At 57.6% G+C, this 57,671-nt stretch carries 51 protein-coding genes and 1 pseudogene (1 of these 52 running past the window's edge); 28 read left to right on the top strand and 24 right to left on the bottom strand.

What is annotated here, in order from left to right; all coding sequences use genetic code 11:
- Positions 1-9 precede the first annotated feature (9 nt).
- The 7 genes and pseudogenes from AC2FEB_RS16820 to AC2FEB_RS16850 all read right to left on the bottom strand — a co-directional run bounded on the left by AC2FEB_RS16820 (position 10) and on the right by AC2FEB_RS16850 (position 6,482).
- Complete coding sequence (locus AC2FEB_RS16820) at positions 10-282, bottom strand: transposase (protein WP_496675296.1); 273 nt, start codon at positions 280-282, stop codon at positions 10-12.
- A gap of 28 nt (positions 283-310) precedes the next feature.
- Positions 311-655 (bottom strand): annotated as a pseudogene (locus tag AC2FEB_RS16825) (transposase); the annotation flags it as partial.
- A gap of 57 nt (positions 656-712) precedes the next feature.
- Positions 713-1,735, bottom strand: a complete 1,023-nt coding sequence (locus AC2FEB_RS16830; RefSeq protein WP_496675294.1) for an Ldh family oxidoreductase — start codon at positions 1,733-1,735, stop codon at positions 713-715.
- An 11-nt stretch (positions 1,736-1,746) separates the two neighbouring features.
- Complete coding sequence (locus AC2FEB_RS16835) at positions 1,747-2,376, bottom strand: DUF3726 domain-containing protein (RefSeq protein ID WP_496884227.1); 630 nt, start codon at positions 2,374-2,376, stop codon at positions 1,747-1,749.
- A complete protein-coding gene (locus tag AC2FEB_RS16840) occupies positions 2,373-4,061 on the bottom strand; it encodes a hypothetical protein (protein WP_496675290.1) in 1,689 nt (562 codons plus the stop codon). The genes AC2FEB_RS16835 and AC2FEB_RS16840 overlap by 4 nt, the downstream gene beginning before the upstream one ends.
- A 4-nt stretch (positions 4,062-4,065) precedes the next feature.
- Entirely contained in the window at positions 4,066-5,040 is a 975-nt protein-coding gene (locus AC2FEB_RS16845; RefSeq protein ID WP_496884242.1) for a membrane dipeptidase, read from the bottom strand.
- Positions 5,040-6,482, bottom strand: a complete 1,443-nt coding sequence (locus tag AC2FEB_RS16850; protein WP_496675288.1) for an aldehyde dehydrogenase family protein — start codon at positions 6,480-6,482, stop codon at positions 5,040-5,042. Before AC2FEB_RS16850 ends, AC2FEB_RS16845 begins: the two co-directional genes overlap by 1 nt.
- Before the next feature lie 102 nt (positions 6,483-6,584).
- Here AC2FEB_RS16850 and AC2FEB_RS16855 point away from each other — a divergent pair, with 102 nt between their 5' ends.
- The 3 genes from AC2FEB_RS16855 (at position 6,585) to AC2FEB_RS16865 (ending at position 12,046) form a co-directional block, all read left to right on the top strand.
- Positions 6,585-7,478: a LysR family transcriptional regulator gene (locus AC2FEB_RS16855; protein WP_496675286.1), complete on the top strand. Its 894-nt coding sequence runs from the start codon at positions 6,585-6,587 to the stop codon at positions 7,476-7,478.
- 108 nt (positions 7,479-7,586) lie between these two features.
- Positions 7,587-10,862: an adenylate/guanylate cyclase domain-containing protein gene (locus tag AC2FEB_RS16860; protein WP_299900286.1), complete on the top strand. Its 3,276-nt coding sequence runs from the start codon at positions 7,587-7,589 to the stop codon at positions 10,860-10,862.
- A gap of 20 nt (positions 10,863-10,882) precedes the next feature.
- Positions 10,883-12,046, top strand: a complete 1,164-nt coding sequence (locus AC2FEB_RS16865; RefSeq protein ID WP_496675284.1) for a hypothetical protein — start codon at positions 10,883-10,885, stop codon at positions 12,044-12,046.
- Here AC2FEB_RS16865 and AC2FEB_RS16870 read toward each other — a convergent pair.
- Together AC2FEB_RS16870 and AC2FEB_RS16875 are read right to left on the bottom strand one after the other, a co-directional pair.
- Positions 12,043-15,567, bottom strand: a complete 3,525-nt coding sequence (locus AC2FEB_RS16870; RefSeq protein WP_496675282.1) for a flavoprotein — start codon at positions 15,565-15,567, stop codon at positions 12,043-12,045. The genes AC2FEB_RS16865 and AC2FEB_RS16870 overlap by 4 nt on opposite strands.
- 390 nt (positions 15,568-15,957) lie before the next feature.
- Positions 15,958-17,535 carry a DUF5928 domain-containing protein gene (locus tag AC2FEB_RS16875; RefSeq protein WP_496675280.1) on the bottom strand — a complete coding sequence of 526 codons (1,578 nt, stop codon included), beginning with the start codon at positions 17,533-17,535 and terminating at the stop codon, positions 15,958-15,960.
- 143 nt (positions 17,536-17,678) lie between these two features.
- On the opposite strand from AC2FEB_RS16875, the gene AC2FEB_RS16880 reads away from it, so the two are divergent.
- Positions 17,679-18,497: a sulfotransferase family protein gene (locus AC2FEB_RS16880; protein ID WP_496675278.1), complete on the top strand. Its 819-nt coding sequence runs from the start codon at positions 17,679-17,681 to the stop codon at positions 18,495-18,497.
- 199 nt (positions 18,498-18,696) lie between these two features.
- On the opposite strand, the gene ilvD is transcribed toward AC2FEB_RS16880, so the two are convergent.
- On the bottom strand, positions 18,697-20,529 hold the full coding sequence (ilvD, locus tag AC2FEB_RS16885; RefSeq protein ID WP_496675276.1) for a dihydroxy-acid dehydratase: 1,833 nt from the start codon (positions 20,527-20,529) through the stop codon (positions 18,697-18,699).
- A 107-nt stretch (positions 20,530-20,636) separates the two neighbouring features.
- Here ilvD and AC2FEB_RS16890 point away from each other — a divergent pair, with 107 nt between their 5' ends.
- The 4 genes from AC2FEB_RS16890 (at position 20,637) to AC2FEB_RS16905 (ending at position 23,598) form a co-directional block, all read left to right on the top strand.
- Positions 20,637-21,200: a helix-turn-helix domain-containing protein gene (locus AC2FEB_RS16890; protein ID WP_496675274.1), complete on the top strand. Its 564-nt coding sequence runs from the start codon at positions 20,637-20,639 to the stop codon at positions 21,198-21,200.
- Positions 21,197-21,466 (top strand): CBU_0592 family membrane protein, encoded by a 270-nt coding sequence (locus tag AC2FEB_RS16895; RefSeq protein ID WP_117871091.1) that lies wholly within the window; start codon positions 21,197-21,199, stop codon positions 21,464-21,466. The genes AC2FEB_RS16890 and AC2FEB_RS16895 overlap by 4 nt, the downstream gene beginning before the upstream one ends.
- 93 nt (positions 21,467-21,559) lie before the next feature.
- Positions 21,560-22,414 carry a 3-mercaptopyruvate sulfurtransferase gene (gene sseA, locus AC2FEB_RS16900; RefSeq protein ID WP_496884228.1) on the top strand — a complete coding sequence of 285 codons (855 nt, stop codon included), beginning with the start codon at positions 21,560-21,562 and terminating at the stop codon, positions 22,412-22,414.
- A complete protein-coding gene (locus AC2FEB_RS16905; RefSeq protein ID WP_496675271.1) occupies positions 22,414-23,598 on the top strand; it encodes an amino acid aminotransferase in 1,185 nt (394 codons plus the stop codon). Before sseA ends, AC2FEB_RS16905 begins: the two co-directional genes overlap by 1 nt.
- A 22-nt stretch (positions 23,599-23,620) precedes the next feature.
- On the opposite strand, the gene AC2FEB_RS16910 is transcribed toward AC2FEB_RS16905, so the two are convergent.
- The 3 genes from AC2FEB_RS16910 to AC2FEB_RS16920 all read right to left on the bottom strand — a co-directional run bounded on the left by AC2FEB_RS16910 (position 23,621) and on the right by AC2FEB_RS16920 (position 25,789).
- Positions 23,621-23,989 carry a hypothetical protein gene (locus AC2FEB_RS16910; RefSeq protein WP_496675269.1) on the bottom strand — a complete coding sequence of 123 codons (369 nt, stop codon included), beginning with the start codon at positions 23,987-23,989 and terminating at the stop codon, positions 23,621-23,623.
- Positions 23,990-24,093: 104 nt separating this feature from the next.
- A complete protein-coding gene (locus AC2FEB_RS16915; RefSeq protein ID WP_117871085.1) occupies positions 24,094-25,416 on the bottom strand; it encodes an ammonium transporter in 1,323 nt (440 codons plus the stop codon).
- Between the two features lie 34 nt (positions 25,417-25,450).
- Positions 25,451-25,789, bottom strand: a complete 339-nt coding sequence (locus AC2FEB_RS16920) for a P-II family nitrogen regulator (RefSeq protein WP_117871083.1) — start codon at positions 25,787-25,789, stop codon at positions 25,451-25,453.
- 257 nt (positions 25,790-26,046) lie between these two features.
- Here AC2FEB_RS16920 and AC2FEB_RS16925 point away from each other — a divergent pair, with 257 nt between their 5' ends.
- Positions 26,047-28,221 (top strand): transglycosylase domain-containing protein, encoded by a 2,175-nt coding sequence (locus AC2FEB_RS16925; RefSeq protein WP_496675266.1) that lies wholly within the window; start codon positions 26,047-26,049, stop codon positions 28,219-28,221.
- Positions 28,222-28,295: 74 nt separating this feature from the next.
- On the opposite strand, the gene leuB is transcribed toward AC2FEB_RS16925, so the two are convergent.
- A complete protein-coding gene (gene leuB, locus AC2FEB_RS16930) occupies positions 28,296-29,399 on the bottom strand; it encodes a 3-isopropylmalate dehydrogenase (RefSeq protein ID WP_117871079.1) in 1,104 nt (367 codons plus the stop codon).
- Between the two features lie 91 nt (positions 29,400-29,490).
- Here leuB and AC2FEB_RS16935 point away from each other — a divergent pair, with 91 nt between their 5' ends.
- Positions 29,491-30,018 carry a redoxin domain-containing protein gene (locus AC2FEB_RS16935; RefSeq protein WP_496675262.1) on the top strand — a complete coding sequence of 176 codons (528 nt, stop codon included), beginning with the start codon at positions 29,491-29,493 and terminating at the stop codon, positions 30,016-30,018.
- A 3-nt stretch (positions 30,019-30,021) separates the two neighbouring features.
- On the opposite strand, the gene AC2FEB_RS16940 is transcribed toward AC2FEB_RS16935, so the two are convergent.
- Entirely contained in the window at positions 30,022-30,915 is an 894-nt protein-coding gene (locus AC2FEB_RS16940; RefSeq protein ID WP_117871075.1) for a LysR family transcriptional regulator, read from the bottom strand.
- Positions 30,916-30,999: 84 nt separating this feature from the next.
- Between AC2FEB_RS16940 and AC2FEB_RS16945 the strand changes: the two genes are divergently transcribed.
- On the top strand, positions 31,000-31,908 hold the full coding sequence (locus AC2FEB_RS16945) for a Rossmann-fold NAD(P)-binding domain-containing protein (RefSeq protein WP_496675260.1): 909 nt from the start codon (positions 31,000-31,002) through the stop codon (positions 31,906-31,908).
- On the opposite strand, the gene AC2FEB_RS16950 is transcribed toward AC2FEB_RS16945, so the two are convergent.
- The 6 genes from AC2FEB_RS16950 to AC2FEB_RS16975 all read right to left on the bottom strand — a co-directional run bounded on the left by AC2FEB_RS16950 (position 31,900) and on the right by AC2FEB_RS16975 (position 36,972).
- Positions 31,900-32,928 (bottom strand): endonuclease/exonuclease/phosphatase family protein, encoded by a 1,029-nt coding sequence (locus AC2FEB_RS16950; protein WP_496884229.1) that lies wholly within the window; start codon positions 32,926-32,928, stop codon positions 31,900-31,902. The genes AC2FEB_RS16945 and AC2FEB_RS16950 overlap by 9 nt on opposite strands.
- Positions 32,925-33,755, bottom strand: coding sequence for a hypothetical protein (locus AC2FEB_RS16955; protein WP_117871069.1), 831 nt, complete (start codon positions 33,753-33,755; stop codon positions 32,925-32,927). The genes AC2FEB_RS16950 and AC2FEB_RS16955 overlap by 4 nt, the downstream gene beginning before the upstream one ends.
- A gap of 332 nt (positions 33,756-34,087) precedes the next feature.
- Positions 34,088-34,693 (bottom strand): 3-isopropylmalate dehydratase small subunit, encoded by a 606-nt coding sequence (leuD, locus tag AC2FEB_RS16960; RefSeq protein WP_496675256.1) that lies wholly within the window; start codon positions 34,691-34,693, stop codon positions 34,088-34,090.
- Positions 34,694-34,735: 42 nt separating this feature from the next.
- The gene (locus tag AC2FEB_RS16965; RefSeq protein ID WP_496675254.1) at positions 34,736-35,290 is read right to left on the bottom strand and encodes an HdeD family acid-resistance protein; all 555 of its coding nucleotides are present in this window, start codon (positions 35,288-35,290) and stop codon (positions 34,736-34,738) included.
- A 37-nt stretch (positions 35,291-35,327) separates the two neighbouring features.
- Entirely contained in the window at positions 35,328-36,731 is a 1,404-nt protein-coding gene (leuC, locus tag AC2FEB_RS16970; RefSeq protein ID WP_496675253.1) for a 3-isopropylmalate dehydratase large subunit, read from the bottom strand.
- A 43-nt stretch (positions 36,732-36,774) separates the two neighbouring features.
- Positions 36,775-36,972, bottom strand: a complete 198-nt coding sequence (locus AC2FEB_RS16975; protein WP_496675251.1) for a hypothetical protein — start codon at positions 36,970-36,972, stop codon at positions 36,775-36,777.
- A gap of 13 nt (positions 36,973-36,985) precedes the next feature.
- Here AC2FEB_RS16975 and AC2FEB_RS16980 point away from each other — a divergent pair, with 13 nt between their 5' ends.
- From AC2FEB_RS16980 to AC2FEB_RS16995, 4 genes are all read left to right on the top strand, one after another.
- Entirely contained in the window at positions 36,986-38,338 is a 1,353-nt protein-coding gene (locus AC2FEB_RS16980; protein WP_496675249.1) for a mechanosensitive ion channel family protein, read from the top strand.
- Positions 38,339-38,499: 161 nt separating this feature from the next.
- Entirely contained in the window at positions 38,500-38,862 is a 363-nt protein-coding gene (gene rsfS / locus AC2FEB_RS16985; RefSeq protein WP_117872906.1) for a ribosome silencing factor, read from the top strand.
- A gap of 44 nt (positions 38,863-38,906) precedes the next feature.
- A complete protein-coding gene (rlmH, locus tag AC2FEB_RS16990) occupies positions 38,907-39,377 on the top strand; it encodes a 23S rRNA (pseudouridine(1915)-N(3))-methyltransferase RlmH (protein WP_117871058.1) in 471 nt (156 codons plus the stop codon).
- A gap of 1 nt (position 39,378) precedes the next feature.
- The gene (locus AC2FEB_RS16995; RefSeq protein ID WP_496675247.1) at positions 39,379-39,864 is read left to right on the top strand and encodes a flavodoxin family protein; all 486 of its coding nucleotides are present in this window, start codon (positions 39,379-39,381) and stop codon (positions 39,862-39,864) included.
- Between the two features lie 3 nt (positions 39,865-39,867).
- Here AC2FEB_RS16995 and AC2FEB_RS17000 read toward each other — a convergent pair whose 3' ends face one another.
- Complete coding sequence (locus tag AC2FEB_RS17000; protein ID WP_496884243.1) at positions 39,868-40,215, bottom strand: hypothetical protein; 348 nt, start codon at positions 40,213-40,215, stop codon at positions 39,868-39,870.
- Positions 40,216-40,250: 35 nt separating this feature from the next.
- Positions 40,251-40,961 carry a DUF599 domain-containing protein gene (locus tag AC2FEB_RS17005; protein ID WP_496675245.1) on the bottom strand — a complete coding sequence of 237 codons (711 nt, stop codon included), beginning with the start codon at positions 40,959-40,961 and terminating at the stop codon, positions 40,251-40,253.
- A gap of 80 nt (positions 40,962-41,041) precedes the next feature.
- On the opposite strand from AC2FEB_RS17005, the gene AC2FEB_RS17010 reads away from it, so the two are divergent.
- The 7 genes from AC2FEB_RS17010 (at position 41,042) to AC2FEB_RS17040 (ending at position 49,616) form a co-directional block, all read left to right on the top strand.
- Positions 41,042-42,484: an FAD-linked oxidase C-terminal domain-containing protein gene (locus tag AC2FEB_RS17010; RefSeq protein ID WP_496675243.1), complete on the top strand. Its 1,443-nt coding sequence runs from the start codon at positions 41,042-41,044 to the stop codon at positions 42,482-42,484.
- Positions 42,485-42,513: 29 nt separating this feature from the next.
- On the top strand, positions 42,514-43,614 hold the full coding sequence (locus tag AC2FEB_RS17015; RefSeq protein ID WP_496884230.1) for an FAD-binding protein: 1,101 nt from the start codon (positions 42,514-42,516) through the stop codon (positions 43,612-43,614).
- A gap of 4 nt (positions 43,615-43,618) precedes the next feature.
- Positions 43,619-44,932, top strand: coding sequence for a glycolate oxidase subunit GlcF (gene glcF, locus AC2FEB_RS17020; protein ID WP_496675239.1), 1,314 nt, complete (start codon positions 43,619-43,621; stop codon positions 44,930-44,932).
- 119 nt (positions 44,933-45,051) lie between these two features.
- Entirely contained in the window at positions 45,052-45,843 is a 792-nt protein-coding gene (locus AC2FEB_RS17025) for a trypsin-like serine peptidase (protein WP_496675237.1), read from the top strand.
- The gene (locus AC2FEB_RS17030) at positions 45,840-46,655 is read left to right on the top strand and encodes a trypsin-like serine peptidase (protein WP_496675235.1); all 816 of its coding nucleotides are present in this window, start codon (positions 45,840-45,842) and stop codon (positions 46,653-46,655) included. The genes AC2FEB_RS17025 and AC2FEB_RS17030 overlap by 4 nt, the downstream gene beginning before the upstream one ends.
- Before the next feature lie 123 nt (positions 46,656-46,778).
- Positions 46,779-47,246, top strand: a complete 468-nt coding sequence (locus tag AC2FEB_RS17035; protein WP_117871046.1) for an Hsp20 family protein — start codon at positions 46,779-46,781, stop codon at positions 47,244-47,246.
- Between the two features lie 144 nt (positions 47,247-47,390).
- Positions 47,391-49,616, top strand: a complete 2,226-nt coding sequence (locus AC2FEB_RS17040; RefSeq protein WP_496675233.1) for a HEAT repeat domain-containing protein — start codon at positions 47,391-47,393, stop codon at positions 49,614-49,616.
- A 111-nt stretch (positions 49,617-49,727) separates the two neighbouring features.
- On the opposite strand, the gene AC2FEB_RS17045 is transcribed toward AC2FEB_RS17040, so the two are convergent.
- Positions 49,728-51,203: an NAD-dependent succinate-semialdehyde dehydrogenase gene (locus tag AC2FEB_RS17045; RefSeq protein WP_496675231.1), complete on the bottom strand. Its 1,476-nt coding sequence runs from the start codon at positions 51,201-51,203 to the stop codon at positions 49,728-49,730.
- A 287-nt stretch (positions 51,204-51,490) separates the two neighbouring features.
- On the opposite strand from AC2FEB_RS17045, the gene AC2FEB_RS17050 reads away from it, so the two are divergent.
- The 6 genes in view from AC2FEB_RS17050 to AC2FEB_RS17075 are tightly spaced (at most 22 nt apart) and all read left to right on the top strand, a layout consistent with a single transcriptional unit that may run on beyond the window.
- A complete protein-coding gene (locus AC2FEB_RS17050) occupies positions 51,491-52,570 on the top strand; it encodes a hypothetical protein (protein ID WP_496675229.1) in 1,080 nt (359 codons plus the stop codon).
- Entirely contained in the window at positions 52,571-52,927 is a 357-nt protein-coding gene (locus AC2FEB_RS17055) for a hypothetical protein (protein WP_496675227.1), read from the top strand. It abuts the gene before it with no gap.
- Positions 52,914-54,038, top strand: a complete 1,125-nt coding sequence (locus AC2FEB_RS17060; protein WP_496884231.1) for a hypothetical protein — start codon at positions 52,914-52,916, stop codon at positions 54,036-54,038. The genes AC2FEB_RS17055 and AC2FEB_RS17060 overlap by 14 nt, the downstream gene beginning before the upstream one ends.
- Before the next feature lie 22 nt (positions 54,039-54,060).
- The gene (locus tag AC2FEB_RS17065) at positions 54,061-55,992 is read left to right on the top strand and encodes an AAA family ATPase (protein WP_496675223.1); all 1,932 of its coding nucleotides are present in this window, start codon (positions 54,061-54,063) and stop codon (positions 55,990-55,992) included.
- Positions 55,992-56,420, top strand: a complete 429-nt coding sequence (locus AC2FEB_RS17070; RefSeq protein WP_496675221.1) for a hypothetical protein — start codon at positions 55,992-55,994, stop codon at positions 56,418-56,420. Before AC2FEB_RS17065 ends, AC2FEB_RS17070 begins: the two co-directional genes overlap by 1 nt.
- Positions 56,417-57,671 carry the 5' portion of a DUF6638 family protein gene (locus AC2FEB_RS17075; RefSeq protein ID WP_496675219.1) on the top strand. Its footprint extends 83 nt past the window's final position, so only the first 1,255 of its 1,338 coding nucleotides appear in the window; the start codon lies at positions 56,417-56,419; its stop codon lies beyond the right edge, outside the window. Before AC2FEB_RS17070 ends, AC2FEB_RS17075 begins: the two co-directional genes overlap by 4 nt.

The following is a 57,671-nucleotide window of genomic DNA, read 5'->3' on the forward strand; positions in this document are numbered from 1 at the left end:
AGTAAGATATCAAGCACTTAGCCTCGCAACTCGCAGGGCTTGCTGCGCTTGGAGCCTCCTCATGCGGCGCTGCAACGGTGCCCGCAACTTCTTGGCATCCGACACGTTCATGCCGCCAAACTTTGCTTTGTATTTGTAGAAAGTCGCATCACTGATGCCGTAGCTGCGACAAAGCTCCTGGTCTTTCACGCCCGCCTCGTACTCCTTGATCATTCCAATGATCTGTTCGTCTGAAAATCTGCGTTTCATGAGCCATCCTTTTCTTGGACGGATTACTAACATCTCAATGGCATGATTTCAGGGGGCTGGGTCGGGCGGCCACGCCCCTTTTTGCGGCCATACTGGTCGCAGTGCGATCTGCTTTTAGATAGGTCGCGTCAATCAGGACTGCCTTCTCTTCGCCGTGCACGGCGGTCAGACCGGCCAAGATCCGCGCGAAGATGCCTTTCTGGCTCCAACGCTTTCATCGGCTGCAAAGCGTCTTGTAAGGCCCGTATTTGCCAGAGGCATCTCGCCAGCGCAACCCATTGCGATTGATGAAGGTAATCCCACTCAACACCCGATTGTCATCACCCCGAGGCTTGCCGCGCCACTTCCGGAAGAAGGGCGCGCGCTTCGCCATCAGCTCGTCGGTTAGCCAACAAAGGTCGCTCAGGTCACCGCTCGGTTTTGACAGCCGAGAATCACGCGGCGCACCGAAAATCAATGCAGCCTAACCCAAGTCTGACCCGATAATTCCTTCAATCTTTGACAGGGTTGCGGAATTCACTGCGACACCCGCTTTGCTTGATGAAAGTCGGCTCCTGCGGCGGCCATCGCCGGGCAGATGCGCACCGTCCTGAGCTCTGATCGATTCAACCAAAGTCGCCATGGCGTTCGAAAACGCGCCACCGGACGACGCTGCGGGATCAATCGCAATGAAAAACTGCCCGGTCTTTGGGGGGCCACCGGCAGTTCCGGAAAAAGGCGAAGCGTTCAACCCAAGTGTTGATCCCGTAAGGGCAGCGGCCATGACTTCGGTCAGCAAAGCAACACCCACGCCTTTGTAGCCGCCCGAAGGGGCCATGCTGCCTTTCAGACCAACGTTAGGGTCCGTTGTCGGGTTCCCGTCAGCGTCCAGCGCCCATCCGACGGGAATGGCCTTTCCTTCCCGTGCATGCTTCATCACTTCGCTCTTGGCGATGGTGCTGGCGCTTTGATCAATCAGCAGCGCGGGTTGACCATCCGTACCCGGTGCAGCGATGGAGAACGGATTGGTACCAACAACAGGTTTCGATCCGCCCGAAGGTGCGATGGATGCTGGCGCATTGGTGAACCCCAATCCAACCAGCCCTGCCTGGGCCAGCCGATAAGTGTGATAGCCGAGAACACCGCAATTGTAGCTGTTGGTAATTGCCAATGCGGCGATACCCTGTTCTCGTGCCGCCGGGATCAACGCCTCAAAACCCAGATCAATGGCCGAATGTGCAAACCCGGTTTTGGCATCGACCCGGACGAGGCCGGGACGCGGGGTTTCAAGGGCCGGTTTTGCCTGACCGTCCACCTTGCTGCACTGAACATGCTCGCAATAGATCGGGATATACGCCAGCCCATGGCTGGCAACGCCGTCTGCCTCGGTCGCGGCTGTGGCAACAGCCAAAGGGCGTGCGTTTTCTTCGCTTGTGCCGGCGGCAACCAGCGCATTGAAGGACAGCTCTTCGATTTCGGCAAGCGAGAGAGTTCTGGTTTCAGTCATCGGATCATCCTTCAATCGTTGTCTGACAAGCCTGAACCAGCGCCAAGCAGTCGGGATTCTTCAGTTGCGGGAGCGTAGGTGCGATGCGCCACGGTGTTGAGGAGCTGCCAGGTCTCAGGATTTGGAGCAGCGCGGCTATGCATGGAACGAGCGGATTGAATGTGGTCAACTTCGGCTATCACGACACGGTCAGCCCGGTCCGTTCCGAAGTCTTCACAATTTAGATGAATGCCATCTGTTTTCGCGGAAACACCGTCGATCGTGACTTCCAGGATTGTCTTTCGCCTTTTAGCCATAATGGCGACAAAGGGAAGCAGCAGAAGCGGCGCGGCAACGTTTGAAACCGAAACCGCGCCTTGGGACAGCGCAGTCGGAGAGTCCGACAAAGCCGTTCCGGTCATCAGCGGGCATAGGTCCTGTTCACTGGTCCATATACCGTTCTGGACCTCTGGAACGTGATGTTCCAAGCCGGGTACAAATTCGCGCCGGAGCAGCTGAGCCAGGATCGCGGGTCCGTCGAACCCCTGGGCGCACAGCCATCGGGTTGCTTTTGCGGCTTCTTCCGCCACACCCCAGGAATATCCGGCCCCACGGGTTGCGCGTTTGGCGGTGGCTTCTACTTCGTTCAACGAGAAGGTCATTGCACAACCTCCGGATAAACCCAAAGATCGGCGTTCCCGGTGTTCAGCTCATCCGGGTAGGGTGCACCTGCATACATGCAGATACGCACCCACCGATCCGAACGCGGGTCAAAATGCGTTGCACCAAAGAAGGACAGTTTGGCGCGCAGCATATCAATGGGCATCACCTGCGCGCTGATCGTGTTGTCACGAATTTCACCGTACGGTGCGATGCGGCTGATTTGTGCGCGGCGTACGGTATGGCGGTGTTCCGGATGGCGCAACAGAAACTCTGCTATCGGAGTGTCATCAGGCCAGTCCTGCATTGCATCGAAAGCCAAGGTCGCATCCCGTGCCGGTGCAAGAGGTTGTTCATAATCCGAGATCGGTTCTTCGAACCGTTCCCCCAGTCGGGGTTCCAGCTTTTCTTCGGATACGTACCACGCACGCGCGCAGTTTTCGGCGGCGGTCCAATCAAGGTTCAGGGCCCAGTCAAAACTGTTCCGGATCAACGCACGCACCGCCGATACCGGCATTGTACCATCAATCACCTGCGCGGCCGTGTTGGTGTCCGCCATGCAACTCGCAAGCCCGTCAACAAGCGTGCCATAAGGTTCAAGGATCAGAGAGGCCAGCAGCTCTTGGCCTTCTTCGGTCAGCGTGGTTTTGGACCAACAGATCAGACGGTTCCAGGGGTGGTCCTGTGTCAGGCCATCCTTGGCCAGATACTCTTCGATTTTTTGCAGATCCGAATTCAGGGCCGCCAGCTTTCTAATCTGAACGGGATGCTCAGACTGCCACCATGCGATTGACTGTTTGCTGCGCGTAAAGATATCGCGAAATGTGCGGGCCTCCTTAACCGAAGCCGCCCCAATAGACCGAACGCGCGAGATTGCCTCTTCCCGCACCATGATCCAGTTGTTGAACAACACCGGGTGATTGACGATGAATGGAGCCATACCCAGACCAGTCGAATTTCCGATGCCCAACCAACGGGCGATGTCTGGATCAAGCTCTGCGGTCCGATCCCCGCCTTTGACCTGCGCCATATGCTGCACCAGATCGCGCACAAAGACACGGGTCAGATAGACCGACAGCATCTCGATCTGGAATGGACCGCTGACTTCAACCCGGCAGGCTGTCTTTTCACGGTCCGCTGCGCCAAATTTGCCCGACCCATAAACTGCCGTGGTCCGCATCAGATAGCCGACCTTGTAGATCTGTTCGAGATCGGGTTGCTGCCCCACTGCAAGACGATCCACCACATGAGCCCAAAGCCGCACGGAACGGTTGGCCCGAGACAGGGACAATTCGGCTTCGCTGACGCGTCCGGCTTCTTGCAACGGAACGTTCTGCGACAGACGATCGATATCTTTCGCCGTTGGAATGCCGTCAAACAAGGTGAAGGTGGCATCCCAGGCCTCGGCGATCACCCGGTCGGATCGTTGTTCGGGTGGCAGGTCGTGGGCAAAGGCGACCAGCGAATATGCCCGATCGGGGCCTTGCGCGGTATAGACCGCATGACCTACACCTCTGTCGTCAATTTCAAACGCGGGACGTGAAAAGCTCCAGTTTTCTTCGGCCATGCGGCGGGTCAGTTGCCGCATAAAGCTGAGCCGACATTGGTGTAGCGATCCCAACCGTGACAGCCGCATGACCGTGGCTGGGTCACGTCTGGCGATCTCTGTCTGCGCGTGTGGTTCCATTTGGTTACCTTTGTGGGACGAAGTTCTCGGCAAAGAACCGATACCAGTTCCTGCCCATGATCCCGGCCACTTCGTCATCGTTCAGGCCGGTCGCGCGTAACCCTTTTTCGATGTTGCCAAAGTCTCGATTGTCCTGAAACCAGCCCGGCATTGGTGGGAAGCCCGGAGCCGAGGCAGAGCCTTCGCCATAGTCGATTTCTTTCGTCCAGCGCCCCACACGCATCCATTCAACGACGCTGTCGGGCTGATCCTGACACAAGTCAGTGCCGATCCCCAGATGTTCGGCCCCGTGTTTATCGGCAGTGCGGGCGATCATTTCGCAGAAGCTCTCCAGCGTGCAATCGGACTTGTCCTTCAGGTGGTGAGGGTAGACCGAAAAGCCCAGCATCCCACCTTTTTCCGTTACCGCGCGGATGACGTCATCCCGCTTGTTGCGTAGGGCCGGGGACCATGCGTGCGGATTGGCGTGTGTAATCGCGATGGGCCGGTCCGAGATTTCAGCCGCTTCGATCGTGGAACGGTCTGCCGAATGGCTCATGTCGACCACAAGGCCCACGCGGTTCATTTCTTTGATGACCTGCTTGCCCATACGTGTGATGCCGGTATCTTCGGCCTCGTAACAACCGGTCGCCAGCAGGGATTGGTTGTTATAGGTCAGTTGCATGAACCGCGCGCCCAGATCGTGCAGGATTTCGACCAGTCCGATATCGTCTTCGATGGGTGACGGGTTTTGAAATCCGAAGAACACTGCGGTTCGGCCTGTTTCACGGGCTGTGTCGATATCGCTGGCCCACCGGCCTTTCATGATCAGGTCCGGATACTGCTCAAACCAGCGGTTCCATTTCTCAAAATTCAGAACTGTTTCGCGGAAATTCTCATGATAGGCGATGGTGACGTGGATCGCGTCCACGCCCCCTTCGCGTAGCTGGCGGAAGATCTTTTCCGACCAGTTGGCATATTGCAGGCCATCGATCCGCATCATACGGGGCCTGCGCTGATATAGGCGGTTTTGACGGTCGTGTAGAATTCAGCCGCCGCCTTGCCCTGTTCGCGTGGTCCGTACGAGCTGTCACCTCGGCCGCCGAAAGGCACGTGATAGTCAGTACCAGCGGTGGGCAGATTGACTGTCACAACGCCGGTGTGTGCATTGCGACGGAAATGGGTGGCGCGGGCCAGCGACTTGGTCACGATGCCCGAGGTCAGGCCGAAATTTGTGTCGTTGACCACGCTCAGCGCCTCGTCATAGCTGCCGACCTTGATGACGGATGTCAGAGGCGCAAACATTTCTTCACGGTTGATGCGCATATCGTTGGTGGTGTTCAGGAATACGCCCGGCGACATGTAGAAACCGTCATGGGGCATCTCCAGCCGCTGACCACCACAGGCCAGTTCGGCGCCTTCGGATTTGCCCAGATCGACATAGGCGAGGTTTTCATTCAACTGCTGCTGGCTGACGACCGGACCCATCTGAACCCCGTCCTCCAGCGCGTGGCCAACCTTCATGGCCTGTGCACCGGCCACCAGTTTTTCGACGAAGGCATCATGGATGCCCGCGTGGACGACCAGACGCGACGAAGCGGTGCACTTCTGACCGGTGCCGCCAAAGGCCCCGCCCAGCGCCAGCGTCACCGCCAGATCCAAATCGGCATCGTCCATCACGGCCAGCGCGTTCTTGGACCCCATTTCCATCTGCACCTTGGTCAGGTTCTGGATCGCCGCAGCAGCAATGCCTTTACCCACGGGAACCGATCCGGTGAATGAAATCGCATTGACCTTGGGGCTTTCCACCAGACGCTGACCGATGGAACGGCCCGAGCCCATCACCAGGCTGAACAGACCCTTGGGAATGTCTTGCCGCGCGATGATTTCGGTCAGTGCCACGGCCGAGGCAGGGGTGATATTGGCGGGCTTCCACACAACCGCGTTGCCATAGCAAAGCGCCGGGGCGATCTTCCACGAGGCCGTTGCGGTGGGGAAGTTCCACGGGCTGATGATGGCAACCACGCCAACAGCCTCGCGGCGCACGTCAACCTCGATGTCCGGGCGCACGGAATCGGCGTTCTCACCGATCTGTCGCAGACATTCGGCAGCATAGTAAGTGAAGAACTGACCGGCGCGGTAAACCTCGCCCTTGCCTTCGGCCAGCGGCTTGCCTTCTTCGCGGCTCAGCAATGTGCCAAGTTCCTCGGCACGGGCCATCAGTTCGTTGCCGATGGCGTTCAGTACGGCCTGCTTGCGCTCTAACCCGTAGGCAGCCCACTCCAACTGTGCCACACGCGCCTGGTCCAGCGTTGCCTCAAGCTGATCGGCACTGGCCTGCGCGAACATACCGACCAGATCGCTCAGGTCCGATGGATTGCGGTTTTCAATTTCGCTTTCACCCGCCAGCCATTCGCCGGCAATCAGATTCAGTTTGGTCACGTCAGGCCCCAACTTCGTAAGTTCAGTTTGCGAAAGAATGGAACTTGCTGGCGATATCAGTCAAACTCAAATAACTTTAGTAAATTTCAGAAAGATTGAAGTATGGCCGTGAAAGTAGAAATGCTGCGGTGCTTTTGCACCGTGGCACAAACCGGAAATCTTGCCGAGGCAGCCAGCCGTCTGGGCAGGACACAATCTGCCGTCTCAATGATGCTGAAGCAATTCGAAGAGCATCTGGGCAAGAAGCTGTTTGAAGGGGAACGGAAAAACCACCTTTCGCCGCTGGGTCAGCAAGTTCTTGACCTCTCACTCAAACAGGTGCGGGATTTTGACCAGGCCGTTCAGAACATTGAACTGGCGGCACAGGCCGAGCATGGGTTGATCCGTATCGTATCGGTGCCGTCCGTGGGGGCGTTGGTCTTTCCTGCCCTGCTGGATCATATGACTTCTCGCTTTCCCGGCCTGAAGATCGAGTTGCGTGACGGAGATTCGCAGCAGGTTTTGGATGCGGTTGCCGGCGACACGTCTGATATCGGCATTGCGTCCGGCCATCATCCACTAAACGGGGTCAGTGCAGAGCCGCTGTTTCAGGATCGCTTCGGGTTGGTTGCAGCGTCCGATCATCCGCTGATGACACGGGCAGAACCGCCAGCCATTTCGGATCTGGTGGCTGAGTCTTTCGTTCGAAACGCCCTGTGTGACTTTATCGAGTCCGCGCCTTTCAGAGAGATTCTGGACGGAGCCGAGGTTACCATTCACAACACGCATTCCCTGATCACGACGGTCAGAGCAGGCCAATGGATAACGGTCCTGCCGCAGACCGTCGCGCAATTCATCCCGGACGCAGTTGGCTTTCGTCCGATTTCGGATTTGCCGGACAGGCGCGAGGTGTATCTTTATGTAAGGGAAAGAGCGCGATTTCGAGAAATCTCCGAGGCCTGCCGTTCATTTGTCCTGTCGAACGGGTTTGGAAATGCAAGCCAGGTGAACGCATGAAAAATGGATTAACCCTGCTCAAAATCACGAATTAATTTGGTTTTTGCAGACTCGGGCCCGCTGCCATGCTAGGTTCCCGCTTGAAGTGGGGGACTTCAGAGTGGCGATATGTCTCAAGACCTGAGGGGCTGGTTGAGCGCAAATGGATTGAACGAGTACGCGCAGGCCTTCATTGACAACAAGATTGACTTTTCCATTCTGCCAGATTTGACGGCAGAGGATCTGATCGAAATCGGTGTTACTGCTGTCGGCGATCGTCGGCGGCTTTTGCGTGCTATCGAGCAACTTGATTCCGCCCACACCGCGGCAGAGCCTGAACCAACGGCACCGCATGAACCCGCGCGGCGGCAGGTCACGGTGATGTTTGCTGACCTGACCGGGTTCACGAAAATTTCCAGCGAACTGGATGCCGAGGATCTGCACGCGCTGCTCAATCAGTTCTTCAGCAAAGTGGACAATGTGGTCGAAAAATACGGGGGTCGCATCGACAAGCATATTGGTGATGCGGTCATGGCTGTTTTCGGGGCGCCGATCTCACATACCAACGACACGGAAAGGGCAGCACGCGCTGCGGCTGAAATTCACGCGGTTCTTCCGACGTTATCGCCGCCGCTTTCCTGCCATATCGGCATCTCTTCGGGTCAGGTCATTGCCAGTTCAACCGGCAGCCAGTCACATACGGAATACACGGTGACAGGAGATGGCGTAAACTTGGCCTCCCGTCTCACGGACATATCAGCGGCAGGGGAAACGCTGGTCTCACATGACATTCAACGCGCGCTGGGTCCGTTGTTCGTGGGCGACTCCATCGGGGTCAAGGCGATCAAGGGGCTGAACGAACCGGTTGAGGTCTGGCGTCTGGACCGGTTGGCCAGGAACATTCGAACGAGACGGCACAAATTCATTGGGCGCGAGCGTGAAATGTCGATTTTCTCAGCCACGTTCGACCGGTGCCAGCGCCATGGCAAAGGTGAAGTACATATCGTTCTGGGCGAACCCGGAATTGGAAAAACCCACCTGTCCGAGCAGGTGGCGGAACTGGCCACCAGCCTGTCCTACACGATCCACAACGGCGTTGTGGTGGATTTCGGTGCGCGCGAAGGTCATTCAGCCATTCAGACCGTCGCCCGCAGCATTCTGGGACTTGAAGCGTCGGATGGGGCGGAAACAGGGGCGGCTGTCGCAAAAGACGCGATCAGCAGGGGCTGGGTCAGTCCTTCCAACGCCGCGCATCTCAATGCCTTGCTTGAGCTTGAGCAAGACCCGGGTCTGGCCGAGGTCTATGCCGTGATGGACAACAAGACCCGCCTGCGGGGTCGGCGTCAGGTTCTTGAGGAACTGCTTTCGGCCAGCAGCCAGGAATCGCCCCTGCTTATTCAGATTGAGGACATCCACTGGGCGACCCCTGACATCCTGACGGCCTGTTCGCATATCGCCGCAGCGACGCGGAATATTCCCTGTGTGTTGATGATGTCCAGTCGGGCCGAGGGCGATCCGATCGACAGGGACTGGCAGATGGCGACGGACGGCGCGCTGGTGTCAAAGCTGGAACTGGCGCCTATGGGAGAGGAGCATGTCAGACAACTGGTCGAAGAGTTCCGGGCCATCGATCAGGACTTGCTGGAAACATGTGTGCAACGGGCGGGCGGCAACCCGTTGTTTCTGGAACAGCTGTTGCGCAACACAGACGTGCTCAAGCAGGAAAGTGTGCCCGGAAGTATTCAGGGTATCGTCCAGTCGCGATTGGATGCATTGGATCGCACCAGTCGAACCGCCCTTCAGGCCGCATCGGTTCTGGGTCAAAGGTTCTCGCCCGAAGTTCTGAATTTCATTCTGGGCGAAGGACATCTGGATACAAGTAACCTGATCCGGTCGGCGTTGATCCGAGAGGCCGGACCTGATCTCATGTTTGCCCACGCGCTGATCCGGGACGGGTCCTATGCTACTTTGGTCAAATCCGAACGGGCCCGTCTGCATCGACAGGCGGCTCAGTGGTTTGAGGATCGAGATGCCACCTTGCGCGCCCAGCATCTGGACCGGGCCGGAGCCAATAACGCAGCGCAAGCCTATCTGGAGGCTGCGGATAAATTGATCCAAGCCTTCCGGTTCGACGACGCCAGCCCATTGATCGAGCGGGCTTTGGAATTGCCGTCCCCGGCGGGTGTCCGATTTGACCTGCTGTGCGCGCGGGGTGAAACGCATCGGTTGCAGGGGTTGTCAAACGAAGCCTTGGAGGAGTTCAAGGACGCGGCCAGTTTGGCGGAAACCGATGAACAAGTCGCGAGGGCGCATACCGGGTTGGCGCAGGCGGCGCGGCAAGCAAGCCTTTATCAGGACGCGCTGGAAGCGCTCGACATTGCTGAGGCAGCGGCAGAGCGCTGCGGGTCTGAAGAAGATGTGGCTCAGATAAACTACGTGCGCGGTAACGTTTACTTCCCGCTGGGTCGGAACACCGAAGCGCTGAAGGCCAACGAACGCGCCCTCTCGCTGGCTCGCAAGCTCGAGTCTGCTCGTCTGGAAGTCGGCGCGCTAAGTGGATTTGGCGACGCCAATTTCATGAATGCCACGATGAAGACGGCGACAGGATTCTACACCCAAGCCGTTGAACGGGCGCGTGAAAAAGGGCTGGTTCGAGACCTTGCGGCCAACCTGCACAATCTCAGTGTTGCGCGCAGCTATACGGGGGATGTCGGGCAGGGCAGAGCAGATGCCAACGAGGCGATTGAAATCTCGCAGACGTATTTTGCCTTCGTTCCGGAATGCGTCGCGCAAACATGCCTTGGTGTGGCCGAGACCTTTCTGGGCAGTCTCGACCGTGCGCTTGAAGCCTTTGGTGTCTCTGCCGAAATCGCAGAGCGCGTGGGGGCAAAACGCCTTGAAGCGCAGGCGTTGGAACACCTGGCCAGAACGCAGGTGTATGCCGGTCAAGCGGGGCGCGCACGTGAAACTGGTCTGCGAGCAGTCGAAATTGCGCTTGAACATGGCCGGAGTTTTGTTGGACCCAAGGCCCTTTCTGCATTGGCGATGGCCGAAACGGACCCGGATGAGCAAACACGCCTTTTGAAGCTGGGCTCTGAGATCATCGCCGAGGGATGTGTCGGCCACAGCCATTTGCACTTTTACCCCGATGCCAGCGTTGTCATGCTGGCGCGCGGTGATTGGGATGCCGCAATTGAATATGCGGATGGGCTTGCCGCGTTCACCAAGAATGAGCCTTTGCCAATGGTTGACCTGTCCATTCGTCAAGCACGACTATTGGCCGAGAGCGGGAAGCAGAATATCCCACCGTCACAGCATAGCGGATTTGCCGATCTGAATGAGCAGTTTGCGGCGATGGGCATCACGCAATCGTTGCTGGGCCGAGCGGATTTTCTGGCGGAATAGGCGGCAAGGCAGGTGGCTGAATGAGCGTCGAAAGAAAGGTGTGGCTTATCTCGGGTTTGCTGACCTTTGGGTTGGCCGCTTTGTTGCTCAAGCTTTGGATCGAACTGAACCATTTCGAAGGAGACCCGACACAACTGCCTGATCAGGCTGCGGTAGATGCATATCTGTGCAAGCTGGACGTTGCACCGGACTACCGTTTGAGAACGGGGATTTTCATAAAGTCTTTCAGCTTTCTTGGCGCCAGCGATATACAGCTTACCGGCTATATCTGGCAGCACTACAAAGCAGGTGAACATGATGCGATCATTCCTGCCGAAGGTGAGGCTGGGTTTCTTCTGCCCGAAGCGGTCGATACGGCAAACGGCCTTATCGAACAGGCCTATCGGTTGCCGCAACCCGACGGCGTTTTGATTGGTTGGTATTTCGAACAAACTCTGCGCCAGAGCTTCGACTACACCAGTTACCCCTTCGATCACAAAACGGTTTGGGTACGGTTCTGGCCGGCCTCTTTTGAGGTCAATGTCGCGCTGGTGCCCGACTTTGAGGCTTATCCGGCGACCGGACCGGATGACATCTTTGGGATCGACAACCGGATCGTGATGGGCACGTGGGAGCGTGAAAACACCTATTTCGATTACAAGCTGTCAAATCTGGATACGACGCTGGGCATACGACAGAACGCATACCAAACCAACGCACCCGAGTTGCATTACAACTTCGTTATCAAGCGCAATTTCGCAAACGCGTTCATCGTTCACATGATTCCATTGCTTGTTGTGGTGATGCTGCTGTTCGGTGCGGTCATGACCGTCACGCGCCGCGAGGGTCTGGTGGAGCGACATGACTTCAGCACGTCCAGCGTGATCGGCACCTGTTCGGTTCTGTTCTTCGTGATCCTGCTGGCCCATGTGCAGCTGCGCGAAGGATTTGCAGGCTCACCTGTGATCTACATGGAGTCGTTCTTTTTCCTTATGTATTTCTTGCTGCTGGCGGTTTCGATCAATACCTACCTTTTCGCCTCAGAGGCGGTGCCGTCGCTGCGGATCATCCACTATCGGGACAACCTGATTCCAAAGGCCAGTTTCTGGCCTTTCGTGTTGCTGTGCATGGTGGCGATCACGGCCTATAATCTCAGCATCAAGAACAGTTCCGAACCGCAACCGATCAGCACGCAAGAATGCTAGACCACGGGTTCAAACCCGGGTTTGGGTTCGCCCTGCGCCATATCCAGCGTGTAGTCGCTTACCACTTCAGATGTGCCCTCGCGCCAGCTTTTCAGGTACTTTTCCGGATCCGCGATCACATAGGCGTAGGCAGGTTTCATTACACCCTCGACGACGACGTTGATCTTCTTGCGGACATAGACATTCTGGGGTGAGCCGGGGCCGTGATACCCCTCCAGCCTGTCCAGTTCGCTGAGGCCGGATTCGGTGACACGGTAGACTTCTCCACCCACTTGCTTGCCCATCCCCTGCTGATCCACAAGCGTTGCCATGCGATGCAGATACCCACAGTTGGGATTGTCGCAGAATGGTTCCTTCGGGATGATCAGGGGCATCGGTTGCCGGGTGCGCGCCATTCCCACGAAGTCGTTCAGAACTTTGCTGTGTGCGTCATGATTGGGGAACCCCTGCTTCAGGGACCCATAGGTGAAATACAGGTAAGAGGGTTCTTTGACGGCTACGAAGCTTTCGTCACGCCCCTGTTCAGGGTCTTCCATCTTCAGGTTGTGATCTTGCGCCCAAGCGTCCAGCATGGCTCGGATTTCGGGTTCGATCTGCATGCCCTGAACGAATTCGATGCACGAGGTCGCATCCATGTCATCAGCACCCAGCAGAATCTCGACCATCTTCGGCGCCTTGTTCATCACCGCCACATGCAATGCCGTGAACCCGTGATCGTTGACAATGTTGACGTCGATATCACGATCGATCAGGTCCTGAGCAGCTTCATAATCCGGCTTGCCCAGATCATGGCCGCTTTCGTTCAGCTCACCTTCACCACCGGCTGCATAGTGCAGCAGGGAATCGCCATGGGCTTCGTCCACGATGTTGACGCCGACGATCTCTTCGTCGATGGCGCGGAACACGCGTTTCCATTCGTTGATGTCATCGGCGGCGGCAGCTTCGCGCGCCCATTTGCAGACGCGATATTTTTGATCGTCCAACTCCTCGAAGGCGTCCGCCAAAGCTTCCATGACCTGGTCCGGAGTTGCCATCATGCCGATACCCATCCGGCCGTTTGACAGGCGACCTTCGCGCGGCCCGATGAAGTCGACACCCAGCGTTTTCAGCTTGTCGACATTGTTCTGCGTGGTGATGTTGTTCCACATGTTCGTGTTGCAGGCGGGGCAAAGGATCACCGGTTTCTTCTGATACTGCCACGCCACAAAGACCGAGGTCAGAAGGTTGTCGGCAATACCGTTGGCCACTTTGCCCATCGTGTTGCAGGTGATGGGCGCCACGATGACGCAATCGGCCCAGTCGCACAGCGCCAGATGCGATGCCCGCACCGGCATGTCAAATTTCAAGTAGCGGAAATTCCACTCATCATCGTCGCGATAATAGTCATGATGGGTGATCTTGGCGTCGATCCGCTCGGCCCCGAAATCGCGAAAGAACTTCTCGGCCGAGACGGAGGGGATCAGTTTCACGTTATGCCCTGCATCGACGATGCGTTCGACGAGTTCCGGGATTTTGTCTGCCGCCGACGACCCGCAGGCGCACAACAATACGTTTCGCTTGCCGGCGTTGACCTGATTCATAACTCCTTTGGGATAGCCGAACGGGTTCTTTTCAAGGCTAGGGGTCTCATTCAGCTCTGATACAGGCAACCCTTCCGTGCGCATCTTAGCCTGCAATTCACCGGCCCTGATCATGTCCACAATGTCTTCCAGCTCATCGCTTTTGCTGATGCACCCGCCTTTGAAAAACAAATATGGCGGATCTGGTCTTTCGCCGAGTGTCACCAATTGCCGCCGCATCCTGATCATATTGGGATCGCGTCCACCCACATCGATCTGCTTGACGGTTGTTGCCCCGATATTCGAAAGAACGCTGCGCAGCATGTAGGACCAGGGGTCCTCATCTTCGTAGAACAGAACCATCTTATTGTGCTTGATGATACTGGCAACATCGCTTGGGTCTTCGGGCGGGTCGATCTCTTCGATCATCACCAATGCGGGGTCTTCCAGATCGCGCAACCCGCGGAAGATGTTGCCGCGCGGTGCCTGCCAGACCTGCGATGTCGCAGGGCTCATGTCGACTATGGTGACAACGTCCTGGTCCTCGTCATAAGCAATGCAAAGACACCAGAACTCTTCCAGCAGGGCGGTTTCCCGGTACACGTTGTCCGGCGGGCGGATCGCTTCGATCCCGGTGACGCGATTGAAATCGATATTGATCATCAGGTGACGATCTTTGTTGGTGTTCAGGCTTTTCAAGAGTGCCTTGAACCAGTCTTGCGGGGATTGGATCGATGTATCGTTACGGGTTTCAAAGCTTTGAAACGAACTGCTCAGATGCACGTTCTCGGACTGGCTAAGGTATTTTTGCGCCATGTCATGCATGTCTTCGGCAGTGGCGACCCGGCTGACGGCATCCGTAAACGATGCCTCTGTCGCCCGCAGCAGCTCGTCCTCGTCCACTCTGTTGTCGCCGTGAATGGCGAGGCTTTCCGCCAACACACCCAATGAGTTCATATTGGGCGTGGCCCGGCGGAACAGGTTGCGGCGTTTCTTGGGATCTTTTGCCAGGTAACGCGTGCTGTCGACGTAATTGCACCGCTGCTTGAACGTCTTCAGATGCGTCTTGACCGCTGCCCTTGCCGAAAACCGCAATAGGCCGCGGGACCGCATCGAGGTTCCGTCTCGATCTGACATGGCTTGCCACAACCGCTCCACGGTTGTTACCCAAAGCTTGCCGTATTTTTCAGGATGCACATCCATCATATGCACCAGCCCCGTGCTTGGGTTGCACTTGGCGATGACGGCAAAGTGGCCGCCGGGCATATCGTCTTTGCCATGGGCGACACCGACCTGGAAATTCGCCACCAGAATGTCGTTGTCACCGCCCAGGCGGTTGGATTCGTCGATCGCCTCAAGCAACAGCGGCACACTGGTTGTGTCTGCGTCCATGAAATAGGCCTGAACCTGAACCCTCTCGCGAAGCCCTTGTGTGTGGATGTAAGTGCAGGCGACGTCAAAAAGCTCGCCCAGCGAGATTCCATCGTTCACGACAAATGACGAAGGCAATGCGCATTCGCGGAAGATGTCATTCACTTCGCAGCTGAACCCCAGCGCCGACATGCTGAGGGCGGCCGCGGTGACACTGCAACAATTGATTGGCTGTTGAAAATTATGCAACTGAACGCTGACCAGATCACCAAACATCGTTGCAAAACAGGGTTGCCGGATGCTTTCTGGTATCTGAAGCCAGTTCTTGCTGGACAGGTACGCCAGCCGGGTTCCGTCCAGCGCAAGCGCTTCCAGGCTGACGGGGATATCCGAGATCTGCAGGTGTTCTTCATAGAAGTAATCGCCGACATCCGCACTGGCCAATGGATTTCCGTTCTGGCGCAACTGAACCACGCCGCGCAGCACGATATACATGCCGTTCGCTGGCAGAACCGTGTTTCCGGTCACCTCGATGCACTCGAAATGCGGGTTGATGACGGCTGGGTTCCCCGGAAGGACATCATATATCACCTTCCAGTCTGCGTCATTTGGGATGTATGATCTTGATTTTGAAATTTGATCTATGGGCACAACTGTTTCCCCCCGGAGTTGCGTTTCAATACTTCAATCTTCGATCAGCCAGTTTTTCTGGTTCTTCGAAGCTCAGATACCGGCCATTCAGAATAAAAGACCTGTCTGCTTTCCGTGCTTTTTCTGGCAAGGGCCGTATTGCTGACGGAAAAAGTTTGAACAAAATGGCCCAATTGGCTGCACAGTATCTGATTTTTGAATAAAAATCACGAGTGCAGTTACAGGGGCTGAGGGTGCTTTGCGTGGCGGAACATTTGCCATCCGAGATATGGAATGCACGGGCCAACGGTACCTGCTCGCAGGCAGCAATCAATGAATGGCTTTTTTGGTTTAGTCGAGGAAAAGGTAGTCCAACCGCATAATGGCCTGGGCTGTTTTTTCGTCGACCCCAAGAAACTTGGCAATAACCGCTTCATTGTCGGCGCGCGGTGCCGTTTCCCGCAGGCGCAGGTAATTGCCCAGCCGAGCGGCACGGATCTGTTCGGATTCGTAGCTCAGATCGTTGCGAAGAGTCGGCAGCAGCGATGCAACGGTTTCCGTTGGACTGTTGTCTCCGGCAAGCCCGACGCGACGCGCGTGGCCGATCAGATATTCGTCCGAGTATTCGCATTCGATCTCAAGCACATGGGTTTTGGCCTGGTCGCCGCAAAAATCTTCAAGTGCGTCCAGATTGGCTGGGTCTAGGCACAGCGCCAGCTGATTTGACCCGAAACTGTCGAACAACAGGCCCAGAACGGCGCGCCGGTGACGGGAACGCTTGGCCAGGGTGGATTCGATCCCGCCCAAATCCGGCAGCAAAGTATGTTCTTCGTTGAACAGGTATTCAACACAGGGGATGTCCGTTTCCGACGCGATCTGGTCGACAAGACGTTTGGCGACATGCCACTTCTTGCAGACGATCACAAACAGTTCTCGTTCAGGGCCGAGCGTACTTCCAGCCTCCCAAAAGCGTTGTCCGAACCGGCGGCCGATGCGCCCTCGACCGGTAAGAAACGCATACAGATTGCGCCCCTCGTTCGAGACAGGGAAATCAACACCCTCGCTCGCATACAGCGAGCCGAGACGGTCTTTCAGCTCAAGCGCCTCTGCGCTGATCTTGCGCGCGAACAGATAGTCCTGGCCCAGCAACATGTCATAATGGTCGTTGTAGAACGTGACCGGCATTCCATAGTCCGAGAACATCAGGAATGTCAGCGTTCGGTTTTCAATCTCGCTTTTCGGGATCAGGTGGCGCACCAGGGTCTGAAAGAAGGTTTCATCAGGTATCCACGTGGTCGAGAAAAACCGTATCACATCCCGGCGCTGACGCAGGAAATCCAGAATCATTTCGACTGTTCTGCGACGCAGGCACCACCATTGGCTGCCGATCATCATCTGAATGTCCTGGGGGATGTCCCGTGTCAGACCAAGGCGCTTTTGCATTTCATAGGCCGCATAAAACAGCTTGGACTGCGTACGCTCGTTGAAGTAGTGGCGATAGATCAGCCTGTCTTCCTTCATGCCGGTCTTGATCCAGTTGCTGGCAAAAAAGTCGTGGCTTTCAATGAAATCCTTGTCGTGCTCATCCAGAAAACGGTGCGTGTATTCTGCCGTTTTGATCGCCATGCAGTCACCGGACAGCATGTAGAAATGAGTGGCGCGGGGGAAAGTTTCGACGGCGGCTTGCAGGGCGTTCAGCGTGGCCCGCACCAGAGACCATTCGCCCCAGCCGCATTTGACGCGCTTTTTCGCAAAGGTCACATTGGGGTTCTGATCCAGCGCGGACCGAATGCGTTCATGTGCTTTGGTGCTGGCGCTGGCGTCAAAATGGATGGCCATGCAATCGCCAGCTGCAGTCAGTTGTTCGGCCTGAGCAATGATGGCCTCGGGGTCCTTGTGACACAGCAATATATAGGCGACTTTTGCCATAGAGATAACGCAATATCCGTTTCTGCCTGATTTCAACCGTGATACTGAGGATGAACGATTGAATAAACAGAATAATTTTGGTTCTTTGTTACCAAAAGCTGGTGTATCGGATCGAGACCAGGCCAGCGAAGGAGGCGCAGCAGATGGGGTTTCCCGGTACCTGGATGACCGAGAGCGAAAGCATGGTGTACCGTGTGGTGCCCAAATGTGCCTGCTCGACCATTGGTCAGATCATGTATTATTCGGACCATGGTCAGTTTTTCGATGGTGATATCCATGACGCTAAGGACGGCATGCATAAATGGGCGTTTGATCAGAGTCAGGGCCTGATATCGAACAATGTGCGCAATCACGCGTCGTATTCTTTTACTTGCGTGCGCAATCCTTATACCCGCATCCTAAGCTCATTCTTTGACAAGATCTGCGGCATTCAGCGCAACGGTAAGCGATACCGCGGCAATCTGGTTCCGACGCTGATCTACAACTATGGGATCGAAGTGGGCGGTGACGACGGCAAAGGAGAGTTTGACCAGATCGCCAGCTTCCGCCGGTTTCTGTTGTTTGCGCGCGATACGATCCGGTGGCGGCGTCCGATGGACCCGGACATTCACTGGTCTGCGATGTCAGGCCACGTGTCTACTTTCATCGTGAACGGCGGTCATTATGACCGGATTTTCTGGACCGAAGCGTTCAACGACGGGATGCAGGATGTTCTGGACAATGTCGAGCTGAAGCACTCGGTTACATTGTCCGAGATCCCACGGTTCAATGAATCTGAAGGCCACGGACCAAAACGTGCGCATCCGGTCGAGGATTACTTCGACGATCTGTCGATGCATCTGGTCTATGAGATCTACAAGCAGGATTTCGAGCTGTTCAAATACGACTTCGAAAACCCGGCCAACAAGATGCCGATCGGCGAAATTGATCTGAACGAAATTCACGCCAAGTTGGGCGACTGACGGTAGGGTGCTCCCGCCCATCGTCGATATTTCTTGCGAAACATCTCCTCTGGTTGGGCCCGGCGCCGCGCATTGCGCGGCGCCGGGCCCAAAGCCAAATGCAGCCTCAGCGAAGCTGATGGTGCGATATGGGAGCGGGAGTTCCTGTGGGCGGCCGATTTACCGGTCTGCTGAGTCAGCAAACCGGTCCCGCAGATGTTCAGACTTGACGTACTGCCCCTTTCGCCGCGCTGGTCGTCAGCTTGGCGTAGGCCTTGAGCGCAGTGGACACCTTGCGTTTGCGCGGCGCGGCAGGCTCCCAACCCTTTGCGTCCTGTTCCTTGCGACGCTCTGCCAGCTCTTCATCCGAAACCGCCAGATGAATGGTGCGGTTGGGGATGTCGATCGCGATCGTGTCACCGTTCTGCACCAGACCAATCTCACCGCCTTCGGCCGCCTCGGGTGATACATGTCCGATCGACAGACCGGATGTGCCGCCCGAAAAACGACCATCGGTCAGCAGGGCGCAGGCTTTACCCAGTCCTTTAGACTTCAGATATGACGTCGGATACAGCATTTCCTGCATCCCCGGGCCGCCGCGCGGGCCTTCATAGCGGATCACCACCACGTCGCCTTCTTTCACCTTGCCGGTGAGAATGTCGTTGACTGCCTGATCCTGGCTTTCGCACACGTAAGCCGAGCCAGTAAATTTCAGGATATTTGCGTCTACGCCAGCAGTTTTCACGATACAGCCGTCGCGGGCAATATTACCGAACAGAACGGCCAGACCGCCATCCTGACTGAACGCGTGTTCTTTCGAACGGATCACGCCACCTTCGCGGTCGGTGTCCAGTTCCTTGTACCGGTTGGACTGGCTGAACGCTTGTGTGGTACGCACACCACCAGGGGCGGCTTTGAACAGTTCTTGTGCCTTAGGGTTATTGGCGACCTTGATGTCCCAGTTGGCAATTGCCTCGCCCATCGTTGCCGAATGTACCGTGCTGCATTCTTCGTGCAGCAGGCTTGCGCGGCTGAGCTCTCCGAGAATCGAGAAGATACCACCGGCGCGGTGGACGTCTTCCATGTGCACGTTTTCGGTGTTGGGCGCGACTTTGCAAAGGCAGGGAACACGGCGGCTCAGGCGGTCCATGTCGGTCATGGTGAAATCAACCTCACCCTCATGCGCGATCGCCAGCAGATGCAGAACCGTGTTGGTCGACCCTCCCATGGCGATGTCGAGGCTCATGGCGTTTTCGAACGCGTCAAAGTTGGCGATCTCGCGCGGCAAGAAACCCTTTTCGTCCAGATCGTAATGGCGCTTGGTGATCTCAACGATCCGGCGGCCTGCCTCCAGGAAAAGCTCTTTGCGGTCGGCATGTGTAGCAAGTGTCGAGCCGTTACCCGGCAGGGCCAGACCCAGCGCTTCGGCCAGGCAGTTCATCGAGTTCGCGGTGAACATGCCCGAACAGGACCCGCAGGTCGGACAGGCATTCTCTTCGATGTGCTGAACCTGTTCGTCCGTGAACTTGTCGTCTGCCGCAGCCACCATCGCATCGACGAGGTCGATTTTTTTGGCATCCAGATCAGCGATATCGATCTTGCCGGCCTCCATAGGCCCGCCCGAGACAAAAATGGCCGGGATGTTCAGGCGCATCGCAGCCATCAGCATACCGGGGGTGATCTTGTCGCAATTCGAAATGCAGACCATCGCATCCGCGCAATGCGCGTTGACCATGTATTCGACCGAGTCCGCAATGACTTCGCGGGAAGGAAGTGAATACAGCATGCCGTCATGGCCCATTGCGATGCCGTCATCAACCGCGATCGTGTTGAACTCTTTTGCAACACCACCAGCGGCTTCAACCTCGCGCGCAACCATCTGGCCCAGATCCTTCAGGTGAACATGACCGGGCACGAACTGGGTGAACGAGTTGACGATGGCAATGATCGGTTTGCCAAAATCATCGTCACCCATGCCTGTGGCACGCCAAAGGCCGCGTGCGCCGGCCATGTTGCGGCCATGGGTTGAGGTTCTGGATCGGTACAATGGCATAATGCTGTTTCCCTATTTCCTCGGGTTGCATGTCTTGGGGTTCGTGCGTTATAGCGCACGTACCACATGTGCGCTATAACGCACAAGAGGATTCGAAAGACGACACGATGGCAATGGACGACATTACGCTGAAGTTACGGGATGTACGCGCGGCATCAGGGCTGAGCCTGTCCAAGGTGGCGGAAATGACCGGTGTCAGCAAAGCCATGCTGGGTCAGATCGAACGGGGCGAATCCAGCCCGACGATTGCCACGCTCTGGAAGATCGCCAAAGGGTTCCAGGTGCCCTTGAGCGCGTTGATCGACACAATGCAGGGCGACCCATCGGTCTTTCAGACCGTGACTTTCCCCGGCAGTATCGAGGTCAAGATCGTCTTCCCCTTCGATCCTGCATTGGGGGCCGAAACCTTTCACGTGAGTCTTAACCCAAACCAGAGTCACGAGTCGCCCGCGCACGCTGCCGGGGTGACCGAGGAAGTGTTTGTCCTTAGCGGCACTTTGGAAATTCTTCGTGATGGGGAATGGGTTCCCTTGCAGGCAGGGCAGGGTCTGCGGTTTGCGGCAGATGTGCCGCACGGATACCGTGCCGGTGTGCACGGCGCTGCATTTCTGAACATGCATCATTACGCCCAAGACACAGAGTTTCCTGAAAACGGCAGGGACCCTACATGACCGCATTTTTCGACAGCCTGACCATCGTGGACGCCATCGGCTCGTTCGGAGCACTGATCGTGGTGGCCGCGTATTTCGCGACGCAGATGCGAATGATGAATTCGGATGATCTGGCTTTTCCGGTGATCAACCTGCTGGGATCCGTCCTGATCGTCTATTCCCTGCTGCAGAATTTCAATCTGGCCTCGATGCTGATCGAGGGTTTCTGGATCGTGATCAGTATCATCGGCATCATTCAGCACGTCCGCCTGCGCCGGGTGCGATAAATCCAGAGGTTAACAGGCGCTAGCGCTATCCAGTCTTGAACCCCCAAGCTGCCGGGTATAGGGAAATCCCAAGCTCGCTTTGGGGAGGCTTTGATGCAGGACGATCCAAAAACCCTCGTATCTACCGAATGGCTGGCCGCGCATATGAAGGACCCGGATCTGCGGATTCTGGACGGGTCGTGGTACTTGCCCGCACAAAATCGTGATGCAAAGGCCGAATATGATGCAAGCCACATCCCCGGTGCGAGGTTCTTTGATATTGATGAGATATCAGATCACCGTTCCGACTTGCCGCACATGGCGCCTCCGGTCGAGAAATTCATGTCGCGCCTGCGGGCGATGGGTGTGGGCGATGGTCATCAGGTCGTGGTTTATGATGGCGCTGGGCTGATGTCGGCTGCACGCGTCTGGTGGCTGTTCCGTCTGATGGGGCAGGAAAACATCGCGGTTCTGGATGGTGGGTTCCCTAAATGGCAGGCGGAAGGGCGCGAGGTTGAAGATCTGCCGCCGGTCATCCGTGATCGTCACATGACCGTTCGGGTACAAAACCAGCTTGTCCGGGACGTCACGCAAGTGTCCGCCGCCGCCAAGCTTGGTGATCATGAGATTATCGACGCCCGCTCTGCCGGCCGGTTTGCCGGGGCCGAAGCCGAGCCGCGCGAGGGTCTGCGTTCGGGCCATATTCCGGGCTCACGCAATGTCCCCTTTGGCCAGTTGCTGAACGCCAAAGGCACCATGAAGTCGCCGGAAGAGTGCCGCGCCATATTCGAGGCTGCGGGCGTCGATCTGTCGAAACCGGCGATCACCTCGTGCGGGTCTGGCGTGACTGCCGCGATCCTGAGCCTTGCGCTGGAGCGCATGGGTAAGAAAGACCACTCGCTTTATGACGGCTCATGGGCTGAATGGGGTGCCTTCCCGACCCTGCCCGTCGCAACCGGAGAGACCTGATGTTCGAGAACCTGAAACCGCAGCCTGCCGACAAGATCCTGGCGCTGATGCAGATGTACCGCGAAGACCCGCGCGATCAGAAGATCGACCTGGGTGTTGGCGTTTATAAAAACGCAGAGGGCATTACCCCGGTCATGCGCGCCGTCAAAGCGGCCGAGCGGCGCATCTGGGAAGAGCAGGACACCAAGGCTTATACCGGGCTGGCCGGCGACCCGGCCTATGCGGATGCGATGATCGGGTTAATCCTCGGCACGTCGGTTAAGCGCGGCAATATCGCAGCTGTGGCGACACCGGGCGGCACCGGCGCCTGTCGTCAGGCGTTCGAGATGATCCGCATGGCCAACCCGTCAGCCCGCGTGTTTGTGTCGAACCCGACATGGCCGAACCACCTGTCGATCCTGAACTATCTGGGGATCGAGACGGTTCAATACCGCTATTTCGATGGTGACACACGTGGCGTCGATTTCGACGGCATGATCGAAGACCTGAAGACCGCCAAGGCGGGTGACGTGGTTCTGCTGCACGGTTGCTGCCACAACCCGACCGGTGCCAACCTCAACATCGTTCAATGGCAGGAAGTCGTGAACCTGATCAACGAACTTGGCCTCGTAGCGATGATCGACATCGCCTATCAGGGCTTCGGCGACGGTCTGGAAGAGGATGCGCAAGCAACACGTCTGGTCGCATCTTCGGTCAAGGAATGCCTCATAGCGGCGTCGTGTTCGAAGAATTTCGGCGTGTACCGCGAACGCACTGGTTTGCTGATGGCCATCAGCGCCGATGCCGGGCAGACCGCATTGAACCAAGGGACGCTGTCATTCCTGAACCGCCAAAACTATTCGTTTCCACCTGACCACGGCGCGCGTGTTGTGACGACCATTCTTATGGATGAAGCGTTGCGCGCAGACTGGGCCATCGAGTTGGAAGAGGTTCGCCTGTCCATGCTGGATTTGCGTCAGCAATTGGCCGACGAGCTGCAGCGTCTGAGCGGCTCGGACCGCTTTGGTTTCATCGCCCAACACCGTGGCATGTTCTCACGCTTGGGGGCGGCACAGGAACTGGTCGAGAAACTGCGTGTCGATCACGGCATCTATATGGTCGGCGACAGCCGCCTGAACATCGCCGGTCTGAACGCGACCACCGTGCCGATCCTGGCCAAGGCGATTGTCGACGTCGGGGTTTGACCGGACAACCGTCACGTCTGGTTCAGCCCGGGCGTGGCGGAGTTTTGACGAACTGCATATCCCCGTCCGCCACGGCGAATGGGTTTCCACCTGCGGTTATCACGGCCCGATCTTTCATCGCGCGAAAGTCGAATATGGCGTTTAGCACGACATCAGTTCTGCCCTGATACTCTCGCGGGTGGTAGATACATATGCCGACCTGTTCATCAAGGCGGCGATATGTGTAATCCGCCTCGCCTACCAGCATGCCGTTCGCGGTGACATAGCAGGTGTTTTCGGTTTCGTAACTGACCGTGTGTGTCGATAAGTCTTCGAAATCGCCATGTCCGGAGTGGTGGACCCCAGTCCATTTCAGGCTTGTGCCAACAAGTGTGCGCGGTGCGTTCGGCATTGCACTCCCCCCTATTTTGACATGCAGATTCTAACCCAAAAACGACTGCCGCACAAAAAACGGCCCCAGCACAGGGCTAGGGCCGCTTTTATTATTCAACGATCTCAACCTTTCGAGAACTCGGGATACGCTTCCATCCCCAACTCACCCATGTCGAGCCCGTTGATCTCTTCTTCCTCACCGACCCGCAGGCCGACTGTTGCCTTGAGGACCGAGAACAGGATGAAGCTGACGACGAAGACGAAGATCCCAATGGCAGCGAAGCCAATGATCTGGGTCACGAAGGACGCGTCACCGTTGGTCCATGCCACGATGAAGGTACCCCAGAAGCCTGCGATCAGGTGAACCGGAATCGCACCGACCACGTCGTCGATCTTCATGCGGTCCAGCATCGGAACGGTCAGGACAACGATCACACCACCGATTGCACCAATGATCAGCGCCTGAAACAGCGACGGCGCCAAGGGTTCAGCGGTGATTGACACCAGACCGGCCAGCGCGCCGTTCAGAACCATGGTCAGGTCAACCTTGCCGTACATCACCTGCGTCAGGATCAAGGCGGCGACGGCACCGGCGGCCGCGGCCATGTTGGTGTTGGCAAAGATACGGCTGATATCGGCCATGTCACCGATGGTTCCCATTGCCAGCTGCGAGCCACCGTTGAAACCGAACCAACCCAACCACAGGATGAACGTCCCCAAGGTTGCCAGCGCCAGGTTCGAACCGGGGATTGGAACAACCTTGCCGTCCTTGTTGTACTTGCCGATGCGCGGGCCAAGTACGATGGCACCGGCCAGAGCCGCGAAGCCACCTGCGGCGTGCACCAGGGTCGAGCCGGCGAAGTCGCTGAAGCCCATCTCGGACAACCAGCCGCCACCCCACTGCCAGGACGCTTCGATCGGGTAGATGATGCCTGTCAGGACGATCACGAAGAAGAAGAAGGGCCACAGTTTGACGCGCTCGGCCATGGTGCCGGATACGATGGACGCGGTGGTGGCGCAGAACATCAGTTGGAAAAAGAAGTCTGAACCTACGGAAGCATAATCCAGCGCGGTTTCGGTGTCGGCCAAACCAACCGGCTCGAGCGACGTTGGCGAGAACGCACCCAGGATGCCGGTGATGGTCCACCCATCGCCCGGATACATCAGGTTAAATCCCACCAGCCAGTACATGATGGCCGCAAAGGAAAACAGGCCAATGTTCTTGACCAGCTGCATGGCCACGTTTTTCGAACGCACCAGACCGGCCTCGAGCATGGCAAAGCCCGCGGCCATCCAGAATACGAGAAAACCGCCGACCAGAAACAGCAGTGAGGTCAGGATGTATTGCGTGTGCTGTGCGGCCTCGCCTGCGGCCTCTTGCGCAAGGCCCATCTGCGGCAGCGCGACAATCGCGGCGGCAGGGATGAGAGATTTCATCAGGTTCATGTGTCTTCCTCGAATGAGTGTGAGTGGGCGCGCTTTACAGCGCGTCCTCGTTGGTTTCCCCGGTCCGCACGCGCAGCGCCTGCTCGACATCGAGGACGAAAATCTTGCCGTCACCGATTTTGCCGGTTTTGGCTGTTTTGGTGATGGTCTCGACGATCTGGTCGGCCATTGTCGCGGGCACCACGATCTCGAGCTTGATCTTGGGTACGAAATTCACAGCATATTCGGCCCCCCGATAGATTTCGGTGTGACCGGATTGCGAGCCGAAGCCCTTGATCTCGGTTACCATCATGCCGCGCACGCCGGCCTCGGTCAGTGCCTCGCGCACCTCCTCCAGCTTGAACGGCTTGATTGTCGCAATGATCAGTTTCACGTCTTTCCCCTCTGGTTCTCCGGCGGAACCGGTTTGTTTGCACCTGCAGAAAATGCGCGACTGAGCGTGGGAAGAAACGGCCATTGGGCGCCAATGGGCCGTAAAATGGCGTAAAGTTGCACATTTTTTGCACAAACTCGGCGAGCTGATTAAATATCGGGCAGTGTTGTGAGGGGAATTTTCGGAAAATCGGACCTCTACATACTCAGGTCAGCGGGGTATGGTGGCGCAAAAGAAAAACCGGGCAGAGTTTGAGCATGACTGAGTCCAAGCGACGCAAGCCGAAATTGGTTGCGGATAGAAGGTACCCGTCAAAGGGCCGTAAACCGTCGGCGTCCAAGCGCCCGGCGGGCAAGAAGGCGACGGCCCGCAAGACAACCACGCGCAAAACCGCGCGCAAGAAGACGCGCAAGAGATCGGGCGGCAAGGGCGGTGGGATCCTGCGTCGCTTTTTCCGCTGGGTCTGGCGTATGGTCTGGGGTCTGACCTGGCGGGTTGGCGCAGTTGTGGCCATTTTGATCGCTTTGGCAGTGGGCGTCGTCTATACCTCTTTGCCGGACCTAGACGCCTTGTTGGACGGGCGCGCGCGGGGGTCGGTCACGCTGCTGGACCGGGACGGCAAAGTGTTCGCGTGGCGCGGTGACCAGTTTGGCGGGGTGATCACGGCTGATACGGTGTCCCCGCATCTGAAAAACGCCGTCATTGCGACCGAGGACAAACGCTTCTATCGCCATTTCGGCGTAAGCCCGCGTGGCGTCGCGAGCGCCGTACGCATCAACCTGAGCGAAGGGCGCGGCCCGTTGTCCGGGCATGGCGGGTCCACCATTACGCAGCAAACGGCCAAACTGCTGTGTCTGGGCGAGCCTTATGATCCGGCTGAATGGGAATCAGAGGCTGCCTATGAAGCCGATTGCCGTCAGGGTTCACTGTGGCGCAAGGCCAAGGAGGCCATTTACGCAATTGCCATGGAGGTGAAATACTCCAAGGATGAGGTTCTGACGATTTACCTGAACCGGGCGTTCCTTGGTGCAGGCGCGCGCGGGTTCGAGGCCGCAAGCCAGCGATACTTTGGAAAGTCCGCAGCTGAAGTGTCTCCAGCTGAGGCAGCGATGCTGGCCGGCCTGCTGGTTGCACCCACGCGCTATGCGCCGACGAACAACCTGCAACGGTCTCAGGACCGGGCCCGCCTTGTGATCGGTCTGATGGAGGATCAGGGCTATCTGACCTCCGCGCAGGCCAGCGAAGCACGAGCGCGACCTGCCCAACTGTCCGAGGCGGCGGCTGCGCGGGCCGGGGGGTACTTTGCGGATTGGGTCATGGCCAGCGGGCCCGAGTTCTTTACCCGAAACACGACCGAAGATGTGGTGATCCGTACGACCTTGGATCAGCGCATCCAGACTTCTGCTGAAGAAGCGCTGAAGTTCATCTTTCAGGAAAAAGTCCGTGAAGGCTCAAAGGCGCAGGCCGCCATTGTCGTGATGTCGGCAGACGGCGCGGTACGTGCCATGGTTGGTGGGCGCAAGACACGCGTGTCTGGCGCGTTCAATCGGGCGACACAGGCGTTGCGTCAGACGGGATCGTCGTTCAAGCCATTCGTCTATGCCACCGCGCTGGAACTTGGCTATTCGCCACTGGATACGGTGATGGATGAACCCTATTGCGTCGATATTCCGGGGTCAGGCCAGTGGTGTCCCAAGAACTATACCAATAAGTATTATGGTCGGGTGACCTTGGCGGATGCGCTGAAAAACTCGCTGAACATACCGGCGGTGAAAGTGGCTGAGATTTCCGGGCTGGACAATGTTCGGACGATCGCCAGCGGCTTTGGGATTGCCAGCGATCTTGCACAGGGGCCTGCGCTGGCGCTTGGTGCATCTGAAAGCACGTTGATCGAGATGACCGGCGCATATGCAGGCATCCTGAATGGCGGGTCACAGGTTGAACCTTATGGGCTGACCGAACTGAAGCTGTTGGGCGACGAAACACCTGTCATGGTCACGACGACCGGTATTGGTGAGAGAGTCATCAATGAAACGGCCGCCAAACAGCTGACCTGGATGATGGAACGTGTGGTCTCTGAAGGGACCGGCGGGCGGGCCAAATTGCCCGGCTGGCAGGTGGCGGGCAAGACCGGAACGACCCAGGCCGCACGCGATGCGTGGTTCATCGGGTTCACGGCGGATTACGTAACTGGCGTCTGGATGGGGTATGATGACAACACGCCCTTGTCCGGCGTGACCGGTGGCGGGTTGCCTGCCGAGATTTGGAAGGAAACAATGCTGCGCGTGACCGAGGGGATGACACCCACACCCTTGCCGATGATGGCGCCGGAACCACCCGTTCAGGTCGCCCAGCCGCAGCCCCGCCGCAAGCGCGGAGGTTTTGCCGATGACATCAATAACCTGCTGAAGAACATTTTTGGCGGCAACTAAAGCAAACTCGAAAAGCCGAAACAAGAAAAAGGCGGTGCACCAGGCACCGCCTTTTGTCATTCTTTATTCGTGACTTAGACGCTTGCGTCCAAAGCTGCGAGGATCGCGTCGCCCATTTCGGTGGTCGACACGGGCTGAACGCCCTCATCCGCCAGCAGGTCGCCGGTGCGCACACCGTCGGCCAGAACTTTTTCGATCGCTGCTTCCAGACGATCTGCTTCTTCGCCGTGATCAAAGCTGTAACGCAGAGCCATCGCAAAGCTGAGGATACAGGCGATCGGGTTGGCTTTGCCCTGACCTGCGATATCGGGGGCAGACCCGTGTACGGGCTCGTACATCGCCTTGGGGCGTCCATTGGCCATCGGAGCGCCCAGCGACGCTGACGGCAGCATACCCAGAGACCCGGTCAGCATCGCGGCGCAGTCGGACAGGATGTCGCCGAACAGGTTGTCGGTCAGGATCACGTCAAACTGCTTGGGTGCGCGCACCAGCTGCATGGCACCGTTGTCAGCGTACATATGGCTCAGTTCGACCTCGGGGTAATCAGCGGCAACGCGGTTGACGACTTCGCGCCACAGGATGCCCGATTCCATCACGTTGGCTTTTTCCATCGAGCACAGTTTTTTGTTCCGGCGCATCGCCAGTTCGAAGGCCGAGCGCGCAACCCGTTCGATCTCGGATTCGGTGTAGCGCTGGGTGTTGATGCCAACGCGTTCATTGCCTTCTTCGAAGATGCCGCGCGGTTCCCCGAAATAAACACCCGAGGTCAGTTCGCGCACGATCATGATATCGAGACCGGCAACGATGTCTTTTTTCAGCGAAGAGAAGTCAGCCAGCGCGTCAAAGCACTGGGCCGGGCGCAGGTTCGAATACAGGTCCATTTCCTTGCGCAGGCGCAGCAACCCGCGCTCGGGCTTCAGGCTGAAATCCAGATCGTCGTATTTCGGACCGCCGACAGCGCCCAGCAGAACCGCGTCAACCTCCTGCGCCTTGGCCATCGTCTCATCGGACAGAGGCTTGCCGTGGGCGTCATAGGCCGCACCGCCGACCAGGTCCTCGCTCACGTCAAATTGAAGACCGCGATTGGTGCCGAACCAATCGATGATTCTGCGCACTTCGGCCATGACTTCCGGGCCAATTCCGTCTCCGGGCAGGATAAGGAGCGAAGGGTTGGACATGAAGGGTCTCCTTGCGTTTTGTTGCACAGGGCCTAGCGTCTGCGTTGCATCGGGTCAATGAGACGAACCTGCCAAAACAGAAGGAAATCACATGCTGACACCTGGAAATCCAGTTCCTGCGCTGAAAATCGAAACTGTTGCCCATGGCAGCTTCGATCTTGATGCGGACAAGGGCGAAAACGGGACGCTGGTGATTCAATATCGCGGGCTGCATTGCCCGATCTGCATCAGGCAGATGGCCGAGGTCGAAGCGGCGCTGGATGACTTCGCGGCGCTGGGCGTCGAGGTCATCATGATCACCACCGATACAGCCGAGCGCGCGGCGGAAACCGCCGAAAAAGCCGGAGCGTCGCGCCTGCGTGTGGGTCACAGCCTGCCGCTGTCTGCAGCGCGGGACGATTGGGGACTGAACATCTCGATCAAGCGCGAAGGCAGCGCCGAACCGGACCTGTTCGCAGAGCCCGGACATTTCTACATCGCACCCGACCGGACGCTGTACTACGCTTGGCAACAGACCACGCCTTTCGGTCGCCCGTCGATGTCGGATATTTCAGGTGGCTTGAAATTCACACTGGGCAACAACTATCCAGCGCGTGGAACTTATACTGGCCTGCTTTGACGCTCAAAGAGCGGCTTTGAGCCCTTCAGCCAACAAGTCCCAGACCCTGCGGATGCGCGGGGTCTGGCGCATGGCCTGAGGTGCGGCCAGCCACACGGGTAGAATCGGGATGTCCACATCCAGCGGCAGAATTTCCACGTCGGGGTCGGCTTCGGCAACCTGTACCTGACTGAAACCTATGCCACAGCCCGCCCGGATCAGTTCCCAATAGGCGCTTTGCAGGTCACAGCGGGTGGCAAAGCTGTCCCGGCTGGCTGGCCATCCCTTTTCCCGCATGGCCTTGATGATCTCCTGGTTCGCGTCAAATCCCACCAGGTCATGCGTAAACAGTTCTTCCGGCGTCTTGGGGCGCCCCTTCCGGTCCAGATAGGACTTGGCGGCACAAAAACACAGCGGCACATCCCCGAGATAGCGGGAAATGAGATCCACCTGCGCAGGGCGATACATACGCACGGCGATATCCGCCTCGCGATAGAGCAGATTCTCGGTGGTGTCGGTGGCCACCAGTTCAAGCTGAATCGTGGGTTCCTGCTTGCGGATGGACGCCAGTATCGGTGGCAGCAGGTGATGCGAGGCAAAGACCGATGCGGTGATACGCACCGAGCCTTCAAGCTGTTGCGATTGCCCCGCAGCGGCAAGACTGAACGCGGTCATGGCGCTGTGCATCTGCTGGGCCATCGGCAAAAGCTGTGAGCCCGCTTCGCTGAGCTTCAGACCGCGGGCGTGGCGATCGAAAAGGGAGACACCCAGCTCGTCCTCGAGGTTTTGGACCTGCCGCCCCAAAGTGGGTTGGCTGCGATTGAGATGTCGCGCGGCGGCAGACAGCGATCCCGTCTCGGCCACGGCCAGAAAGCATTGGATCAGAGACCAATCTGCATGTGTCAGTGCTTTGTCCATTCAGAAATGAATACACGTTCTGCGATTTACGGCAATTCCCTGCGCGACGTGAATGGGTAGATTGACCTCAGACAGGAGGCAGACATGGCACAAACAGCACTGGTACTGGGCGCATCGGGGCGCTTTGGACGCAATGCAGCACTGGCATTCAGGCACGCGGGCTGGGATGTGACAGAGTTTAACCGCAGGTCTGGTAAGCTGTCACAGGCAGCGCGCGGCGTGGATGTCATCGTGAATGGATGGAACCCGCCCTATCCCGATTGGGCGCGCGATGTGCCTGTACTGACCAAGCGGGTGATAGATGCGGCGTCAGATACGGGGGCGACCGTGATTGTGCCAGGGAATGTCTACGTATTTGGCGAGGATACGCCGGGCCCATGGTCGGGCGGGACCCCGCATCAGGCCACCAATCCTCTGGGCCGGATCCGGATCGACGTGGAAGAGGCCTATCGCGCGTCGACGGTGCGTACCATCCTGTTGCGTGCCGGGGACTTCATTGACACCAATGCGTCCGGGAACTGGTTCGATCAGGTCATGATCAAGCGCCTTTCGCGTAGTCAGTTCGTTTATCCCGGTGATCCGGAGGCGCCGCACGCTTGGGCTTTTCTGCCTGACCTGGCCCGCGCTGCCGTCGCACTGGCTGAGACTCGCGAAGACCTCCCCCGTTTCTGCGATGTTCCATTCGACGGGTTTACTTTGACCGGGGTTCAGATCGCACAAACCCTCTCGCAGGTTACGGGTCGGACGGTTTCTGTACAGCGCATGAAATGGTGGCCTTTGCAGGTGGCGCGCCCTTTCTGGCGTATGGCCCCCTGCTTGATTGAGATGCGATACCTCTGGCACGTGCCACATCAACTGGATGGCGGATATATGAGAGAATTGCTGGGCTCGTTTCCCAAATCGAACTTGGAGGATGCCTTGCGTTCGGCAATTCCGCCCCAATGTGCCGCATCATCGACAAAAGCTGGGAATATGGGCGAGGTTTTAGGGTAGGATTATGTCAACCCAGACCAATCGATGCCTGCTGGCGCGTTGGGCGCTGTCGTTTAACCTGTCGCCTTTCTCGGGCCAAACAACACCAGTTTCAGAGATTTGCAGATCACTGGACGGCAACACGTAATCAACGCGCATTTCTCCGGTGGCTTTCCAATCGACTGTAGCTGATGAACCCAACGGGTCTGCCGGCACCAGATCTTGCACACGGGAACTGGTCAAAAGGGTGCGAATGGCCTGGTTGTGGCCTTCTCCGCGGGTCGGGTCGAGATTGGCGTCTCCGGCGATCACGAACGGGCCTTTGGGAACTGGCCCTAGACCGCCGTTCAGTAAAACCGACCACAAGCGAATTTCATCCCTGTTGCGCAGACCATTGCGATCTTCGGGGCCGTCAAAAACCGGTGGGGTAGCGTGAAAGGTCATCAGGCTGAGGCGCCCATGCGGGGTTTTGATCGGAAGCACCCAATGCACAGTTGAGGACAGGCGCTGAATCTCGTGCGCCGCTTCAGATGGGAAGGGAAGGCCGTTTTTGCTTGGTAAAGTGGCCCCAGGCAGGTCTTTCCACAGAAGATCGGAGTAATCCTGAACGTGATCGGTCAGGATTTCGAAACGGGACAACACCGCCACTCCTCCGTGGCCCGTGAACTTCCCCCAGCCCTGCGCGTCGCCGGGACCTTGCGTTTGGCCATCGCCGTTCAGATCCAGCGGTGTTTCCAACCCTGCATTTGGTCGAGCGGAAAAGTGATAGGGGAAATCCAGACCCGCATCACGCAGTTTCTCGGACAGGGCGCTTAGGGCTGCGCCGTCCAGATCCCAGTCGATGCCCTGCAGGGCAATTATGTCAGGTCGTGCCGCTGTAATGACATCGACGGCGGCGCGAACCTGCGCATCGTCCCGCTGGATGTCGCGCAGCAGAAGACCGGGTCCATTTCTGCTGAGTTCAGTGTTGTAGGTGGCGATGCGATAAACCTCTGCCTGTGCCGAGAAAGGCAGCAGCAGCAAAGCAAGGGCACGGATCATGCGGCTTGCGTTGTCTCGCTTGTCGAATAGGCGCGGCGCTTTTCCACGATCAGACCTGCGATGCGAAGCGTTGCCATGCCGCGCATGATCATGCTGGCGGGCAGGAAGGCCCAGGCGCTCATGGTCCAGATCAGCGTCTGCGGATTGCTCAGCGAGATCGGGGCGACAACGCTGCTCATGAGCTTGATGACAGCGGGGATGACGAAGGGGAGCAGAACACCAATACAGATATTCAGGCGTCCGTCACGTTGCAGGCGGGTAACAACATCGCCGCCCTTGGTGGGATCAAACAGCGGTAGATTTGTCCACACGTTGAAGGCGCCATTGCCAGTGGGCCAGCCACGCACCTTGACCGCATAGGCAAAGCTGGCGACGGTGACCAAGGCGGCCACGTAGGCTACGCTGGCTGCAATCCGAACCAGTTCGATCAACGGCTGGCCGGCATCAACGGGCAGCATCAGCACGATCAGTCGAACCGGGGAGTAGGGGAAGTCCGCGACATTCGCGACGGCCAGACCCACAGCGTAGGCAAACGTCGTCAGTTCAGTCGGTTCATAGGCGTTTTTGCAAACCAGCGTCAGAAAGGTGACCATCGACATCAACCCGACAAATCGCAGGCGGTTCACCGGTGGAGCATCGCGAAATTCAATAAAGCTGGGAAAGGCAGAATTGTACTCGGCGAACGTCAGGATGAACGCGAGAATCGCGAGGAAGACCAGGATCTCGGTCCCGTTCGTCGATGATACAGGCAGGTACAACGCGGGTGTCAGCACCATCAGTGCCACAAGTATTCCACGTATCGCCGCCCCTGTTGTGCGCGCAATCACTATCCGAACCCTTTTTCAAACCGGATAAGTCGATCTTCGCCGACTTACATTCCAACTTGTGCCCATCGTCTAGAGTTTTTGACGGATGCCTCTTTAGCGCCAACATGGACGATAAGCGGCATTTCGCTCAAGACAGGGTGCAGAAAACACGTGATTTCGGGCAAAATGATGGCGCAACTGGTGCGGGATTGCATCATTTTCGACGCAAATCCGACGTGTATCTCAATGTGAGACCAAGATGTAGTGGTTTCCCAAAAATCAACCCCAAGAATGAGAGCGGGGCCGCCTTGGCGACCCCGTTAGGTTGAGTGTCCGAAGAATCGGTTTGGGAATCACACCCAGGGACGGGCCTGACTTGCGTGATCTTCGAATTTGTCGATGTGGTGATCTTTCTCCATGGTCAGACCAATATCGTCCAGACCGTTCAGCAGGCAGTGCTTGCGGTGCGGGTCGATGTCGAATTCGATCACAACCCCGTCCGAAGTGGTGATCTGCTGATCTTCAAGGTGCACGGTTATGCGGGCGTTCTCACCCTTATGTGCGTCTTCCATCAGGATCGCGTGATGATCTTCTTCGACCACGATCGGCAGGATGCCGTTCTTGAAGCAGTTGTTGAAGAAGATGTCGGCGAAGCTGGTTGAGATCACGACCTTGATGCCGAAATCCCTGATTGCCCAAGGCGCGTGTTCGCGAGACGACCCGCAGCCGAAATTGTCGCCGGCGACCAGAATCTCGGCCTCACGATAGGCGGGCATGTTCAGGACGAACTCTTCATTCTCCTGCCCGTCATCATGATAGCGCATTTCATCAAACAGCACGACGCCGAGGCCGGACCGTTTGATGGTTTTCAGATGCACTTTGGGAATGATCATATCGGTGTCGATGTTGATCAATGGCATCGGGGCGGCCACCCCGTGGACTTTTTCAAACTTTTCCATGTCTACACTCCTGCAGGAGAGGGCCGCGCCCGTGTCCTGCGATTAAGCTTCTTTCGCTTCTGTTGTTTCGCCCTTGGGTGCACTTTTTAAGAAGAGCGCCATGAACACCAATCCGAACCCGTTAAACAGCATCTCGATGCCCAGCAGGATACCCAGAAGGCTCAGCAAAGCGGCGGGTTCGCTGCTTGCGTAAGACCAGATGATACCTGCGAGGATGATCGACAATATGCCCGAGATCATCGTGGGCCAGAAAAACTGTGTTCCTTTCATCTGGAACGACAGAATGACCCGTGCAATGCCGCCTGCCATGAACAGGATTAGCATCACGGTCGCCAGCGTCAGCGTTCCCTGTAACGGGTGATCCAGAAAGGACCAGCCCAGGAACAGCATGACTACACCCATGATAAGTGACAGAATCTTGTTGCCTGTGCCTTCGACGGTGAAACCGCCGACCACCTGCATCGCGCCCGCAATCAGCAGTAGCGCGCCGGTCACGACCGTTACGGCAAGCGAAGCCGCAATCGCATTGCCCAGCGCAAAGACGCCAAACGCTATCGATAGAAACCCCAGCAGGAGCCATTTAATCCAGTCACTCATGTTTTCAGTCCCTCAAATATCTAGATATGAGGGCAGCTTACATCAATTCACGGACGTCTGTCAGCCGTCCCGTGATTGCCGCTGCGGCAGCCATCGCCGGGCTCAGCAGATGTGTGCGCCCGCCGCGACCCTGACGGCCCTCGAAGTTGCGGTTCGAGGTGGCGGCACAGCGTTCACCCGGTTGCAACTGGTCCGGGTTCATCGCCAGACACATCGAACATCCTGCCAGACGCCATTCGAAGCCGGCCTCTTTGAAGATGTCGGCCAGGCCTTCTTCTTCGGCCTGAGCACGGACCAGGCCTGATCCTGGCACGACCATGGCGCGCATGCCGTCCTTGATCTTCTTGCCTTTGAGGATCTTTGCCGCGGCACGCAGGTCTTCGATCCGGCCATTGGTGCAGGAACCGATGAACACCGTGTCGATTTCCACGTCGCTGAGTTTTTGACCGGCTTTCAGACCCATGTATTCGATTGATCGGCGGGCCGCCTCGACCTTGCCGCCTTCGAAATCCTCGGGTTGCGGCACTGTTGCTGTGATGGGCAGTACATCCTCGGGGCTGGTGCCCCAGGTGACGACAGGCGCGATGTCTTCGCCGCGCAGGTTGATGACCTTGTCGAAATGCGCGTCTTCATCGGTATAGAGCGTTTTCCACCAGTTCAGAGCGGCCTCCCACTGCGCGCCCTTGGGGGCATGCGGACGGCCTTTGACATATTCGAACGTGGTTTCATCCGGTGCGATCAGGCCCGCGCGTGCGCCGCCTTCGATGGCCATGTTGCAGACGGTCATGCGGCCTTCCATCGACAGGTTGCGGATGGCTTCGCCGCAATATTCGATGACATAGCCGGTGCCGCCAGCAGTGCCGGTTTCACCAATCACGGCCAGAGTTATATCCTTGGCGGTCACACCCGGCTGCAGCTTGCCGGTGATTTCCACCTTCATGTTCTTGGACTTCTTCTGGATCAGCGTCTGCGTGGCCAGAACATGCTCGACCTCGGAGGTACCGATGCCGTGGGCCAGCGCGCCGAAGGCACCGTGGGTGGCGGTGTGGCTGTCGCCGCAGACCACGGTCATGCCGGGCAGGGTCCAGCCTTGCTCGGGGCCGACGATGTGCACGATACCCTGACGGACGTCATGCACCGGATAATAGTGAATGCCGAAATCCCGGGCGTTCTTGTCCAGCGCTTCGACCTGAATGCGTGATTCGGGGTTTTCGATCCCGTTCACCCGATCCGCTGTGGTCGGAACGTTGTGGTCCGGCACGGCGATGGTCTTTTCCGGCGCGCGTACTGGACGACCCGCCATGCGAAGCCCTTCAAAGGCTTGCGGGCTGGTGACTTCGTGCACCAGATGGCGGTCGATATAAAGCAGGCAGGTGCCATCATCGGCTTCGTGCGCGACATGGGCATCCCAGATCTTGTCATAGAGTGTTTTGGGGGACATCGGTCCTCTCCCGTATGTAATGAGAAATGGCTGGCGAGTTGGCTCAGGCGACGGGTAGGCGTGCCAGGACCGAGCGGGCGGCCCCAAAGAACCGTTCGCGCAAGCGGGCACGATCTTCCAAATTCTGTTCTTGGGCCACATTGAGTCTCATGCGGTCCAGATATACTGCGCCTTCGCTGCAATCAAGGTTCAAAACCGGTGTCAGGCTTGCAACGCCCGGCGTTGCTGTCCAAGCTGTCATGTAGGAGGCGTGTATGAACCAAGACCTGATCCCCGGCTCACTGTCTGACCTTTACAACAACATGGTCGCGGGGTTCTCTTCGGAAATTCAAGACCTGATCGAGTTGGTGGTTACGCCGGGCTGGCGGCAGTATCAGTTGATCATCATCCTTTTCCTTTGGGCGCTGGCTTTCCTTCTGAAAGTTCTGACACAGCCGGGGTGGGACGCTTGGACGCGTGCCCGCACCGGATGGCCCAAATGGCGGCTTCGCATCATGGTGCAGATGATGCAGCGGCTGACGCTGGTCTATTTCGTGCTGCTGTCCTGGTTCCTGTATCAGGTTATGCAGCATGTCACCTGGCCGTCGCGCAGTTACCTCATTGGGGTCATTGCCACTCTGGCAACTGCGTGGCTGGCGATTGCACTGGTCGCGAGGCTTGTCCGCAATCGGACGCTGCGACGGATATTCAAGTGGGCAATGTGGGTCTATGCAACGCTTGTTGCGTTGAATCTGACGGATGACGTGGCCGAATTCCTTGATGGTGTCGCGATTTCCATTGGGGACCTGCACATTTCGGTGCTGGGTATTCTCAAGGCCGTTCTGCTGATTGGCGTCCTGTTGACGCTGGCGCGTATCGGCACCCGCGCGGCCGAGCGCGGATTGCAGAGCAATGATGACATCACCCCGTCCATGCAGGTGCTATTGGCCAAGGGTATACAGGTGCTGCTGTACGGCGCGGTTTTTCTGGCCGCGATCCGCACGCTGGGCTTCGATCTGACCGGCATAGCGCTGCTGTCGGGTGCAATAGGTGTGGGCATCGGGTTCGGCCTGCAAAAAGTAGTGTCAAACCTGATTTCCGGGATCATCATCCTGATGGATCGCTCGATCAAGCCGGGTGATGTGATATCGCTTGGTGACACGTTCGGTTGGATCAACGCGCTGGGCGCACGCTATGTCTCGGTTGTCACGCGGGATGGGCGGGAATACCTGATCCCGAACGAGGACCTGATTACCAACCAGGTGGTCAACTGGTCGCATTCCGACAAATTCGTGCGGTTGGATCTGGATTTCGGCACCAGCTATGAGGATGACCCTCACAAAGTGCGTGCGACGGCGATCCGGGCTGTGAAGGCTGTGACCCGCGTGCTGAGTGGCGGAAAACATGAACCGGTTTGCCATATTACCGGTTTTGGTGACAGCAGCGTAGATTACGTCCTGCGGTTCTGGATTAGTGATCCCACCAAAGGGCTGACCAATATAAGGGGTAACGTTTACCTTGCGTTATGGGATGCATTTAAAGAAGAAGGCATCTCGATCCCCTTCCCGCAGCGCGAGGTTCGACTTTTGCCCGAAAACGCAAACCTGCAACAGATCGCCGAAGAGTGATCACCCTTGCGCGGGGCTGGATGTGCTTTCATTGAAATGTTGCAATCCCCTTGCTACTTTACTAGTACCCCGGCGCCGGGGTTTTGCGGCGCGCAGCAAAGGAGGACTATGTCCTGTCTCTACATACACAGGCGGGTTTGCCCGCCGATGACCGGGCCAACATGATGGCCCACTCTCAGTCAATCAGCGACAAGCTGCTTGAGCGTATCCTTTCCTCACTTTCCGATGACAAGGCCGAAGACGTCGTGCAGATCAACCTGCAAGGCAAGTCGTCCGTCGCGGATCACATGGTCATTGCATCCGGACGTTCAACACGTCAGGTCTCGGCCATGGCGGAAAAGCTGACGGATCGCATCAAGCAGGAATTCGGTTTCACCTCTAAGGTCGAAGGCAAGGATGTCGGCGACTGGGTGCTGATCGATACGGGCGATGTGATCGTCCATATCTTCCGCCCCGAAGTGCGCGAATTCTACCAGCTGGAAAAGATGTGGCTGCCTCAGGGCGGCAGCGCCTCGGCAAACTGAGGCGCCATCCCGGCCTGCATTGAGGGGCCGGAGGCGAGAGAGATATGCGTATCAGCATAGTTGCGGTCGGGCGATTGCGCGCCGGACCGGAGAAATCCCTGCTTGACGATTACCTGACCCGCTTTGACCGGACCGGCCGTGGCCTGGGCCTTGGTCCTGCGCGGGTGATCGAGGTCGAAGACAAGAAAAACGCAGGCATGGGTGCCGAAGCCGCGCTGCTGCGCAAGGTACTGCCCAAGGGCGCTGTGATCTGTACGTTAGATGAGCGTGGGCTAGTCATGTCTTCGCCCGATTTCGCAAAAAAGCTGGGCGGTTGGCGTGATGCGGGGCGGCAGGATCTGGCGCTGATCATCGGCGGAGCAGACGGAATAGACCCTGATCTGCGGGCCGAGGCTGATTTTTCCATCTCGTTCGGATCGATGGTCTGGCCACATATGCTGGTCCGTGTGATGTTGGCCGAGCAACTTTATCGGGCCGCGACCATTCTGTCGGGCGGTCCCTATCACCGGGTCTGACATGGCGCAGCTTCTGATCGTTTACCACTCGCGCACAGGCGGTGCCCGGCAGATGGCCGAAGCGGCTGCTGAAGCAGCGCGAGGTGAGGCGGACACGAAACTCGCTCGCGCGGATCAGGCCGGGCCTGAAGATGTACTGGCCGCCGACGGCTACATCTTCTGCGCGCCAGAAAACCTGGCGGCGATCTCGGGCCTGATGAAGGAGTTCTTTGACCGCTGCTATTACCCGGTGCTGGGAAAGATCGAGGGCCGCCCATATGCGCAGATGATTTGCGCCGGATCAGACGGACAGAATGCCGCCCGCCAGATTGCCCGGATTGCCACTGGCTGGCGATTGAAAGAGGTTCAGCCTCCATTGATCATCTGCACCCATGCACAAACGCCAGAGGCCATTTTGGCCGAAAAGACCATCCCGAATGATCAACTGAATCAGAGCCGCGAGATCGGTTCCGCACTGGGTGCGGGCCTGGCCATGGGGATATTCTGAAGGTCAGTCCAATTTGATCAATGTGGTGTCTTCATTCCAGCCATCCACATTGCACCGCGCCTGAATCTGCACCTGAGAAACGTTTTCAGGAATGACCACGCCACCAAGCGAGCGTGTAAAAGGCTGCTCGGTCTCATGCGGATGGTGCAGCACACGCATTCCCAACTCATTCCCGTCCATGCCCAGAACGCGCCAGCCGTCGGCGTAATGATCCCAGCCTGTATCGGGATGCCGGATCGTCACGTCAAACCGCCAGGCATCACCATTGGAACTGGCGCGGACATGTTCGATTGTCGGCGGGTCCGCAAGGGCAGGCGCAGCCAGCAGGGCACTGAGAATCACATATCGCATGGATCGAACGTACGGTTTAACGCGGTGCATGGGGATCACGTCTCTGTGTTTGAGGTTTGGGCCATGAGGATCGCGCGGGACTGCGATGCAAACTCGCGGCGATACAGGACACCGAATGCAATCACGGTGCCTAAGACCAATGCCATCGGCCCAAGAAACCACGCCAGCGAAGCAAGGGCGAAATAGGTGGCACGGAGACCACGGTTGAAGCTTCGGGCGGCGGTCACGCAGATCTCGGCCGCCTGACCGGCCCGAGGATAGGCTTGCGGGTGTTCGGGATCGTTCGGGACCGAGGCCATCAAAACGGCGCAGTAGCCAAAAAGACGATGTGCCCAGACGTATTTCAGGAAAGCATTGGCCAGCAGCAGGACGACGACAAGTATCTTGATTTCCCAGACCATCGCCGGTGCACTGCCGATGGCAAGATCCGTAGCCACCCCGGCCAATCGCTCGGTATTACCCAACAGGGCCAGACCGCCCCCGATTGCAATCATCGTGGTTGAGGCGAAAAAGGTGCTGCCTTGCCGCATGGCGGCCACGACCTGAGCGTCGAACATGCGTGGCTGGCGCGTCACCATCTCGTTCATCCAGTCGCGGCGGTAGCCATCCATCATAAGGGCGACGGACCGTTTCCGTGGCGACGGATGTTCGATCTTCCATCCGATCCACAGCCACGCACCCAGCAATATTGCCATGGCGGAATAGTCCAGAGGGGAAAAAAGGGCGGCACGTTCGATCCAGGTCATGGGCGCGACAGTACGACCGGAGATCGGAACTTGCCAGTGCGGTAAATTGGTAATATTATTTTACCAAAGGGAGAAACGCCATGGAAATGCCAAAGCCAAGCGCGGATGTTCTGAGCCGGAAAAGTAAGGTTGTCGCCAGGTTGGCGCAGGTCCTGCCAAAAGATGCAATCATTCATGATCCGGTTGAAACCCGGGCCTATGAGTGTGATGCGCTGACGGCGTACAAATGCCCTCCGATGCTAGCCGTGTTGCCGTCAAGCACGCAGGAAGTCTCGGATGTTTTGCGCATTTGCCATGACGAAGGCGTGCCGGTCGTACCGCGCGGTGCGGGTACGTCGCTGGCCGGTGGGGCGTTGCCGACTGCCGATTGCGTCATTCTGGGTGTTGCGCGGATGAATGAGGTGCTGGAGGTAGATTATGACAACCGTTTCATCAGGGTGCAGACTGGCCGCACAAATCTGAGCGTTACCGGCGCGGTCGAGGAAGAGGACTTTTTCTATGCGCCTGATCCATCCTCGCAACTGGCCTGTGCCATTGCCGGCAATATCGCGATGAATTCAGGTGGTGCCCATTGCCTGAAATATGGTGTGACAACGAACAACCTTCTGGGCGTGACCATGGTGATGATGGATGGCAATGTCGTTGAAATCGGCGGTGCGTATCTGGATGCGCCCGGTCTGGATCTGTTGGGCGTCATTTGCGGCTCGGAAGGTCAGCTGGGCGTGGTGACCGAAGCGACGCTGCGCATTCTGCGCAAACCCGAAGGCGCGCGGCCGGTTCTGATGGGGTTCGACGACAATGAAGTCGCGGGCCGGTGTGTCTCGGACATTATCAAATCGGGCATTTTGCCGGTCGCGATCGAGTTCATGGACACGCTGTGCATAAAGGCCTGCGAGAACTTTGCGCACGCCGGATACCCCGACTGCCATGCGCTGTTGATTGTCGAAGTGGAAGGGTCGGAAGCCGAAATCGACCATCAACTGTCGAAAATCATCGAGATCGCCAAACGCCACAACCCGGTCGAACTGCGGGAAAGCCAGTCAGCCGAAGAAAGCGCAAAAATCTGGCTTGGTCGGAAATCTGCATTCGGTGCCATGGGGCAGTTGAACGATTACATGTGCCTTGACGGTACGATCCCGGTGTCGGCCCTGCCAACGGTGCTGCGCCGCATCGGCGAGTTGAGTGAAGAATTCGGGCTGCCTGTCGGGAATGTTTTTCACGCAGGTGACGGGAACATGCATCCGTTGATCCTTTTCGATGCCAATAAACCGGGTGATCTGGAAAAATGCGAGGCCTTCGGGGCCGAAATTCTGAAACTATGCGTGGACGAAGGCGGTTGCCTGACCGGTGAGCATGGCGTGGGTATCGAGAAAAGGGATCTCATGTCGCATCAATATGCCCCTGCCGATCTTGAGGCGCAGATGGCGGTCAAGGACGTTTTTGATCCCGATTGGCTTCTCAACCCTGCCAAAGTGTTTCCTCTGAACGTGTCGGAAACCCGCCGCGATGCACGGATTGTCTAATATATTAGGCTCTAATAATGGATTTTGCCATGAAACCAGAAACAGAATCTGAACTGGCCGACATGGTGGCCGGGTTGAGAGACCCTGTTCGCATCGTCGGTGGCGGTACGCGCGCAATCTCCGGTCCTGAAGCGAAAATCGAAACCGGGGCTCTGCGTGGCATTTCGCTTTACGAACCCGGGGCGCTTACTCTTGTGGCCAAGGCCGGAACGCCATTGGCAGAGATCCAGGCCGTGCTTGAGGCGGAAGGTCAGCAGCTGGCGTTTGAGCCGATGGACCACCGCAGTTTGCTTGAAACTCAGGGTGAACCAACGATTGGCGGTGTTGTGGCGGCCAATATCTCTGGCCCGCGGCGGATTCAGGTCGGTGCATGCCGGGATTTCCTGCTGGGCGTGCGTTTCGTCGACGGGCGTGGACAGGTGATCAAGAACGGCGGGCGGGTGATGAAAAACGTTACCGGTTATGATCTGGTCAAATTGATGGCCGGGTCTTGGGGGACATTGGGCATTCTGACCGAAGTGTCGTTGAAGGTGTTGCCCAAGCCGGAAAGCGTGGCGACCTTGTCCGTCGCCGTGCAGGACGTCGGGAGTGCGGTGGAAGTTCTTTCTGCTGCGTTGAAGTCACCCTTTGAGGTGACCGGGGCCGTCTATAACCCTGAGGACGGAAAAGCCATGCTTAGGGTAGAGGGCTTTGCGGATTCGGTTGCATATCGGATCGGTCGGTTGACCGCCGTACTGTCAGGTTTCGGAGAGGCGACAGACGAAGGAGATGCCGCCGCGCTTTGGACCGGGATCCGCGACGTTCATCCGTTCCAAGGGAAAGGCGGAGATATCTGGCGGCTGTCTGTCAAACCTGGTGACGCGGCCGAAACATCCGCGCGGGTCGAAGCGGATCAAGCGCTGTTTGATTGGGGCGGCGGTCTTGTTTGGCTGCGGGTCCCGGCCGGCACGGATGTGCGTGCCCGACTTGGTGAGTTTTCTGGTCATGCCACGCTGGTGCGTTCTGACCACGCAACGATCACAAAGCTGGGGCGGTTTCAACCGGAACCAACAACAGTATCGGCTCTGACAAAGGGTCTGCGTGCGAAACTTGATCCTCGTGTTTTGTTCAACCCGGGACTGATGGGATAGGGCGATGCAGACAACATTCACGGAAAAGCAATTGCAAGACCCGGCAATCCAGCGCTCGAACGAGATTCTGCGCAACTGCGTCCATTGCGGATTTTGCACGGCCACGTGCCCTACATATCAGGTGCTGGGAGATGAGCTCGACAGTCCGCGTGGGCGCATCTACCTGATCAAGGACATGCTGGAAAACGAGCGTGTGCCCGACGAAAAGACGGTCAGGCACATCGACCGCTGCCTGTCCTGTCTGGCCTGCATGACCACCTGCCCGTCAGGCGTGCATTATATGCATCTGGTCGATCATGCGCGTGAATATATCGAGGCCAACTACAAGCGCCCGCTGACGGATCGTGTGTTGCGCTGGGTTTTGGCGCAGATCCTGCCCTATCCGATGCGATTCCGTTGGGCCCTGATCGGGGCCAGGCTGGGCCGTCCTTTCAGGTTCCTGATGCCTGATGCCCGGCTGCGCGCGATGTTAGACATGGCGCCCAAGCATATCCCGCCTGTCAGCCGTAACGATGATCCGCAGAGATTTGCGCCCGGCGGTGAACGAAAAATGCGGGTGGCGCTGATGACGGGCTGCGCGCAAAGGGCGCTGAACACCGATATCAATGACGCCACGATCCGCCTGCTGACTCGATTGGGGTGCGAAGTTGTGGTCGCTGACGGTGCCGGGTGTTGCGGAGCTTTGATTCATCACATGGGCAAGGTGCAAGACAGTCATATGGCGGCAACCGCCAATATCAGAGCCTGGAAACGGGAAATGGACGGTGAAGGACTGGACGCCATAGTCATCAATACCTCCGGTTGTGGCACCACCGTGAAAGATTATGGGCACATGTTTCGCAATGACCCGCTTGCCGAAGATGCGGCGCGTGTGTCTGGAATCGCTATGGATATCAGTGAACTTCTGATCAAGCTGGACCTGCCGACGGGCGAAAACCAAAACCTGACCGTCGCCTACCATGCCGCCTGTTCGTTGCAGCATGGGCAGAAGATCAAGTCTTACCCCAAAGATTTGCTGAACCACGCGGGTTTCACGGTTGTCGAACCTACCGACAGCCATTTGTGCTGCGGCAGCGCGGGAACGTACAACCTGATGCAGCCGGAAATATCGGGCCAGTTGAAACAGCGAAAAGTCAGAACACTTGAGGCGAAAAAGCCTGATATCATTGCCGCCGGCAATATCGGGTGCATGATGCAGATCGGTTCTGGTACGCAATTGCCGATCGTTCATACGGTAGAGTTGCTGGACTGGGCGACGGGCGGGCCAAAGCCACCGGCCTTGCACAGAACAGGGAACCCGGTTCCCGTCTTGCGGTAAATCATGCTGATGCCAGCGCGCATCATTTTCCACGGAAATTCCTTTGGTGCCTGACCGCCCTATTTTCGCCCAACGCGGCACGTAGGACAAAAGCTTCGGAGTGAGTCTCGGAGAACCGCGTGCGCAACTGGATCAAGGCGATCGTGCTCTGTGTCTTGCCGTTGGCGGCCACGGCGCAGGACACCAGACTGGAAAGCCTGGATACGACGGATTCCGGGCGCGAGTGGATGGCCGTCGGGCGGTTGGATATCGCCGGCGCAGGGTTTTGCACCGGAACGCTGGTGTCGCCGACGCTTGTACTGACAGCGGCGCATTGCCTGTTTGACAAAAGATCCGGACAACGGATCAACCCCGCAGATATCGAGTTTCTGGCCGGGTGGCGTTTGGGACGTGCGTTGGCGTATCGGACCGCGCGCCAGGCTGTGATCCATCCGGATTACCAATATGGCGTCGATTCTACGGCCGACCGGGTAAGCGCGGACGTGGCTTTGATCGAGCTGTGGCAGCCGATCCGTAATACCGCGGTAATTCCATTTGAGTCGGGCGATCAGCCCAAACGCGGCGCTGAAGTGGGCGTTGTGTCTTATGCGCATGACAGGTCAGAAGCTCCGTCTCTGCAACAGGTCTGTTCGGTCGTGAACCGGCAGGCCGGGGTTATGATCATGTCCTGCGATGTTGATTTCGGGTCCTCGGGGGCACCGGTTTTTTCCTTCGCGGGCGCGCGCCCTCAGATCGTATCGGTGGTAGCGGCCAAGGCCAGTATGGACGGCCAGAGTGTTGCAATTGGAACCGCGGTTGAGCATTCGCTGCAATTGCTGCGTGACGAACTTTCTGCGGGGCGAGGATTTGGGCTTTCCTCGTCCGGATCGGGAACGAACAAGAACATAGGCGCAAGGTTCATTCGGCCATGATGAGAGTCTTCTGGAGCCTGTTACTTGGCCTGAGCGTCTTGGCGACAGCGCTGCATGCGCAATCCAACAAGCGCAGGCTGACCGATCGGGATGACCTTTATGGTTGGGAGGCGATCGGACGGCTGGATGTCCGCGACGCCTCGTATTGTACCGGCACGTTGATCGCGCAGGACATGGTGCTGACCGCGGCCCATTGTGCGGTGGATCGTCGTACCGGGAAGACTTACGTACCCGAAGACATCACGTTTCGTGCAGGCCTCAGCAACGGCAACGCTTTGGCCGAGCGTCAGGTCACGCAAATCGTCGTTCATCCCAGTTATGGTTCGCAGAACCCACTTTCACACGAAGGTGTCCAGTTGGATGTGGCACTGATGCGGCTGAACGAGCCTATTCCTTACTCGGTCGCCGACCCCTTTGCGCTGCACAGCGGCCGTGTTCCGGGCAATGAGATCAGCATCGCCTCGTACGGGCGGGGACGGTCCGAGGCGATCACACGAGAACGGTCGTGCCGTATCATCGACCGCAGGCAGGGTCTGATCACTTTTGATTGCGACATTACTTTCGGGTCTTCCGGGTCTGCAATTCTGGCGAGAAACGGTTCCCGCTGGCAGATCCTGTCTGTGGTTTCGGCGGTAGGCACGAACGGTCGCAGAAAGGTGGGGTTTGGCATGGAGCTTGACGGGATAGTCGCCGAACTCAAGGCTATTATGCGGCGCGACGCACCTCAGCCCAAGGCGTCGATTCGCCGGTTGCAGGTCGGTTCCGGCAAGTCAGGATCTGGTGCGAAATTCATCAGTTCCGGCGGGGGTTGAACTCGGCGAAATCGCTACCCATGTGATGTATATCGGATCGCCACAATGGGGTTCGATATTCGAAATCGCCCGTCCGATCGGAGGGCACTTATAGCAAATCGCTCAAGAATGAGGATATGACACATGCGTACGTTTGATTTTGCACCGCTGCACCGCGCCACCATTGGCTTTGACCAGATCGCCGACATGATGGATCGCGTTCTGACCAACGATGGGGCCCAGCCCAGCTATCCACCCTACAACATCGAAAAAACCGATGTCGACACTTACCGAATTTCGGTGGCCGTCGCCGGGTTTTCGGAAAACGACCTGGCCGTAGAAGTGAAAGAGAATTCACTTGTCGTGGCAGGCAAAAAAGCCGCTGAAGACAAAGAGCGCACCTATCTGCACCGTGGCATCGCCACCCGCGCGTTCGAGCGTCGGTTTGCCTTGGCGGACCATGTCCGCGTCACCGGTGCGAGCCACGAAAACGGTATGCTGAACATCGAACTGAAGCGCGAGGTTCCAGAGGCCCTGAAACCGCGCCGGATCGAGATCACCTCGGCCAAGGCCATCGAGAAGGATGTGGTGGACGCCAAAGCCGTGAACTGAGGCTTCTGACTATCCTGCGGCAGTCCACTCCTCCCGGGCTGCCGCATCACACGCCCCGCGTTCCTCCAGACGCGGGGTGTTGTGTTTTTGGCGTGCTTGAAAACTGGTTCCCAGCAAATTATCCGCCTGATAGTCTTCGGTATTATGGAGAGCCGACCAAAACGTCGACTAGCAGCTATCCTGGCAGCCGACATCGCCGGCTACTCAAGATTGGTTGGTCTGGACGAAGAAGGTACCATCGCAAGGCTTCGGCTGATCCGCAGCGAAGTCATAGAGCCAACGATCGCCCGGCATTCAGGACGCATCGCGAACACTGCTGGAGACAGCTTTGTGATCGAATTTCGCAGCGCCGTCGATGCGGTTCACGCCGCCGTGGAGATTCAGACCGACCTTGCAAAGAGAAACGCGGGAACCGATCAAGATAGCGTCATCACGTTTCGAATCGGCCTGAATGTCGGCGATGTGGTTTCAAACGGGGGTGACATCCTTGGCGACGGCGTGAACGTTGCCGCGCGGCTCGAGGCTCTGGCAGATCCCGGTGGCATCATTGTTTCACAATCCATCGTCGACTATGCGCGCAACAAAGTGCCTTACGGTTTTGCTCCGATCGGGCCACAGAACGTCAAGAACATCACTGACCCGGTTCAGGCTTTTCGCATAGAAGCAGAAGTTTTGCCTTCACCGCGAAAACGCGGCACGAAGAGAAAATCCCGATGGCTGCCACTGGCGGCTCTACTGGTGACGTTGGCGGTCGTTGGGCTTTATCTGGCAAAACCGTGGAAGACTGGCCAATTGCGCGCCTCAGAGGCGCAGATGGTTTACCCCTTGCCGGATCTACCTTCCATTGCAGTGTTGCCGATTGCGAATTACACCGATGACGCATCCAAGGAGATGCTGATCAACGGTATCTCTGAGGATTTGATCACGGACCTGTCCCGAATATCCGGATTGTTCGTCATCGCCGGGAATTCATCCTTCGCATACCGCGATAGCAACATCGACATCGCACGTTTTGCCGAAGAGCTGGGGGTTCGTTATGTCGTTGACGGCAGCGTGCGACGTGCGGATGAAGATTTCCGGATCAATATTCGCCTGACCGACACTTTGAACGGGCGATTGATCTGGGCGGAAAGATTCGATGGTGCGATCGATGATATCTTTGAAGTGCAGAAAACCATTGTTCTCGCAATTGCTCAGAAGCTGGATCTTCCGCTCGACCCTCAAAGCCGGCAGGCCATCGAAAGCGTGGAAACCCAGACCATTGCGGCACGCGAAGCCTTCCAACGCGGGTGGGAGCTGTATTCGCAGTTCAACGAACACGACAACCTTGCGGCAATTCCGCATTTTAGAAAGGCCGTGGAACTGGACCCGGATTATGGGCGTGCTTGGGCGACGCTTGCCCTGGCGCATTTGCGACCGCACATCTTTCATCACTGGAATGGATTTGCGGGTTCAGGCGCGCAAATGCACATCGGCCTGTTTTACAAGTATTACCGGGATATGATGGAGCAGGACACCGCCCTGGTGCACGTCATCCGGGCTATTGTCAGTCTCAATCTTCCGGATTGGGACAGTACCGAAGGGGTAGGCCGGGGGACGGAAGAAGCCAGACGAGAAGCAGCGAAAGCCATTGCGCTGCAACCCAGCGACCCCGAGGCTCATCTGACGATGGGATGGGCGTTGATAGCGGCGGGTGAGCCAGAGGAAGGGCTGGCCTTTGTGCAGGCCGCGACCCGGCTGGATCCCAACTATCCCAGCCACTACGCGCTGTTTGAAGCGGCGGCTCTTTACGCATTGGATGACCTGACGGGCGCGGCAGATGTGATCGAGAAAGAGTTGAACCGAAACCCGCAGGCAACTGAGCTGATGCCATTTGCAGCTTCGGTTCTGGCCCTGAATGGTGATCGCCGTGCGGGCAGGGCCATCATCGACCGATGGCAAAAGGGCAAGCACGCCGGTGTCATGCAGGACGCTGTTCAAAATTACTTTTTCATCATCCGCTGGGTCGGTGAGAACCAGCATCTGAACGCCCGGCTGAACGATGGGCTTCGTCTGGCAGCGCTGCCTCCGGAAAAAACCATAGCAAGTCTCAGGGCAGATCTGTCCCGGGGGGATGCAAAAGATCAGAGGGCGGCAGCCCAATCACTGGCCCTGTTTGGTCCAGTTGCACAGCCAGCGGTGCCGGAATTGATCGCGCTTCTTGAAAGCCCGTCGGTGTTTGTCCGCAAAGAGGCAGCTATTGCATTGGGGAAAATAGGTAGCGCGGCGTCGTCTGCGCTGCCCGCGCTGGAAGCGATGGTGGACGGTTCGTTGCAGGGAAAGTTCGCGACCCGTGCAATCGAACAGATACGCGAGAAATCCGCTGACTAGCCGTGCCACCGTCGATTGGGCCGCCGCCATAGATTTGTTTGTACAACGACGCGATTGCGTTTCCTGATGCGGGGTCTCTGTCCACCGCAATGGGACAGAGACCGTATTGGATCAGACCGACATGCAGACGTATTTCATTTCGAGATAGTCTTCCATGCCGTGATGGCTGCCTTCGCGGCCCAGGCCGGATTGCTTGACGCCGCCGAACGGGCCCAGCTCGGTCGAGATGATGCCGGTGTTCACGCCGACGATGCCGTATTCCAGCGCCTCGGCCACCTTGTAGACGCGGCTCAGGTCCTTGGCATAGAAATACGAGGCCAGACCAAAAATCGTGTCATTGGCCATGGCGATCACGTCGTCTTCGTCCTCGAACTTGAACAGCGGGGCCAGCGGGCCAAAGGTTTCGTCCTGCGCCACCAGCATGTCCTGAGTCACGCCGGTCACTATGGTCGGCTGGAAGAACGTGCCGCCCAGATCATGGGGCAGGCCGCCAGTCAGAACCGCGCCGCCCTTGTCGGTTACGTCCTTGATATGTTCCTCGACTTTGGCGACTGCGTCGGCATTGATCAGCGGGCCGGTGGTGGTGCCTTCGGTCAAGCCGTCGCCGATTTTCAGCGCTTCCACTGCCGCTTTCAGTTTGGCCGCGAAAGCGTCATATACACCGGCCTGCACATAGATACGGTTCGCGCAGACACAGGTCTGGCCGTTGTTGCGGAATTTGCACAGCATCGCGCCTTCGATCGCCGCATCCAGATCGGCATCGTCAAACACGATGAACGGCGCGTTGCCGCCCAGTTCCATCGAGCATTTCATGACCTGATCGGCAGCCTGCTTCAGAAGGATGCGCCCCACTTCGGTCGAACCGGTAAAGGTCAGCTTGCGCACACCAGGGTTTTCGCAGAATTCCTTGCCGATTTCGCTGGCCCGGGACGAAGGCACAACGTTGAACACACCTGCCGGAATACCTGCTTCATGCGCCAGAACTGCCAGGACAAGCGCAGAAAGAGGGGTTTCTGCGGCTGGACGCGCAACAAAGGCACAGCCCGCGGCCAGCGCTGGTCCTGCCTTACGGGTGATCATAGCATTCGGGAAGTTCCAAGGCGTGATCGAGGCCGCCACACCAATGGGCTGTTTTAGCACCATGATCCGTTTGTCACGCTGATGGCCCGGGATGGTCTCGCCGTAGACACGCTTGGCCTCTTCCCCAAAAAACTCAATGAAAGACGCGCCATAGCCGATCTCGCCGACGGCCTCTGCCAGCGGCTTGCCCTGCTCAGCGGTCAGGATTTTACCCAGGTCTTCCGCGTTTTCCATCATCAGATCGAACCAGCGCCGCAGGATCACCGCGCGTTCCTTGCCGGTCAGTTTGGCCCATTCCTTCTGCGCGGCTTCGGCTTGTGCGATTGCTCCGGCCACTTGAGCGCGGCTGACATCGGCAACCTCGGCGATCACATCGCCACGCGCCGGGTTGGTCACTTTGAACGTACCATTGTCACCGTCTACCCACTGACCGCCGATATAGGCCTTGGTAGCAAGCAGTTCGGGGTTCTTCAGGATTGATTTCAAATCGGTCGATGCATCCAGCATGATCTTCCTCCGCGCAGAAATTGAGTTGGGCGCACACAAACAGGTGTTGCCTGCTTTGTCTATGGCCACTGAGGCAGGCTGATCATTCCAGTTTTGATCAAATTTTCTCCGGCGCCGGCGTTGTAACTTGGCCGCAGCGCCAAGTTCTAAGTCAGGGTGCAACCACGTACCTTTCCTTTCCGTCGTGAGTTTGCCAAAGTTCCCCTGATTTTTGGGCCCAAAGGGATGTAAATGGCCGTAACATTCCCTATCTTATTGGGTAATTAAAGAAAAAGAGGACAGCAGAGATGTCGAACCAGCAATTCGAAGCGCTTATTAAGGAAACGCAAACCAAAGTACGTGAAAGCCAGTCGCAAATTGAAGGGCTGACCTCACGCATCGATGCGGCGCGGGCCAAGATCGGCACGGCCGAAGCGGATATCGACATCGAAAACGCCACGCTCGAAGACGTGCACGCCCATACCGAGGTGATGAATGCCAACATCGCCGAGCTGATCATGGGTCTGGACGACGTCACCAGCGCCTTTTCCAAGGATTTCGACGAGATGCGCTCGAAATCCGGATGGGAGAGCTTTGTCGGCATCTTTTCCAAAGGCAAATCTGAATCGATGCGGCAGGAACGTATGCGCACCGCCAATATCGATGACAAGCTGCAGGACCTGATCGCCAAATCCGACGTGATCGTGAAGCTGCTTGAGGGGCAGTTGTCGGTGCTGGAAGAACAGCGCGTCAAAGTCGAAGAGAACCTGACCGTCACGCTGGACGACCGTGAGGCGACTGTGGCCGAACTGGAGGCACTGCGGTCTGAGATTCAGGGCATGGACCCGACGATCATCACGCTGGAAAACAAGATCAGCGTCGAACAGGACGCCGCCGCGCGCACGCAGTTGGAAACTGAATTGGCCGATTTGAACAAGCAATACAACGCCAAGGTTCAGGAAGAGCAGGTCAAGCTGGCCAAGTCGCAAACGCTGGAGCGCTATATCGAAAAGGGCAAGACCTGGGTCGACTCCCTACAGAACCAGGCGGCGACGCAGATGGTGCTGATCAACAAGCTGCAGACAGACACGCAACAGCGCGTGGTGTTGTATGACGCCCTGACCAAATCGCTGAAAACCGCGCAACAGCAGGACGTGGCCCACCGCATCAACGAGATCGGCGTGCAGACCGACCAAGAGGCGCAAACCGCAATGGCCGCTATCGGCACCGCGACCAACCAGAAGATGGCCGACATGCTTGAGGCGCACGAGGACCACATGGTCTTTGCCCGCGACGTGCTAGAGAAGAAGGCCAAGGCGGATGAACGCTTTGCCCGCCGGTTTGCCTCGATTGTCGAGAAGCATGATAAGAATTTGTATGGGGGGTAAATGGCCTCTTTCATATTGATGTTTGGCCCAATGGTCGTGTTGATGCCGGTATTGGCAATTGCGTTGGTTCTTTATGGATTAGCACTGTGGGTTTTGGCGCTTTTGGGCCTGCACAATGCAGCCAACGTGGAGGGTATCGCAGTTGTTTTCGGAGTGCTGCTATTACCGGCCTACGTCTATTTCGTCGTCCGTATTGTGGTGCCAGCTTTTTGGTTCGGCATGGTGAATATGTATGAAGAAATACTTCACAGTGATGGTATGACGTCAGCCGAAGCCTTTGGTTTTTGGCGGGATCGTTTCCAGCTCGTCTTTGAAGATTGGGGCAGATACAGGAAATTTATCCGTGGTCGAAACTAACCCCACCCAAGATCATGTCGGCCTGACCGACACCTTCGCCTCGCGCCGCTATTTCCGCAAGTTCGAGGTGATCACCGTCCACCTCCTGCGCGTGGCCGCGACGATGGAGGCGGAGGGCGCGATCTCGAAACAAGAGGTGCGGATCGTGTCGCGCTACCTCTCGGGGCTGCTCTACACCTTCCGTGCGCTTTCCATGAAATACCTGCTGGTCGGGCGCGATACGGGGCGGTTCTTTGGCAGCCTCGCCATGGATAAGCGTGACAGTGGGTTTCCGGTGGCGGCTGAATTGTTGACCATGGCCAATGACGCGCAGCAGGCGCAGGTGCATCTGGCGAATATGCCCTCGGAAGACGACCTGAAAACCGACATGGTTCGGACGATCATTGGCGACCGCGAAATCCCCACCAAGCTGCAATTCGCGCTGTCGCAAAGGCTCTATTACGAGGAATTGCTGAAAGGTCAGCTGTTCTGGGCGCGCAACGATCCAGAATGCCACTGGATCGGGAATGAGGGCGAACGGCGCAAGTTCATGATCCACTGGGCGGTCTATGACAGCCAGATCAACCTGCCGGTCATCTACCTGATGCAGCTTGAAGATAGCGGCAAAACAGCCCTGCCCAAAGACCAGCGCCGCTGGCCCGAGGTGCAGGCGCATCTGATGGCGCAGGCGCTGGGCGGATTGAAACTGGTGACCATCGCCAAAGGCTTCGATCAGGATTTCGACGATCTGCATCCCAAACACCTGCGCCGTATACATGTGGGCCCGATGTATTCCTCGGCCTATACCGAGCAATCCGGGCCGTTGCGGCAAGTGCTGAAGGACGCGCAATCTCCGCAGGGTGAAGACTGGGCGCTGGCCTGGACCACTGAAGAGCTGCAAAGCGAAGAAGTGATCGAAGAGCGCGCCGGGTGGTTTTCTACCGTCGAGCGTGAGGTTTTTGCACTGGACCCGTTCGGCGGGCAGGGGGCCGAGACCGGGGCCACGCGCACCCAGCGATCAATCATTCTACCCCAGCGCCCGTTTCAGGTGCTGGCCGAACGAAACCCGCCAGGCTTTGCCGATGTGCGCAAGTTCGTCGTCAGCAAGGCTGGGCAGGTTTTGAAATATTGAGAAATGCAAAGGCAATTTTGAAATGAGTTTGACGTCAGACCAGATGGAACTGCGCGAAGACGATATCCGCAAGCATTATCCGGCAGCGACCGCCTTGCTGAACGGGTTCGAACACGCGCCGCGGATCGCCAAACCCGTTGCGGCCACCGTCGAACGGTCTCCGGGCGTGTCGACCGGGCGGCGGTTTCGCTCGACGACTCCGGGTTTGGTGACGCGGCGTACGGCACGCGCGGATGGTGTGCATCTGGTCGAACGGATTGAGGCGTCGGATGATGGCGATGCGCTGGTCTCGCCGCCACAGGCCACCACACAGCAGGCCATTCGCCGGGCCATTGCCATCGCTCTGGCCGTGGCCGAGGCTTATGCGGAACAAACCCCGCTGTCCGACCTTAAACGCGCAAACCTCGCCGGTGACCTACCTGCCGCGCGCAAGACCGAATTCTCGGAACTGCTGACGGCCGAGGCTTTGATCACCTCGCACACCTTCGGTAATGCGCTAGCCTATCTGATGTCCTCGCATCTTGGCGAAACCACTGCTGATATTGGTGAGATCGAAGAGGTCTTGACCGACAACGGTCAACTCGCCCTGCATGGCGCATTGTGGGAACTGGACCAGATGCTGGCCAAACATGCCCCTGACGATGCCTATCTGATCGCGGCCACCAGCGCCTATGCTGAACAGCTAATGGAAAAAGCCGCCCTGCGCGCGCAATCTGCTGGTCATCTGGCCCCGTTCCACAACGCCGCCTGGCATATCGAGGCTGATGACCTGACGATCCGGGGGTTCGAGCCAGCATCAAAGGCCAAATCCACTACCCTGACCATGACGTTCAAGAAACCGAACGAGGTCGTTGGCAACCATATCGCCAAGTATCAGGCGATGAAGCTGGCCAAGATGGTGATGGCCTATGACTTCGACCGCCGCCTGAACCCGTTTGCCGAACTGGGTGGGTTCATCTTCACTTTCATGGGCGACGGCAAACCGGGCACCGGCAAGACCACTCTGATCCAGATGATGGCCGGGCTGATCAATGACTACTGCCAGAACGCGGGCTATCCGTTCCGCTATCAGAACCTGAGCACCGACAATATCGACAGCTATCAGGGTAAATCCGGTCAAAACGCCAAGGCGTTTATCAACACGATCATCGACCCCTCGGTCATCGGGTTCGGCACCATCGACGATATCGACCAGCTGGCGGGCAAACGTGGCGACCGGCAGTCGTCAGCCGGACAACTGGAAATCACCGCCGTGCTGATGGAGAGCTTTGCGGGCGCAAACACCGTCGTGCGCGGCAACTGCACCTTTGGCATGTTCTCGAACTACCCCGAGAATGTGGACGACGCCCTGCGCCAGCGGGCGGGCGCGCGGTTCCTGGTGGACGGGCCGCAGACGCGCGAGGATTACATCGACATCCTGCACCTGCTGATGGGCCGCAACCACGACATCCCGCTGGGTGAGCATGAAGCCTATGCCGCGCAAGAGATCAAAAAGGCCGTCGCCGCCAGTTTCGAAAGCCATGCGCGCCCGCATGAGGACGCCTTGCTGCAGGTCTATGACCGGGTGTCCGGCGATATCGGCCAGATGGACACGATTGCCAAGCTGGGCACCTACCTCAAGGCGATCCAGCAGGCGGATGAGCGGTTCACCGGCCGCGCGATCAAGAACATCACCGACGCGGTCAAGGTCCGCGCGATGGATTTCGAACTGCCGGACGAATGGATGGAGAACCCCGACCTGTTCCTGTTCCGCGACTACGACACCAAAAAGGCTATGATCGAGGATCTGCGTCAGCCGATCACGGTGGACATGGTGATGCAAGAAATCAACCGCTACGCCGACAGCGAGTTCCGCTATGCCGACAAGAGCGACGAGGTCGCCATCGAAAACGCCGTCCGTGAGATGGGCCGGATGGAAGAGGCCAAGCGGCGGTATTTGGAGGGGAAGGGGTAGTGGACGATGTGCTCTTAGAAGTAGGTTATTTTCCCATTGCCGCGATAGCCAGCTTTTTCACAGGTTGGTTCGCAGTTGAAGGAAGAGTGCCTTTTATTGTAGCGCTTCTTTGTGCGCCGCTTGTAGGTATGGCGCTCGTGCCTAGCGTCGCTATTGAGGTCTTTGGACTGCTGTCAGTTGGTAGATTTGGCGCTGGGGCCATATTCCTTCTTACAGGAACTGTGATTGTAGTCTTGGCCTTTCCATGGGTTCTTGTGATTGGCCCGATGATATCGGCGTTAATTTGTTGTCTAGGCTATTATACCCGGCACGATCTTTTTCCGATGGATGCAGAAGCAAGGGAAACCGCAAAGCGCGTACGCCGTCAACGCAGGCAAATGGCTAATTTGAATAAAACAGGTTCTATTCGAAGGAACAGAAAAAGTTGATCCGTCTCATCGAAAAAGGCCTGATGTTCGGCAATCTCGTCCACATCTCCAGCCCGGCTCTGGTCGAGCGGTATAACCGCGCGTTGCAGCATCTGGCGGGTAGGACCACTCAGCTTTCGGATTTCCATGTCGATATCTCGGGCTATTCGCCGGAGGTGGGGATTGAGCTGGAGGACGAGCTTTACCTCAACCCCAACGGGGTCAACCGGCAATTCATCCTGCTGACGACCGAACAGAAACGCGCGCCTCTGCTGAACGTCAAATTCTCGACCTCGCGCGATATCCTGCGCGAGTTCATCGAGATGAACGAGGCGCAGCTTTTCGCCCTGACCGCCACCGATGCGGTGGCCGGAGAGCTGGTGAACTCGGTCATCAAACTCACCACGCCCCGCGATCTGCTGAACCTGCGCAAGATCGATATCGAGGCCGATACCGCAGGCGGCACCCTGCGCAAGGCACAGCAATTGGCGGGGATGGTGGAACAGTTCAAATCCGAAGAGGATGCATGGTTCGACGACGTTCTGATCGCGAAGATGATCGAAACCGCTAGGGAAACCGGTGATGTCACACGCAATCCGGTCCGCCTGCGCCATACGACGTTTGACCAGCGCAATTTCTGGACGGCCCATTTTGGTGGGCTGTATTTGTTTCCGGACATAGACCACCCGGCCGTGATCTGCATGGGCGAAAAGCCCGACGACCTGCCGATCAAGTACACGTTTGATCCGTCACAGCGAAACCAAATCGCCAAGTTTCTGGATTACAACGATCTGGTCGAACCGATCGTCAAGGCGCGCGGCGTGGATGCCGCCGCGATCCTGCAACAGAAGATGGATTTCCTGACCGTTGACGCAGCGGCGGATGCGGATGTCGACCTGACCGGGTCGGACCGCAGCGACATGCGGCGGCTGGCGCGAAACCACTCGGATCGCCTGCCTGATGCCTATCACGGTCTGGCGCAACTGCTGCGCTGGGCGAGTGACGGGGGGCCGTGGCCGCGTATCACTTCGGACCATCCGGCCTATTTCTATACGTTACGCGCCGCGAATACGCCGAACCGTGATCTGGTAAACATGTTACTGGCCGAACTGGCCCCGCTGGACCCGCGCCAGATGTTCATCTGCCACAAGGAGCTGTTCTACAGCACGTATTCCAGATGGCCCGAGAGCAAGAAAGCCTATGTTGCCGATTTCCTTGCACGCGAGTATCAGGTGGACAAGCAAGGCGCCCGCGCCGCGCTTTTCGGGCATG

The organism is Ruegeria sp. YTSC106 (assembly GCF_059609765.1).

Bases quoted from the DNA above. Each gene is read 5' to 3' on its own strand.
- sseA (WP_496884228.1), top strand. From the start codon at position 21,560: ATGCAGGACGATCCAAAAACCCTCGTATCTACCGAATGGCTGGCCGCG.
- AC2FEB_RS16860 (WP_299900286.1), top strand. From the start codon at position 7,587: ATGTCTCAAGACCTGAGGGGCTGGTTGAGCGCAAATGGATTGAACGAG.
- glcF (WP_496675239.1), top strand. From the start codon at position 43,619: ATGCAGACAACATTCACGGAAAAGCAATTGCAAGACCCGGCAATCCAG.
- AC2FEB_RS17035 (WP_117871046.1), top strand. From the start codon at position 46,779: ATGCGTACGTTTGATTTTGCACCGCTGCACCGCGCCACCATTGGCTTT.
- AC2FEB_RS16865 (WP_496675284.1), top strand. From the start codon at position 10,883: ATGAGCGTCGAAAGAAAGGTGTGGCTTATCTCGGGTTTGCTGACCTTT.
- leuC (WP_496675253.1), bottom strand. From the start codon at position 36,731: ATGTCCCCCAAAACACTCTATGACAAGATCTGGGATGCCCATGTCGCG.
- AC2FEB_RS16820 (WP_496675296.1), bottom strand. From the start codon at position 282: ATGTTAGTAATCCGTCCAAGAAAAGGATGGCTCATGAAACGCAGATTT.
- AC2FEB_RS16875 (WP_496675280.1), bottom strand. From the start codon at position 17,535: ATGGCAAAAGTCGCCTATATATTGCTGTGTCACAAGGACCCCGAGGCC.
- rlmH (WP_117871058.1), top strand. From the start codon at position 38,907: ATGCGTATCAGCATAGTTGCGGTCGGGCGATTGCGCGCCGGACCGGAG.
- AC2FEB_RS17015 (WP_496884230.1), top strand. From the start codon at position 42,514: ATGAAACCAGAAACAGAATCTGAACTGGCCGACATGGTGGCCGGGTTG.
- AC2FEB_RS16830 (WP_496675294.1), bottom strand. From the start codon at position 1,735: ATGACTGAAACCAGAACTCTCTCGCTTGCCGAAATCGAAGAGCTGTCC.
- AC2FEB_RS16980 (WP_496675249.1), top strand. From the start codon at position 36,986: ATGAACCAAGACCTGATCCCCGGCTCACTGTCTGACCTTTACAACAAC.
- AC2FEB_RS16880 (WP_496675278.1), top strand. From the start codon at position 17,679: ATGGGGTTTCCCGGTACCTGGATGACCGAGAGCGAAAGCATGGTGTAC.
- AC2FEB_RS17010 (WP_496675243.1), top strand. From the start codon at position 41,042: ATGGAAATGCCAAAGCCAAGCGCGGATGTTCTGAGCCGGAAAAGTAAG.
- AC2FEB_RS17030 (WP_496675235.1), top strand. From the start codon at position 45,840: ATGATGAGAGTCTTCTGGAGCCTGTTACTTGGCCTGAGCGTCTTGGCG.
- AC2FEB_RS16890 (WP_496675274.1), top strand. From the start codon at position 20,637: ATGGCAATGGACGACATTACGCTGAAGTTACGGGATGTACGCGCGGCA.
- AC2FEB_RS16910 (WP_496675269.1), bottom strand. From the start codon at position 23,989: ATGCCGAACGCACCGCGCACACTTGTTGGCACAAGCCTGAAATGGACT.
- AC2FEB_RS17000 (WP_496884243.1), bottom strand. From the start codon at position 40,215: ATGCGATATGTGATTCTCAGTGCCCTGCTGGCTGCGCCTGCCCTTGCG.
- AC2FEB_RS16835 (WP_496884227.1), bottom strand. From the start codon at position 2,376: ATGACCTTCTCGTTGAACGAAGTAGAAGCCACCGCCAAACGCGCAACC.
- AC2FEB_RS16840 (WP_496675290.1), bottom strand. From the start codon at position 4,061: ATGGAACCACACGCGCAGACAGAGATCGCCAGACGTGACCCAGCCACG.
- AC2FEB_RS16940 (WP_117871075.1), bottom strand. From the start codon at position 30,915: ATGGACAAAGCACTGACACATGCAGATTGGTCTCTGATCCAATGCTTT.
- AC2FEB_RS16915 (WP_117871085.1), bottom strand. From the start codon at position 25,416: ATGAACCTGATGAAATCTCTCATCCCTGCCGCCGCGATTGTCGCGCTG.
- AC2FEB_RS17065 (WP_496675223.1), top strand. From the start codon at position 54,061: ATGAGTTTGACGTCAGACCAGATGGAACTGCGCGAAGACGATATCCGC.
- AC2FEB_RS16855 (WP_496675286.1), top strand. From the start codon at position 6,585: ATGGCCGTGAAAGTAGAAATGCTGCGGTGCTTTTGCACCGTGGCACAA.
- AC2FEB_RS17005 (WP_496675245.1), bottom strand. From the start codon at position 40,961: ATGACCTGGATCGAACGTGCCGCCCTTTTTTCCCCTCTGGACTATTCC.
- AC2FEB_RS16925 (WP_496675266.1), top strand. From the start codon at position 26,047: ATGACTGAGTCCAAGCGACGCAAGCCGAAATTGGTTGCGGATAGAAGG.
- leuD (WP_496675256.1), bottom strand. From the start codon at position 34,693: ATGGAAAAGTTTGAAAAAGTCCACGGGGTGGCCGCCCCGATGCCATTG.
- AC2FEB_RS16995 (WP_496675247.1), top strand. From the start codon at position 39,379: ATGGCGCAGCTTCTGATCGTTTACCACTCGCGCACAGGCGGTGCCCGG.
- AC2FEB_RS16975 (WP_496675251.1), bottom strand. From the start codon at position 36,972: ATGACAGCTTGGACAGCAACGCCGGGCGTTGCAAGCCTGACACCGGTT.
- AC2FEB_RS17050 (WP_496675229.1), top strand. From the start codon at position 51,491: ATGTCGAACCAGCAATTCGAAGCGCTTATTAAGGAAACGCAAACCAAA.
- ilvD (WP_496675276.1), bottom strand. From the start codon at position 20,529: ATGCCATTGTACCGATCCAGAACCTCAACCCATGGCCGCAACATGGCC.
- AC2FEB_RS16965 (WP_496675254.1), bottom strand. From the start codon at position 35,290: ATGAGTGACTGGATTAAATGGCTCCTGCTGGGGTTTCTATCGATAGCG.
- AC2FEB_RS16845 (WP_496884242.1), bottom strand. From the start codon at position 5,040: ATGCGGATCGATGGCCTGCAATATGCCAACTGGTCGGAAAAGATCTTC.
- AC2FEB_RS16935 (WP_496675262.1), top strand. From the start codon at position 29,491: ATGCTGACACCTGGAAATCCAGTTCCTGCGCTGAAAATCGAAACTGTT.
- leuB (WP_117871079.1), bottom strand. From the start codon at position 29,399: ATGTCCAACCCTTCGCTCCTTATCCTGCCCGGAGACGGAATTGGCCCG.
- rsfS (WP_117872906.1), top strand. From the start codon at position 38,500: ATGATGGCCCACTCTCAGTCAATCAGCGACAAGCTGCTTGAGCGTATC.
- AC2FEB_RS17040 (WP_496675233.1), top strand. From the start codon at position 47,391: ATGGAGAGCCGACCAAAACGTCGACTAGCAGCTATCCTGGCAGCCGAC.
- AC2FEB_RS17045 (WP_496675231.1), bottom strand. From the start codon at position 51,203: ATGCTGGATGCATCGACCGATTTGAAATCAATCCTGAAGAACCCCGAA.
- AC2FEB_RS16905 (WP_496675271.1), top strand. From the start codon at position 22,414: ATGTTCGAGAACCTGAAACCGCAGCCTGCCGACAAGATCCTGGCGCTG.
- AC2FEB_RS16945 (WP_496675260.1), top strand. From the start codon at position 31,000: ATGGCACAAACAGCACTGGTACTGGGCGCATCGGGGCGCTTTGGACGC.
- AC2FEB_RS16895 (WP_117871091.1), top strand. From the start codon at position 21,197: ATGACCGCATTTTTCGACAGCCTGACCATCGTGGACGCCATCGGCTCG.
- AC2FEB_RS16950 (WP_496884229.1), bottom strand. From the start codon at position 32,928: ATGATCCGTGCCCTTGCTTTGCTGCTGCTGCCTTTCTCGGCACAGGCA.
- AC2FEB_RS17055 (WP_496675227.1), top strand. From the start codon at position 52,571: ATGGCCTCTTTCATATTGATGTTTGGCCCAATGGTCGTGTTGATGCCG.